Annotated in this window: 50 protein-coding genes and 15 pseudogenes (1 of these 65 cut by a window edge); 32 read left to right on the forward strand and 33 right to left on the reverse strand. The window is 71.4% G+C overall.

All coding sequences use genetic code 11. The features are described from left to right. On the forward strand, positions 1–307 hold the final stretch of the coding sequence (locus tag DEJ15_RS14840) for a signal peptidase I (RefSeq protein ID WP_110824861.1). Its footprint begins 389 nt before the window's first position; the window shows 307 of its 696 coding nt (coding positions 390–696); its start codon lies beyond the left edge, outside the window; it ends in the stop codon at positions 305–307. On the opposite strand, the gene DEJ15_RS14845 is transcribed toward DEJ15_RS14840, so the two are convergent. Together DEJ15_RS14845 and DEJ15_RS14850 are read right to left on the reverse strand one after the other, a co-directional pair. Continuing rightward, the gene (locus DEJ15_RS14845; protein ID WP_284175194.1) at positions 274–411 is read right to left on the reverse strand and encodes a hypothetical protein; all 138 of its coding nucleotides are present in this window, start codon (positions 409–411) and stop codon (positions 274–276) included. The genes DEJ15_RS14840 and DEJ15_RS14845 overlap by 34 nt on opposite strands. Further along, positions 387–2006, reverse strand: a complete 1620-nt coding sequence (locus tag DEJ15_RS14850) for a Mur ligase family protein (RefSeq protein ID WP_284175195.1) — start codon at positions 2004–2006, stop codon at positions 387–389. Before DEJ15_RS14850 ends, DEJ15_RS14845 begins: the two co-directional genes overlap by 25 nt. Positions 2007–2059: 53 nt before the next feature. Here DEJ15_RS14850 and DEJ15_RS14855 point away from each other — a divergent pair, with 53 nt between their 5' ends. The 3 genes from DEJ15_RS14855 to DEJ15_RS14865 all read left to right on the forward strand — a co-directional run bounded on the left by DEJ15_RS14855 (position 2060) and on the right by DEJ15_RS14865 (position 5528). Beyond that, positions 2060–2635, forward strand: coding sequence for a hypothetical protein (locus DEJ15_RS14855; protein ID WP_284175196.1), 576 nt, complete (start codon positions 2060–2062; stop codon positions 2633–2635). A gap of 303 nt (positions 2636–2938) precedes the next feature. Further along, positions 2939–4189, forward strand: coding sequence for a cryptochrome/photolyase family protein (locus DEJ15_RS14860; RefSeq protein WP_284175197.1), 1251 nt, complete (start codon positions 2939–2941; stop codon positions 4187–4189). 10 nt (positions 4190–4199) lie between these two features. Continuing rightward, entirely contained in the window at positions 4200–5528 is a 1329-nt protein-coding gene (locus tag DEJ15_RS14865) for a GNAT family N-acetyltransferase (protein WP_110824768.1), read from the forward strand. 64 nt (positions 5529–5592) lie between these two features. Here DEJ15_RS14865 and DEJ15_RS14870 read toward each other — a convergent pair whose 3' ends face one another. The 8 genes and pseudogenes from DEJ15_RS14870 to DEJ15_RS14905 all read right to left on the reverse strand — a co-directional run bounded on the left by DEJ15_RS14870 (position 5593) and on the right by DEJ15_RS14905 (position 13364). Further along, positions 5593–6450, reverse strand: a complete 858-nt coding sequence (locus DEJ15_RS14870; protein WP_110824769.1) for a cation-transporting ATPase — start codon at positions 6448–6450, stop codon at positions 5593–5595. Positions 6451–6845: 395 nt separating this feature from the next. Beyond that, positions 6846–7739 (reverse strand): D-arabinono-1,4-lactone oxidase, encoded by an 894-nt coding sequence (locus DEJ15_RS14875; RefSeq protein ID WP_284175198.1) that lies wholly within the window; start codon positions 7737–7739, stop codon positions 6846–6848. Between the two features lie 133 nt (positions 7740–7872). Continuing rightward, a pseudogene (locus tag DEJ15_RS18865) lies at positions 7873–8277 on the reverse strand (FAD-binding protein); the annotation flags it as partial. Between the two features lie 19 nt (positions 8278–8296). Next, a pseudogene (gene araA / locus DEJ15_RS14885) lies at positions 8297–9830 on the reverse strand (L-arabinose isomerase). Continuing rightward, on the reverse strand, positions 9827–10528 hold the full coding sequence (locus tag DEJ15_RS14890) for an L-ribulose-5-phosphate 4-epimerase (RefSeq protein WP_110824773.1): 702 nt from the start codon (positions 10526–10528) through the stop codon (positions 9827–9829). The pseudogene araA and the gene DEJ15_RS14890 overlap by 4 nt, the downstream one beginning before the upstream one ends. Before the next feature lie 105 nt (positions 10529–10633). Continuing rightward, positions 10634–12203: pseudogene (locus tag DEJ15_RS14895) on the reverse strand (xylulokinase); the annotation flags it as partial. Positions 12204–12311: 108 nt separating this feature from the next. Next, a complete protein-coding gene (locus tag DEJ15_RS14900; RefSeq protein ID WP_349814906.1) occupies positions 12312–12773 on the reverse strand; it encodes a substrate-binding domain-containing protein in 462 nt (153 codons plus the stop codon). Between the two features lie 147 nt (positions 12774–12920). Then, the gene (locus DEJ15_RS14905) at positions 12921–13364 is read right to left on the reverse strand and encodes a LacI family DNA-binding transcriptional regulator (RefSeq protein WP_284176225.1); all 444 of its coding nucleotides are present in this window, start codon (positions 13362–13364) and stop codon (positions 12921–12923) included. Between the two features lie 194 nt (positions 13365–13558). Here DEJ15_RS14905 and chvE point away from each other — a divergent pair, with 194 nt between their 5' ends. The 3 genes and pseudogenes from chvE to mmsB all read left to right on the forward strand — a co-directional run bounded on the left by chvE (position 13559) and on the right by mmsB (position 17524). Next, complete coding sequence (gene chvE, locus DEJ15_RS14910; RefSeq protein ID WP_110824776.1) at positions 13559–14695, forward strand: multiple monosaccharide ABC transporter substrate-binding protein; 1137 nt, start codon at positions 13559–13561, stop codon at positions 14693–14695. 108 nt (positions 14696–14803) lie between these two features. Then, positions 14804–16356, forward strand: a pseudogene (mmsA, locus tag DEJ15_RS14915) (multiple monosaccharide ABC transporter ATP-binding protein). Next, positions 16343–17524 (forward strand): multiple monosaccharide ABC transporter permease, encoded by a 1182-nt coding sequence (mmsB, locus tag DEJ15_RS14920; protein ID WP_110824778.1) that lies wholly within the window; start codon positions 16343–16345, stop codon positions 17522–17524. The pseudogene mmsA and the gene mmsB overlap by 14 nt, the downstream one beginning before the upstream one ends. A gap of 88 nt (positions 17525–17612) precedes the next feature. Here the strand turns inward: mmsB and DEJ15_RS14930 are convergent. Beyond that, a pseudogene (locus tag DEJ15_RS14930) lies at positions 17613–18979 on the reverse strand (alpha-amylase family glycosyl hydrolase). 92 nt (positions 18980–19071) lie between these two features. Between DEJ15_RS14930 and DEJ15_RS14940 the strand changes: the two are divergent. After that, a complete protein-coding gene (locus DEJ15_RS14940; RefSeq protein WP_110824780.1) occupies positions 19072–19470 on the forward strand; it encodes a DUF3253 domain-containing protein in 399 nt (132 codons plus the stop codon). A 134-nt stretch (positions 19471–19604) separates the two neighbouring features. Here the strand turns inward: DEJ15_RS14940 and DEJ15_RS14945 are convergent, their stop codons facing one another. The 4 genes from DEJ15_RS14945 to DEJ15_RS14960 all read right to left on the reverse strand — a co-directional run bounded on the left by DEJ15_RS14945 (position 19605) and on the right by DEJ15_RS14960 (position 22186). Then, complete coding sequence (locus DEJ15_RS14945) at positions 19605–20015, reverse strand: hypothetical protein (protein WP_110824781.1); 411 nt, start codon at positions 20013–20015, stop codon at positions 19605–19607. Further along, positions 20015–20608, reverse strand: a complete 594-nt coding sequence (locus DEJ15_RS14950) for a nucleotidyltransferase domain-containing protein (protein ID WP_110824782.1) — start codon at positions 20606–20608, stop codon at positions 20015–20017. The genes DEJ15_RS14945 and DEJ15_RS14950 overlap by 1 nt, the downstream gene beginning before the upstream one ends. Before the next feature lie 74 nt (positions 20609–20682). Continuing rightward, entirely contained in the window at positions 20683–21021 is a 339-nt protein-coding gene (locus tag DEJ15_RS14955) for a DUF6640 family protein (RefSeq protein WP_284175203.1), read from the reverse strand. Between the two features lie 91 nt (positions 21022–21112). Further along, positions 21113–22186, reverse strand: coding sequence for a spore photoproduct lyase family protein (locus DEJ15_RS14960; RefSeq protein WP_258365910.1), 1074 nt, complete (start codon positions 22184–22186; stop codon positions 21113–21115). Positions 22187–22378: 192 nt separating this feature from the next. On the opposite strand from DEJ15_RS14960, the gene DEJ15_RS18870 reads away from it, so the two are divergent. From DEJ15_RS18870 to DEJ15_RS14975, 3 genes are all read left to right on the forward strand, one after another. Beyond that, positions 22379–22561: a hypothetical protein gene (locus tag DEJ15_RS18870; RefSeq protein WP_349814728.1), complete on the forward strand. Its 183-nt coding sequence runs from the start codon at positions 22379–22381 to the stop codon at positions 22559–22561. Then, entirely contained in the window at positions 22561–23019 is a 459-nt protein-coding gene (locus DEJ15_RS14970; protein ID WP_110824784.1) for a hypothetical protein, read from the forward strand. The genes DEJ15_RS18870 and DEJ15_RS14970 overlap by 1 nt, the downstream gene beginning before the upstream one ends. Before the next feature lie 266 nt (positions 23020–23285). After that, a complete protein-coding gene (locus DEJ15_RS14975) occupies positions 23286–23591 on the forward strand; it encodes a hypothetical protein (protein ID WP_110824786.1) in 306 nt (101 codons plus the stop codon). Positions 23592–23657: 66 nt separating this feature from the next. Here the strand turns inward: DEJ15_RS14975 and DEJ15_RS19730 are convergent, their stop codons facing one another. The 5 genes and pseudogenes from DEJ15_RS19730 to DEJ15_RS14995 form a co-directional block, all read right to left on the reverse strand. Next, positions 23658–23834 carry a hypothetical protein gene (locus DEJ15_RS19730; RefSeq protein WP_502866116.1) on the reverse strand — a complete coding sequence of 59 codons (177 nt, stop codon included), beginning with the start codon at positions 23832–23834 and terminating at the stop codon, positions 23658–23660. Beyond that, positions 23831–25489: a glycoside hydrolase family 35 protein gene (locus DEJ15_RS14980; RefSeq protein WP_502866117.1), complete on the reverse strand. Its 1659-nt coding sequence runs from the start codon at positions 25487–25489 to the stop codon at positions 23831–23833. Before DEJ15_RS14980 ends, DEJ15_RS19730 begins: the two co-directional genes overlap by 4 nt. 80 nt (positions 25490–25569) lie before the next feature. After that, positions 25570–26905: pseudogene (locus DEJ15_RS14985) on the reverse strand (ABC transporter substrate-binding protein). Positions 26906–27038: 133 nt separating this feature from the next. Next, a pseudogene (locus DEJ15_RS14990) lies at positions 27039–28002 on the reverse strand (carbohydrate ABC transporter permease). Then, the gene (locus DEJ15_RS14995; protein WP_110824790.1) at positions 27999–28949 is read right to left on the reverse strand and encodes a carbohydrate ABC transporter permease; all 951 of its coding nucleotides are present in this window, start codon (positions 28947–28949) and stop codon (positions 27999–28001) included. The pseudogene DEJ15_RS14990 and the gene DEJ15_RS14995 overlap by 4 nt, the downstream one beginning before the upstream one ends. Positions 28950–29243: 294 nt before the next feature. On the opposite strand from DEJ15_RS14995, the pseudogene DEJ15_RS15000 reads away from it, so the two are divergent. Together DEJ15_RS15000 and DEJ15_RS15005 are read left to right on the forward strand one after the other, a co-directional pair. Further along, positions 29244–29762 (forward strand): annotated as a pseudogene (locus DEJ15_RS15000) (LacI family DNA-binding transcriptional regulator); the annotation flags it as partial. 293 nt (positions 29763–30055) lie between these two features. Next, entirely contained in the window at positions 30056–30202 is a 147-nt protein-coding gene (locus DEJ15_RS15005; RefSeq protein ID WP_284175204.1) for a substrate-binding domain-containing protein, read from the forward strand. Positions 30203–30590: 388 nt separating this feature from the next. Here DEJ15_RS15005 and arfA read toward each other — a convergent pair whose 3' ends face one another. Further along, on the reverse strand, positions 30591–32093 hold the full coding sequence (gene arfA / locus DEJ15_RS15010; RefSeq protein ID WP_110824792.1) for an arabinosylfuranosidase ArfA: 1503 nt from the start codon (positions 32091–32093) through the stop codon (positions 30591–30593). Positions 32094–32327: 234 nt separating this feature from the next. Here arfA and DEJ15_RS15015 point away from each other — a divergent pair, with 234 nt between their 5' ends. From DEJ15_RS15015 to DEJ15_RS15030, 4 genes are read left to right on the forward strand one after another with little or no spacing between them, the layout of a single operon-like run. Next, a complete protein-coding gene (locus DEJ15_RS15015) occupies positions 32328–32516 on the forward strand; it encodes a hypothetical protein (RefSeq protein ID WP_284175205.1) in 189 nt (62 codons plus the stop codon). 10 nt (positions 32517–32526) lie between these two features. Then, the gene (locus DEJ15_RS15020; protein WP_284175206.1) at positions 32527–33735 is read left to right on the forward strand and encodes an extracellular solute-binding protein; all 1209 of its coding nucleotides are present in this window, start codon (positions 32527–32529) and stop codon (positions 33733–33735) included. Between the two features lies 1 nt (position 33736). Continuing rightward, positions 33737–34702 (forward strand): carbohydrate ABC transporter permease, encoded by a 966-nt coding sequence (locus DEJ15_RS15025; protein ID WP_110824794.1) that lies wholly within the window; start codon positions 33737–33739, stop codon positions 34700–34702. 1 nt (position 34703) lies between these two features. Then, positions 34704–35618: a carbohydrate ABC transporter permease gene (locus tag DEJ15_RS15030; protein WP_110824795.1), complete on the forward strand. Its 915-nt coding sequence runs from the start codon at positions 34704–34706 to the stop codon at positions 35616–35618. Positions 35619–35706: 88 nt separating this feature from the next. Here DEJ15_RS15030 and DEJ15_RS15035 read toward each other — a convergent pair whose 3' ends face one another. Next, positions 35707–36093, reverse strand: a complete 387-nt coding sequence (locus DEJ15_RS15035) for a VOC family protein (protein ID WP_110824796.1) — start codon at positions 36091–36093, stop codon at positions 35707–35709. Continuing rightward, on the reverse strand, positions 36090–36941 hold the full coding sequence (locus DEJ15_RS15040; protein WP_284175207.1) for a siderophore-interacting protein: 852 nt from the start codon (positions 36939–36941) through the stop codon (positions 36090–36092). Before DEJ15_RS15040 ends, DEJ15_RS15035 begins: the two co-directional genes overlap by 4 nt. 343 nt (positions 36942–37284) lie before the next feature. Between DEJ15_RS15040 and DEJ15_RS15045 the strand changes: the two are divergent. From DEJ15_RS15045 to DEJ15_RS18880, 8 genes and pseudogenes are all read left to right on the forward strand, one after another. Beyond that, positions 37285–37410 (forward strand): annotated as a pseudogene (locus DEJ15_RS15045) (iron chelate uptake ABC transporter family permease subunit); the annotation flags it as partial. Positions 37411–37516: 106 nt separating this feature from the next. Further along, a pseudogene (locus tag DEJ15_RS15050) lies at positions 37517–37672 on the forward strand (iron chelate uptake ABC transporter family permease subunit); the annotation flags it as partial. A gap of 106 nt (positions 37673–37778) precedes the next feature. Next, positions 37779–38054: an iron chelate uptake ABC transporter family permease subunit gene (locus DEJ15_RS15055; RefSeq protein WP_284176226.1), complete on the forward strand. Its 276-nt coding sequence runs from the start codon at positions 37779–37781 to the stop codon at positions 38052–38054. Positions 38055–38336: 282 nt separating this feature from the next. Beyond that, a pseudogene (locus DEJ15_RS18875) lies at positions 38337–38399 on the forward strand (hypothetical protein); the annotation flags it as partial. A 76-nt stretch (positions 38400–38475) separates the two neighbouring features. Further along, positions 38476–39147, forward strand: a complete 672-nt coding sequence (locus tag DEJ15_RS15065; protein ID WP_284175208.1) for a FecCD family ABC transporter permease — start codon at positions 38476–38478, stop codon at positions 39145–39147. A 30-nt stretch (positions 39148–39177) separates the two neighbouring features. Continuing rightward, positions 39178–39996, forward strand: a complete 819-nt coding sequence (locus tag DEJ15_RS15070; RefSeq protein WP_284175209.1) for an ABC transporter ATP-binding protein — start codon at positions 39178–39180, stop codon at positions 39994–39996. Between the two features lie 401 nt (positions 39997–40397). Continuing rightward, a pseudogene (locus tag DEJ15_RS15075) lies at positions 40398–41069 on the forward strand (ABC transporter substrate-binding protein); the annotation flags it as partial. Positions 41070–41279: 210 nt separating this feature from the next. Beyond that, a pseudogene (locus DEJ15_RS18880) lies at positions 41280–41630 on the forward strand (alpha/beta hydrolase); the annotation flags it as partial. Positions 41631–42161: 531 nt separating this feature from the next. On the opposite strand, the gene bla reads toward DEJ15_RS18880, so the two are convergent. Genes bla through DEJ15_RS15095 form a run of 3 tightly spaced genes read right to left on the reverse strand, consistent with a single transcriptional unit; the run spans position 42162 to position 44892 of the window. Continuing rightward, the gene (gene bla / locus DEJ15_RS15085; RefSeq protein WP_110824865.1) at positions 42162–43109 is read right to left on the reverse strand and encodes a class A beta-lactamase; all 948 of its coding nucleotides are present in this window, start codon (positions 43107–43109) and stop codon (positions 42162–42164) included. Positions 43110–43135: 26 nt separating this feature from the next. Continuing rightward, on the reverse strand, positions 43136–43933 hold the full coding sequence (locus DEJ15_RS15090; protein ID WP_110824803.1) for an SDR family NAD(P)-dependent oxidoreductase: 798 nt from the start codon (positions 43931–43933) through the stop codon (positions 43136–43138). A gap of 47 nt (positions 43934–43980) precedes the next feature. After that, a complete protein-coding gene (locus DEJ15_RS15095; protein ID WP_110824804.1) occupies positions 43981–44892 on the reverse strand; it encodes an NmrA family NAD(P)-binding protein in 912 nt (303 codons plus the stop codon). Positions 44893–44914: 22 nt separating this feature from the next. Between DEJ15_RS15095 and DEJ15_RS18885 the strand changes: the two genes are divergently transcribed. After that, entirely contained in the window at positions 44915–45301 is a 387-nt protein-coding gene (locus tag DEJ15_RS18885) for a hypothetical protein (RefSeq protein WP_349814730.1), read from the forward strand. Here the strand turns inward: DEJ15_RS18885 and DEJ15_RS18890 are convergent. Beyond that, positions 45233–45475 (reverse strand): annotated as a pseudogene (locus DEJ15_RS18890) (hypothetical protein); the annotation flags it as partial. The gene DEJ15_RS18885 and the pseudogene DEJ15_RS18890 overlap by 69 nt on opposite strands. A gap of 291 nt (positions 45476–45766) precedes the next feature. Between DEJ15_RS18890 and DEJ15_RS15105 the strand changes: the two are divergent. The 5 genes and pseudogenes from DEJ15_RS15105 (at position 45767) to DEJ15_RS15125 (ending at position 50471) form a co-directional block, all read left to right on the forward strand. Next, positions 45767–46087, forward strand: coding sequence for a hypothetical protein (locus DEJ15_RS15105; protein WP_284175210.1), 321 nt, complete (start codon positions 45767–45769; stop codon positions 46085–46087). A gap of 54 nt (positions 46088–46141) precedes the next feature. Further along, positions 46142–46777 (forward strand): TetR/AcrR family transcriptional regulator, encoded by a 636-nt coding sequence (locus DEJ15_RS15110; protein WP_181419551.1) that lies wholly within the window; start codon positions 46142–46144, stop codon positions 46775–46777. Between the two features lie 88 nt (positions 46778–46865). Continuing rightward, positions 46866–49632, forward strand: a pseudogene (locus tag DEJ15_RS19735) (MMPL family transporter). 121 nt (positions 49633–49753) lie between these two features. Next, positions 49754–50197: a MarR family winged helix-turn-helix transcriptional regulator gene (locus tag DEJ15_RS15120; protein WP_110824866.1), complete on the forward strand. Its 444-nt coding sequence runs from the start codon at positions 49754–49756 to the stop codon at positions 50195–50197. Between the two features lie 61 nt (positions 50198–50258). After that, positions 50259–50471, forward strand: coding sequence for a hypothetical protein (locus tag DEJ15_RS15125; RefSeq protein ID WP_110824809.1), 213 nt, complete (start codon positions 50259–50261; stop codon positions 50469–50471). A gap of 114 nt (positions 50472–50585) precedes the next feature. Here DEJ15_RS15125 and DEJ15_RS15130 read toward each other — a convergent pair whose 3' ends face one another. Continuing rightward, on the reverse strand, positions 50586–52118 hold the full coding sequence (locus DEJ15_RS15130; protein WP_284175211.1) for a glycosyltransferase family protein: 1533 nt from the start codon (positions 52116–52118) through the stop codon (positions 50586–50588). 68 nt (positions 52119–52186) lie between these two features. Between DEJ15_RS15130 and DEJ15_RS15135 the strand changes: the two genes are divergently transcribed. After that, positions 52187–53281, forward strand: coding sequence for an alkene reductase (locus tag DEJ15_RS15135; RefSeq protein ID WP_110824811.1), 1095 nt, complete (start codon positions 52187–52189; stop codon positions 53279–53281). A 3-nt stretch (positions 53282–53284) separates the two neighbouring features. Here the strand turns inward: DEJ15_RS15135 and DEJ15_RS15140 are convergent, their stop codons facing one another. From DEJ15_RS15140 to uraD, 5 genes are read right to left on the reverse strand one after another with little or no spacing between them, the layout of a single operon-like run. Further along, positions 53285–53638 carry a hypothetical protein gene (locus DEJ15_RS15140; protein ID WP_349814733.1) on the reverse strand — a complete coding sequence of 118 codons (354 nt, stop codon included), beginning with the start codon at positions 53636–53638 and terminating at the stop codon, positions 53285–53287. Beyond that, complete coding sequence (locus DEJ15_RS15145) at positions 53565–53951, reverse strand: nucleotidyltransferase family protein (RefSeq protein ID WP_349814734.1); 387 nt, start codon at positions 53949–53951, stop codon at positions 53565–53567. The genes DEJ15_RS15140 and DEJ15_RS15145 overlap by 74 nt, the downstream gene beginning before the upstream one ends. 16 nt (positions 53952–53967) lie before the next feature. After that, entirely contained in the window at positions 53968–54939 is a 972-nt protein-coding gene (gene pucL / locus DEJ15_RS15150; protein WP_110824812.1) for a factor-independent urate hydroxylase, read from the reverse strand. An 8-nt stretch (positions 54940–54947) separates the two neighbouring features. Further along, on the reverse strand, positions 54948–55277 hold the full coding sequence (locus DEJ15_RS15155) for a hydroxyisourate hydrolase (RefSeq protein WP_349814735.1): 330 nt from the start codon (positions 55275–55277) through the stop codon (positions 54948–54950). Further along, complete coding sequence (gene uraD / locus DEJ15_RS15160; protein WP_284175212.1) at positions 55274–55756, reverse strand: 2-oxo-4-hydroxy-4-carboxy-5-ureidoimidazoline decarboxylase; 483 nt, start codon at positions 55754–55756, stop codon at positions 55274–55276. Before uraD ends, DEJ15_RS15155 begins: the two co-directional genes overlap by 4 nt. Positions 55757–55788 lie beyond the last annotated feature (32 nt).

Genomic DNA, 55788 nt, shown 5'->3' on the forward strand with positions numbered 1-55788 from the left:
GTTCGTGTTCCGCGGCGACGCGAACGCCGAGGCCGACGCCGACCCCGTGATCCCGGCGCAGGTCCGCGGCTCAGTCTGGTACAGCGTGCCCGGGCTCGGCGCGGTCAACCAGGTGGTGAACGGGTCCCGGACGTGGCTGCTGCCGACGCTCGCCGGCCTGCTGCTCACCTACGGCGTCGTGATGATCACCATCGGCACGGTCTCCGCCGTGCGCCGCCGTCGGCGCCGGGCGGAACGTCGTCGGGCGGGCCGTGACCACGTCGCCCGCGACGGTCAGACGGCGGAGACGGCCTCCCGCGCCGGGTGACCGGCCTCTGCGAGTGCAGCCTGCGCGTCCCGGAAGGACGAGTACGGCACGTGCACGCCGCGGACGTCCCGGTAGTCGGTCAGCCCCGGACCGGCCCAGTACACGACACCGTCCTCCCCCCACCGCGGCGAGGGCGTGGCGGATCGCCTGCGCCGGGTCCGCCAGTTCCACGACCGTGGCAGTCCCCCCCGGACCGCCGGGCACCGTCGAGGACCGCGGCCCGGATGCCGTCCGGGTCCTCGAACCGCGGGTGGTGGTCCGCGACGACCACGAGGTCCGCCATCGTCGCCGCCACCGCACCCATCGGACCGCGCTTGCTCGGGTCGCGGTCGCCGTCCGCGCCGAGGACGATCGCCACGGGGCCGCTGGCGAACGCACGGATCGCCGCGAGGCTCTTCGCGAACGCGTCCGGGGTGTGCGCGAAGTCGACGAACACGCGCGGACCCGTCGCACTCGACGCATCGGCCATCCGCCCCGGCACGACGACGTCGAGCCCGCCGTCGACCGCCGCGACCAGGTCGTCCGCGGGGACACCGCCGGCGCGGAGCATCGCGACCGCCAACCCGACGTTCGCGGCCATGTGACGACCGAGCAACGGCACCTCGGTGCTCACGTGCACGCCCGGGCCGTCGATCCGGAAGCGGGTGCCGTCGGGGCGTTGTTCCAGGACCGTGACCCGCCAGTCCGCGGACGTGCCCGGGTCGCTCGTGACCGTCTCGACCGGGATCCCGCTCGCCCGGACGACGGCGCGACCGGCGGCCGAGTCGAGCGACACGACGCCGCGTCCGGCCCGGTCGGGCTGGAACAGCTGCACCTTCGCGCGGAGGTAGTCGTCCATGTCCACGTAGTCGTCGAGGTGGTCGTGGCTGAGGTTCGTGAACCCGGCGACGTCGAACCACACGCCGTCGACGCGGTGGCGCGTGAGCCCCTGTGCGCTGACCTCGACCGCGGCTCCGTCGACGCGGCGTTCACGGGCACGCGCGAGGAACGCGTGGAGTTCCGTGGCCTCCGGCGTCGTCAACCGGCTGGCGACGACCTCGTCGGCGATGCGGCGCTCTGCGGTGGAGGTCATGGCGGTGGTCCACCCGAGGCGCTGCATGACCGCGTCGAGGATCGACACGGTCGACGTCTTGCCGTTGGTCCCGGTGACACCGAACAGCGGGAACCCGAGGTCGGCGGTGCCCGACACCACCCGGGCGACCGCACCGAGGACCGCGCGCGGGTCCGGGACGACGACGGTCGGCAGCCCCGCGAGCGCAGCGTCACGCGCCCCGGCGTCGTCCGTGAGGACCGCGACCGCTCCGGCGGCACGGGCCGCGTCGACGTGCCGGGAGCCGTGGCCACGACGACCCGGCACCGCGACGAAGAGCCAGCCGGGCAGGAGGTCCGCGGTGGCGACCGCGGCGCCCGTGACGACGGTCCGTGCGGCTGCCCCGGTCAGCGGTCCCGCGCCGGCCGCCGCGGCGACGTCGGCGAGCGCGACCGGCCGGGAGCGCTGGGGGGTCGAAGGCGTGCGGCACGGTGTCCTCCTCGGCAGGAGCGATGGTCGTCGGGGTCGACGAGCATCGGTGCGACGGACGTCGTGGTGGCGGTGGCCAGGGTGCCGACCGCCCGGTCGCGTCGTCGGTGACGCAGCTGCGGCGACAGGCCGGGATCGGACCGGACCACCAGTGAACCCCAGCGAACCGAGCGCGACCACAGCTGCTCGTACCCCGACCGCTCGACCATCCTGCCGCGTCTAGGCTCTGGCGGGTGAGGGACGGGGTGGAACGGGCGCGGGTGCTGCTCGCCGGGGCGGCGGACCGACTCGGTGCGGCCGGTACCCGGGACGAGGCGCTCGGGGAGTACGTCGAGCCGAAGCCGGTGCTCGGGATCCGACGTGACCCGACGATCCGCTCGCTCGGCCGGGTCTGGCGCGTCGGGGCGCTGCTGCTCGGCTCCTCGCCCGAGACGGCCGGGCGGGTGTGGTCGACCGGGTCCATCACCCGGGTCACCGAGGCCGGCCGCGCGCAGTTCGTGTCCGTGTCCGCCGAGGTCCGCCGTGCCTACCGGGCAGCCGCGGCGAAGGGGCACTTCGCCCCGGGCGACACCGTGAACCACGGCGCGACGCCGATCCCCCCTCGACGACTCCCTGGTCGACGGCAACGGCACGCTGTTCGTCCGCGACGGCACCCCCCCGGGTCCGCTGGTCGGCGACGGCGGGCACCGACGTGCCGCTCGCCGCCTACCTCGACGACCGCGTCGCCCTGCTCGTCGACCCACCCCGCGGCGCGACCGACTGAGCGGCGGTGTCGGTGTCGGGTGTCCCGCGTAGCGTCCCCGGCGTGACCGACACCCCGCGCCGCCGCCTGGTCCTGCCCGGACAGTACGGTCCCCTCTTCGACGACGGCGGGCGCACGGTGGTCGTCGAGGCGCGCGAGTTCCTGACCGCCCGCCCCGTCCGCCGGACGAAGGCGCACCTGTGGCTCAGCGCCCTGCGGCACCGCGTCCGGGACCTCGGCGACCGGGCCGAGCACGTCCAGGTGGAGCGACTCCGCGACGCCCTGGTCGGTCAGCACGCGCTCGAGGTGGTCGACCCGCCGTCGCGCGTCCTGCGCGGGGGAGGTCCGGCAGCACGGCCACGACACCGTCGTGCTCCCGAGCCGCGGGTTCGTCACCGACGAGGACGACTTCGCCGCATGGGCAGCCGACCAGGGCGGACGTTTCGTCATGGAGACCCACTACGAGCGGGTCCGGCGCCGCGAGGGCTGGTTGATGCGGCACGACGCGCCCCTCGGCGGCGCGTTCAGCCTCGACGCGCAGAACCGGCAGCCACCGCCACGTGGGGCCACGACCCTCGGCCTGCCCGAGCCGTGGTCGCCGACCGAGGACGAGGTCGACGAGGAGGTCCGGGCCGACCTGGACCGCTGGGAGCGCGACGGACTCGTGCGCTTCGTCGGGCGTGACGACCGACGGCGGTTCGCGGTCACGGCCGACGAGGCGCAGGCCGCGCTCGACGACTTCGTCGCGGTCCGGCTCGGGGACTTCGGCCCGTACGAGGACGCCGTGCTGACGAACGACCGGACGATGGCGCACTCCCTGCTCAGCGTGCCGCTCAACCTCGGCGTGCTCGACCCGCGCGATGCCATCGGTGCGGCACTCCGGGCGCACGAGCAGGGTGCGGCCCCGCTGGCGAGCGTCGAGGGGTTCGTCCGCCAGATCGCCGGCTGGCGCGACTACGTCTGGCACCTGTACTGGTGGCTCGGGGACGACTACGGCAGCGACGCCGGAGCCCTCGGAGCGCGACCGTCCGCCCCGGAGCCGGAGCGCGCCGGGCGCGGGCCGGCCGTCGGAGCCGGAAGGGGCCTCCCGGCCTGGTGGCGGGAGCTGGACGCGACCGAGGTGGACGCGGTCTGTCTCACCGTCGCCCTCGACGACCTCCGCGACCACGGCTGGGTGCACCACATCCAACGGCTCATGGTCCTCGGCAACTGGGCGCTGCAGCGCGGCTACGACCCGGTCGCGCTGACCGGGTGGTTCACCGACGTGTTCGTCGACGGTACCGACTGGGTGATGCCGGCGAACGTCATCGGGATGTCCCAGCACGCCGACGGCGGGGTCGTGGCGACGAAGCCCTACGCCGCCGGCGGCCGCTACATCGACCGGATGACCGACCACTGCGGGGGGCTGCCGGTTCGACCCGACCCGGCGTCTGGGCCCCGACGCGTGCCCGTTCACCGCCGGGTACTGGGCCTTCCTGGACCGCGCCGAGCCGGAGCTCCGCCGGAACCCGCGCATGCAGCGGCCGCTGCAGCAGATGCGCGCGATGCCGGACCGCGACCGGGTCGTCGCCCAGGAGGCCGCCCGCCGGATGCCCTGACGACCGCCACCGGACGCCGGTAGGGTCGGCCACGTGGGATCGATCAACGACGCGTCCGCCGACCGCTACGAGCTCCGGGAGTTCCACCCGGGGACCGACGACCAGGGAGCTCCGGACAGCAGGACGAAGCCGTGGATGGACGCCGTCGGCCTCGGCTTCCACGAGCCGACCGAGACCGACGAAGCGGCAGCCCGCATGGCGGCGCACATGATCGCCGACCAGGAGACCTTCCTCGGGGTGTACGTCCGACAGCCAGCGTCGGGGTCGGTCGACGAGACCTGGCCCGCTGGCACGTTCACGTGGTTCCGGAAGGCGCTCAGCTGGGGTGACGGGACCGCGATCGACACGCAGGCGGTGTCCGCGGTGACCGTCCGCCCGACCGAGCGTCGGCGCGGGATCCTCCGGCGGATGATGACGCACGCGCTCGAGCGCGGTGTCGCCGAGGGGTACGCGATGGCGTCCCTCACGGCGTCCGAGGGCACGATCTACCGCCGCTTCGGGTTCGGCTGCGCCATCCGCGAGCGTGCGGTCCGTGTCCGCCGCGCCCGCGCGCTCCCCTTCCTCGCCCCGACCACCGGCACGGTCGCGGTGGTCCCGCCGCAGTGGCTCGCGGACGGCGTCGGCCAGGAGGTCTTCGCCCGGTTCCACGCCCGCACACCGGGCTCGATGGTCCGCAACACCGGCACGTGGCCGATCGTGTTCGGGGAGATCGGCCGCGACGGCCAGAAGGCGAAGGACGTCCGCGCCGCCGTGCACCGCCCCGACGGCTCGGACGAGGTCGACGGCTACGTCACCTGGCGCGTCGTCGAGGGCAAGACCGGTGAGGACACCCGCGTCGAGGTCGTCGACCTCGTCTACGTGACCGACGAGGCCTACCTGTCGCTGTGGGAGTTCCTGCTCTCGATCGACCTGAACGACGTGGTCGTCTACGACCGCTCGCGTCTGGACGACCCGATCGTCGCCGCCGTCGCCGACAACCGCGCGTTCGACGTCGACCACGAGGAGGACCACGTCTGGCTCCGCGTCCTGGACGTCGCCGCCGTGCTCGAGTCCCGCCCGTACGCGGTCGACGGATCGCTCACGCTCGCCGTCACGGATGCGCTCGGCCACGCGTCCGGCACGTACCGGCTCGACGTCCGGGAGGCCTGTGGCACCGTCACCCGACTGGCCGACGACGCCGACGCGGCCGGCTCCGACATCGCGCTCGACGTCGCCGACCTCGGAGCGGTGCTCATCGGGTCGGTGTCGCCGCAGACCCTGGCGGCCGCCGGGCTGCTGCTCGCCGCCGACGAGGCCGCCCCGACCCTGCTGCGGTCGATGCTGACCCCGCCGCGCACGCCGCACGGGATCACGTACTTCTGAGGCCGGCCTGGTCCGTCGGGGCGCACGCCGACGACGGACCAGGGGGGGCGACCTCCAGACCGGCTCAGCGGTCGAAGAAGTCGCCGATCCCGGGCCACTGGAAGCCCTCGCCGAGGTTCCCGACCTGGTCGCCGAGCCCGCCGAGTGCCTGCTCACCCTGTGCGGCGACACCCTCGACGCCACCGCCGAGGTCACTGAGCCCACCGCTCACGGTGTCGCCCAGGCCGGACGCGACGCCCTCGAAGTCGACGCCGAGGTCAGCCGCCTGCGCGAGCACCGGTCCCGCTGCCGCGCTGAGGACCGCGCCGCCCGCGACCGCCACCGCGAGTCCGCCGACCGCGAGTGCTCCGCCACCGATCGCGGTGCCGGCGAGGACCTTCCGCATCGTCCCCGGACGGCTCGTCTCGCCCCGGGTCGCGGCCCTCGCCAAGCCGGCCGGGGACGCATCGGTCGACCGGTCGTGCTGCGGGACCTCGGCGTTGAGTCGCTGGAGCACCTGCTGTCGCTGCTCCGGGGTCAGGCGAGCGAACGCGTCGTGGTGCGCCTGCTCCAGACGCTCGGGGTCCGCGGTCTTCAGCAGGTAGTCGTACTTCGCGATCGCCACACGGTCGGCATCGGTCGCGGGCGTGCGTGCGGGTCGCCCACCGGTCGGCTGCCCGTACGGCTGCTGTCCGGTCGGCTGCTGCGGCTGCCGCGCGGAGTCGTGGCCGCTCCGGTCGTCACCGGTCAACCTGTCCGCGGCCGTCCGGACCAGGCCGCGCCAGTCGGTGCCACCCAATCGACCGGGCTGCCGGTACTGCTGCATGCCGCCCGGCTGCTGCGCACCGCCCTGGTTCCCGGCACCGGGCTGGCCGGAGCGCTTCTGGAGTTGCTTGTCGATGACCTTCGAGGCCATGCCGAGGATGCGGTTCAGGTTCGCCATACCTGACCTTTGCGTCCTCACATGTGCGCACGCGGCAGTGCACCGGTGCGCTGCCGGTGCACTCCCCCCGGCATCCCCTGTGAGCGGCGGCGACGCAGCGGCAACGCGCAACTGGAATACGTGTATCAGGCCGTTAGGCTGAACGGCGAGCGCGCGACCGCCGGAGCGCGTTCAGGGCGGACGAGTGAAGCCCGGGACTGGGCAAACAGTCCCGGGCTTCGGTTCGCTCTCCGAGTGGAGGGCCAGGGGAAGACACCGTTCCCCGAGTTCAGCACTCGGGAAGAGTGTAGCCGAGCCCGCTCGGCGGCACACCCCTGGCTCACGCTCCTCGTGTCCGCCGGCGATGACACCAGGAGGTACTCGATGTCGCAAGACACCGAACGCCGGCCCAGGCGTCAGGTCCCGTGGTTGGGGATCGCGAGTTTGCTCGTGACTCTCGCCCGGTTCCTGCTCGACCTGCGCCGCACGGGCCAGTGACACGGGCGCCCCGCGCCGCATCCAGCGGTGCGGGGCGCTCCGGTCCACTGCGCCGCGCGCGTCAGCCGAGCACGCGGTCCAGGAACGGGTTGCGGAACCGGCCCTGCGGGTCGAGGTCCCGCGCGAGTGCCGCGAACGCCCCGAGCTGCGGGTAGACCTGGTGCAGCCGCTCCGGCGTCGCCGCGGTGACCTTCCCCCCAGTGCGGACGGGGAGCGAAGGGCGCGAGGGCGTTCTCGATGAGGGGCAGCGCGACGGCCACGTCCTCGGTCTGCCGACGGAAGGTGAAGTGGAACGCGACCGAGTCCTGTCCCGAGCTCGGCGCGAGCCAGGCGTCGTCCGCCGCGATGCGTCGGATCTCGGAGACGAAGAGCACCGGTGCGATGGCCTCGCCGATCTCGCGCAGGGCCTGGATCGCGGGGACGGCGTCCGTGGCGGCGACCATGTACTCCGCCTGGATCTCCTCGCCGGCGGACGGCGTGAACGACGACCGGAAGTGCGGGAGCCGCTCGTGCCAGGGTCCGGGCACGCCGCCCTGTTCGGTGACGCCCGCGGTCTCGCTGCCCGGTACGGGGTGGATCGGTTCGGCGCCGGCGACGGCCCCGAGCGCGGCGAGGTCGATGACCGCGTCGTCCCGGTCCTCGCGCCGCTTCGTCCAGATCTGGCGGACGCCGTCGGCGGTGTACCCGGTGAACATGCTGACGCTGTACCCGGCCGACATGATCTGCTCGAACTGCGCGTCGACGACGTCCCACCCGAGGCCGGTGTGCACCGTCTGGGCGACGCGGTAGCTCGGTTCGACGGCGAGGTGCACCGCGACGACGACGCCGAGTGCGCCGAGCGCGACCCGGTGCGCGTCGAGCCGGGGGGTCGTCCGCGCCGACGAGCTCGACCTCCCCGGAGGCCCGCACGATCTCGACCCCGACGACCGACTGCGCCAGCGAGGCGTTGCCGACACCCGAGCCGTGGGTGCCGGTCGCGACGGCACCGGCGACGGAGATGTGCGGCAGGGAGGCGAGGTTCGCGAGTGCCCAGCCACGGGCCTCCAGGGCGACGGCCACCTGGGCGTGCGTGAGGCCGGCGGCGACGCGCGCCACGCGCCGCTCGCCGTCCACGTCGAGTTCGGGCGGGAGGCCCGTGAGCGTCACCTGCACCGCGTCGGTGTCGGCGATGGTGTTGAACGAGTGCCGCGACCCGAGCGCCGTCAGGCGCGGGGTGGTGGCGACCAGCCGCTGGAGTTCGTCGAGGCTCGTCGGTTCCGCCAGGTGGCTCGCCGAGTAGGTGACGTTCCCCGCCCAGTTGGTGCGGGTGTGGGCTGCGGTGGTGGTGTCGTCGTCGATCACGTCGCTCATCGTAGGCCTCCCGACCGGCTCAGAAGCCCCGGTCGAGCCGGTGCCAGGTCTGCTGCGTGCGGACCTCGTCGCGGAAGCCGCGCAGCGTGGTGTGCTCGTCGATGACCAGGAACTCGGTGCCGATCATCGTCGCGAGGTCCTCGACCACCTGGATGCCGACGGCGGTCGTCATCACGGTGTGGTGCGCGGCACCGGCGGTGAGCCAGGCCTCGGCGGACACCGGGAACGACGGCTGCGGCTCCCAGACGGCACGGCCGACGGGCAGGTTCGGCAGCGCCTCGGTGGGCTCGACGACCTCGACGACGTTCGCGGTGAGGCGGAAGCCGTCGCGCGTGTCGGACAGCGCGGCGACCACGGCGGGTCCGGCGTCGGCGGTGAAGACCAGGCGCACCGGGTCGTCCTTGCCGCCGATGCCGAGCGGGTGGATCTCGAGCGTCGGGGTGGACGACGTCAGCGTGGGCGAGACCTCGAGCATGTGTGCGCCGAGGATCTTCTCCGCGCCCGGGGTGAGGTCGTACGTGTAGTCCTCCATGAGCGAGGCGCCACCGGGGGAGACCGGCGCCGGCCACGTTCATCGCGCGGACGAGCACGGCGGTCTTCCAGTCGCCCTCGGCACCGAACCCGTACCCGTCGGCCATGAGCCGCTGCACCGCGAGGCCGGGCAGCTGCTTGAGCGTGCCGAGGTCCTCGAAGTTCGTGGTGAACGCGGCGGAGCCGTTCTCGGCGAGCATGGCGCGGAGGCCGAGCTCGATCGCGGCGCCGTCGCGCAGGGACTGGCGACGCTCGCCGCCGTCCCGCAGTTCCGGCACGAGGTCGTAGGCCGCGTCGTACTCCGCGACGAGCGCGTCGACGGCGGCGGTGTCGGCCGTCGCGGTCTCGACGGCCGCGACGAGGTCGTTGACACCCCAGGTGTTGACCTGGACGCCGAGCTCGATCTCGGCCTCGGTCTTGTCGCCCTCGGTCACGGCGACGTAGCGCATGTTGTCGCCGAAGCGCGTCAGCTTGAGCTGACGGATCGCGGCGGCACCGGCGGCGGCACGGGTCCAGTCGGACACCCGCTGCTGCACCCGCGGGTCGGACACGTGACCGACGGCGGTGGCGTGCCGGACGCCCATGCGGGCCAGCGCGTACCCGAACTCGCGGTCGCCGTGCGCGGCCTGGTTGAGGTTCATGAAGTCGAAGTCGATGTCCGCCCACGGCAGCGCGACGTTCGCCTGCGTGTGCAGGTGCAGCAGCGGCTTCGTCAGCGCGTTGAGGCCGCTGATCCACATCTTCGCGGGGCTGAACGTGTGCATCCACGTCGTGACGCCGATGACCTTGTCGTCCGCGCTCGCCTCGATGAGGGCCCGGCGGATGCCGTCGGCGTCCTTGAGCACGGGCTTCCACACGAGCTTCACCGGCAGGGCACCGGCGAGCGTCTCGTGCACGGCGCGGCTCTGCTCCTCGACCTGGCGGAGGGTCTCCTCGCCGTACAGGCCCTGGGACCCGGTGAGGAACCACACCTCGTAGCCGTCGAGCGTGGCCTGGGGGTCGACGGGGGTGTCCTGCGTCATCGCATGGCTCCTTCGGGGTTCTGTCCGTAGACGTTCTGGTACCGGTCGAACAACCGGTCGATGTTGTCCTGCGCGATCGGGACGAGCTCGCCGCCCTGCTTCGCGATGTGCACGGTGCGGGCGACGTCCTCGCACATCACCGCGGCCTTGACGGCGTCCCTCGCGTCCTTGCCGATCGTGAAGACGCCGTGGTTCTGCATGAGCACCGCTCGGGAGCGGTGTCCGGACAGGGTCTCGACGATGCCGCGGCCGATGGTGTCGTCGCCGATGATCGCGAACGGGCCGACCGGGATCGGTCCGCCGAACTCGTCCGCCATCGCGGTGATGACGCACGGGATCGCCTCGGCCCGGGCGGCCCAGGCGGTGGCGTACGTCGAGTGGGTGTGCACGACGCCGTTCACCTCGGGCATGTTGCGGTACACGTAGGCGTGCGCGGCGGTGTCGCTCGACGGGCCGTGCTCGTTGCCCCACCCGTCGGCCGGCACACCGTCGAGGGTGCAGACGACCTGGTTCTCGGGCGCGAGGTCCTCGCTGACGACGCCGCTCGGCTTGATCACGAAGAGGTCGGTGCCGGGCACGCGCTCGGAGACGTTGCCGCCGGTCCAGATCACCAGGCCGTAGCGCACGAGTTCGCCGTGCAGGCGGGCCACGCGCTCGCGCGCGGCCGCCACGGCCGCGCGGGTGGTGTCGTCGGTCATCAGATCACGTCCTGTTCCTGCTGGGGGGTCGGCGTCGGTGTCGGTCTGGAGGCCCGGCTCGCCCGCCTCCGTCGGTACGCCGCCGCGGGTGGTCGCGCCCGGCACCGTGGCCGCGATCGCCTGGATCGGCAGCGCGGCGCGGAAGCGGTCGAGGTACGCGGTGAAGCCGGCGACGTCGCGGTCGTCGGGCTCGACGACGTTCGTCGCGGCGGACCCGAAGACCGTGGTGTCGAGGTACTCGGCGAGGGAGCTGTCGGCGGCGTGCTCGAGGTAGGCGGCCAGGACGGCGATGCCCCACGCTCCGCCCTCGCTCGCGGTTGCCTCGAGGGCGACCGGCACGCGGAGGGCCGCGGCGAGCTGGCGCTGCGGCAGCCCGGGCGTCCGGAAGAGCCCGCCGTGCGCGGTCATGCGGTCGACGGCGACGCCCTCGCCGTGCAGGACCTCCATGCCGATCGCGAGCGTCGCGAACGCGCCCATGAGCTCCGCGCGGACGAGGTTGCCGAGCGTGAAGCGGGCGTCGGGCGCGCGGAGGAGCAGCGGGCGACCGTCCTCGACACCCGTGACGGGCTCGCCGGCCAGGTAGTTCACCGCGAGCAGTCCGCCGGCGTCGGTGTCGGCGTCCGCTGCCTCGTCGAGGAGCGTGCGGAACACCGTGTCGCCGTCGACCGGGGCGCCGGCGGCCTCGGCGAAGCGCCCGAAGACCCGGGCCCAGCTGCCGATCTCGCTCGCGCCGTTGTTGCAGTGCACCATCGCGACGGCGTCACCGGCGGGCGTGGTGACGACGTCGAGCTCCTCGTGCGGGGTCGACAGCGGCCGTTCGAGGACGACCATCGCGAAGATGCTCGTGCCGACGCTGACGTTGCCGGTGCGCTGGGCGACGGCGTTCGTGGCGACCATGCCGGTGCCGGCGTCGCCCTCCGGCGGGCAGAGCGGAGCACCGGGCTGCAGCGTCCCGGTCGCGTCGAGCCACGCCGCGCCCTCGGGGGTGAGCGTGCCGGCGTCCTGGCCGGCGACGAGCACCTCGGGCAGCAGCACCCGGAGGTCGGGGACACCGATGAGGTCCTGTGCGGCACTGAGCATCGCGGCGTCGTAGTCCTGCGTGGCCGGGTCGATCGGGAACACCCCGGAGGCGTCGCCGACCCCGAGCACGTCCCGGCCCGTCAGGCGGCGGTGCACGTACCCGGCGAGGGTCGTGATGCCGTCGATGTGCGCGACGTGCTGCTCGTCGTCGAGGACGGCCTGGTACAGGTGCGCGACCGACCAGCGGAGCGGGATGTTGAACCCGAGCGCGTCGCTGAGCGCGGCGGCGGCGGGGCCCGTCGAGGTGTTGCGCCAGGTGCGGAAGGGGACGAGGAGGTCGCCCGCTGCGTCGAACGGAAGGTAGCCGTGCATCATGGCCGAGACGCCGACCGCGCGGAAGGCCGTCGGGACGGAGCCGTGCTGCTCCTGCACGTCCGCCACCAGCGCGGCGTACGCGGCACGGACACCGGTCTCGACGGCTGCCAGCGGGTAGGTCCAGCGTCCGTCGACGAACTCGTTCTCCCACTCGTGCGAACCGGAGGCGATGACCGTCAGGTCCTTCCCCCACCAGACACGCCTTGATGCGGGTCGAACCGAGTTCGATGCCGAGGGTCGTGCGGCCGTCCGCGATCTCGCGGGTCCGGTCGTCGCTCATGGGGGGCCTCCTGCTCTCGCCGTCGAGTGAGCGCTCACACCGTAGCGCGTGAGCGCTCACGCGGACAACTCGTCGGCCGTGTCGGCGGAACGGCGACGGCGACCGAACTCAGGACGAGCGCCGCACCACCAGCTCCGGCTGCAGCAGCGCCTCGTCGTGCTGGCCGCCCTCGAGCAGCGCCCGGGCCGAGGCGAGCACGCGCTCGCCCATCGCCTGGAAGTCCTGGCGCACGGTGGTCAGCGGCGGGGTGAAGTGCGCCGCCTCCGGGATGTCGTCGAAGCCCACGACGGCGATGTCGTCGGGGACACGCAGCCCCTCCTCGGCGAAGGCGTGCAGGACGCCGAGCGCCATCTGGTCGTTCCCCGCGAAGACCGCGTCGACCGCCGTCACGTCCAGGGACCGCCCGGCCGCGAACCCGCTCGCCGGGGTCCAGTCGCCGTCGAGCACGACCGGGGTCAGACCGCGGGAGCGCATGGTCCGCTCGTAGGTGGCACGGCGCACCTCGCCCTCCTGCGAGACGCCGGGTCCGGCGATGTGCACGATCCGTCGGTGCCCCCCGGTCGAACAGATGCTGCAGCGCCATGGTCGTGCCGGCGGCCTGGTCGATGGCGACGGCCGAGACGGTGGCGCCGCCGCTGCCGGGCACGACCAGGTCGGTCGGCACGGCGTCCCGCTGCACGGCGTTCGCGACGACGACGGGCACCGTCACGGCCATGGTCAGCGAGCCGAGGGCGTCGAGCACGCGGTTGTCGGCGGCGACGAGCACCACGGCGGCGACGTCCTGGGCGAGCAGCGTCGTGAGCGCCTCGGACAGGTCGACCGGCCGGGGGGTCGTCGGGCAGCGTCGAGAGGAGCACGTGGTACCCGGCGGTGCGCGCGGCCCGCTCGAACCCGATCGCGGTGCTCGACGGTCCGTACAGCGCGTCCCCCCGCGCTCACCAGGCCGAGTGCACGGCTCCGTCCGCCGGCCAGGGCCCGGGCAGCGGCGCGCGGACGGTAGCCGAGCTCCCCGATCGCGGTGGTCACCCGCGACCGGAAGCCGTCACGGACCGTCGGGTCACCGTTGATCACGCGGCTCACGGTCTGGTGCGAGACGCCCGCGCGCTCGGCGACGTCGAAGATCGTCGGGGCCTTGCGGGGCCTGCCGTTCGGCGTCGTCATCGTGGTCACCCGGTCACCGTACCGCGGCGCCCGTCCGGGGCGGCGACATACCGATCCGGTCACGACGAGTTGACACCGTGTACCAGAACCAACATGATGTGAGCGCTCACTTGGAGCATCACATCCCCAGCGGGACACAGCAGCCCCGCACCCGAGCGCGTCGACGTCGACGCGAGAGGAACAGAGGTACTTCGATGAAGAAGCGCAGGATCGTCGCGAGCGTCACCGCTCTCGGTCTCGCCCTCTCCCTGGCCGCCTGCTCTGCCGGCGGCCGCGGTGCCACCAGCTCTGACGGCGGCGACGAGGGCAACGGCAACAAGGGCGCCCTCGTCGGCGTCGCGATGCCGACCAAGGTCTCGGAGCGTTGGATCAAGGACGGCGACGCCGTCAAGAGCAGCCTCGAGAAGGCCGGCTACAAGGTCGACCTCGAGTACGCGGACAACAAGATCCCGCAGCAGGTCCAGCAGGTCAGCAACATGATCACCAAGGGCGCGAAGGTCCTCATCGTCGCGTCCATCGACGGTGGCTCGCTGTCCGACCAGCTCGACGCAGCGGCCGACGCCGGCATCAAGGTCATCTCCTACGACCGCCTGCTCACCGGCAACAAGAACGTCGACTACTACGTCTCGTTCGACAACTACAAGGTCGGCGTTGACCAGGCGACCTCGCTCCTGACCGGCCTCGGACTCCTCGACGCCGACGGCAAGAAGACCGACGAGAAGGGCCCCTTCAACATCGAGGTCTTCGCCGGCTCGCCCGACGACAACAACGCCACGTTCTTCTTCAACGGCGCCATGGACACCCTCAAGCCGTACCTCGAGGACGGCACGCTGAAGATCGGCTCCGGCCAGGACGGCTTCACGCAGGCCGCCACGCAGCAGTGGGACCCGGCGCTCGCCAAGTCCCGCATGCAGAACCTCGTCGCGAAGTCGTACTCGGGCGGCACCAAGCTCGACGGCGTGCTCTCCCCGTACGACGGCATCTCGATCGGCATCATCTCGGCGCTCCAAGGTGCCGGCTACGGTTCGGGCGACCGCCCGCTTCCGGTGATCACCGGCCAGGACGCCGAGGCCGCCTCGGTCAAGTCGATCATGAACGACCAGCAGTACTCGACCATCTACAAGGACACGCGCCAGCTCGCCGACAAGTCCGCGTCGATGGCCCAGGACCTGCTGTCGGGCAAGAAGCCCGAGGTCAACGACACCAAGACCTACGACAACAAGGTCAAGGTCGTCCCGACGTTCCTGTTCCAGCCGACGGTCGTCACCAAGGACAACTACGAGAAGGTCCTCGTCGACTCCGGGTACTACACGGACGCCGACCTCAAGTAGGTCTCGACTCCTCCTCGGACGGGAGGCCCGGTGCCGGGCTGGCACCGGGCCTCCCGCCCGTCCCCACCCACTCGCGCGCCGTGCCGGCGCCCAACGGAAGGCGGTCCCGTGGCGGACACCATCCTCGAGATGCGCGACATCACCAAGACGTTCCCCGGCGTCAAGGCCCTGCAGAACGTCTCGCTCCAGGTCGAACGGGGCCAGGTCCACGCGATCTGCGGTGAGAACGGCGCGGGCAAGTCCACGCTCATGAAGGTCCTGTCCGGTGTCTACCCGGCCGGCAGCTTCGATGGCGAGATCCTGCTCGACGGGAAGCCCGTCTCGTTCTCGACCATCAACGACTCCGAGGACGCCGGCGTCGTCATCATCCACCAGGAGCTCGCATTGAGCCCCTACCTGTCGATCGCCGAGAACATCTTCCTCGGCAACGAGCGCGCCAAGGGCGGCTTCATCGACTGGAACAAGACGAACCTCGAGGCCGCGGCGCTCCTGAAGCGCGTCGGCCTCAAGGACAACCCGATCACCAAGATCACGGACATCGGCGTCGGCAAGCAGCAGCTCGTCGAGATCGCGAAGGCACTGTCGAAGGAGGTCAAGCTCCTCATCCTCGACGAGCCGACCGCCGCGCTGAACGACGACGACTCCGCGCACCTGCTCGAGCTCATCCGCTCGCTGCAGGCCGAGGGCATGACGGCGATCATCATCAGCCACAAGCTCAACGAGATCAAGGCGATCGCGGACAAGGTCACGATCATCCGTGACGGCCAGACCATCGAGACCCTCGACATGCACGCCGGCGAGGTCTCCGAGGATCGCATCATCCGCGGCATGGTCGGACGCGACCTCTCCACCCGCTACCCGGAGCACGAGTCGAAGATCGGCGAAGAGCTCCTGCGCATCGAGGACTGGACCGTCCACCACCCCCCTCGACGCCTCACGCGAGATCATCCACCAGGCGAACCTCACCGTCCGCGCCGGCGAGATCGTCGGGATCGCCGGGCTGATGGGCGCCGGCCGCACCGAGCTGGCGATGAGCGTCTTCGGGCACTCGTACGGCACCGGGATCAGCGGCACCGTCTACAAGCGCGGCACCCCGATCAAGACGAACACGGTCACCGCCGCGATCGACAACGGCCTGGCCTACGCGACCGAGGACCGGAAGCGCTACGGCCTCAACCTGATCGACGACATCAAGCGGAACGTCTCCGGCTCGGCACTCGGCAAGCTCGCCAAGTGGGGCTTCGTGAACGGCTCCGAGGAGACGACCGTCGCGCGCCAGTTCCTCAAGAACATGAACATCAAGGCGCCGACCGTGAACGCGGTGACCGGCAAGCTCTCCGGCGGGAACCAGCAGAAGGTCGTCCTGTCGAAGTGGATGTACTCCGACCCGGACGTGCTCATCCTCGACGAGCCGACACGCGGCATCGACGTCGGCGCGAAGTACGAGATCTACACGATCATCAACGCGCTCGCGGACCAGGGGGAAGGGGATCATCGTCATCTCCTCCGAACTCCCCGAACTGCTCGGCATCTGCGACCGCATCTACACGCTCTCCGAGGGCACCATCACGGCCGACGTCCCGCGCTCCGAGGCGTCGCCGGAAGTCCTCATGCAGTACATGACCCAGGAACGGGAGACCCCAGTCAATGAACGCGCTTAAGTCCGCCGCCAGCTACCTCACCGGGCAGCTCCGACAGATCGGCCTGTTCATCGCGCTGATCGTCATCGTCATCTTCTTCCAGGTGACGACGAACGGCATCACGCTGGCCCCGATCAACGTCTCGAACCTGATCGTCCAGAACAGCTACATCCTGATCCTCGCGATCGGCATGGTGATGGTGATCATCGCCGGCCACATCGACCTCTCCGTCGGTTCGGTCGTCGCGTTCACCGGTGCCATGGCCGGCGTCATGATCACGCAGTGGGGCATCCCCTGGCCGGTCGCCGTCGTCCTCTGCCTGGTCCTCGGCGCCCTGGTCGGTGCGTGGCAGGGCTTCTGGATCGCCTACTTCGGGATCCCGGCGTTCATCGTGACCCTGGCGGGCATGCTCGCCTTCCGCGGTGCCGCCCAGATCGCCCTGCAGAACCAGCAGATCTCGCCCTTCCCGGACGGCTTCCGCTCGCTCGGCTCCGGCTTCCTGCCGTCCTTCGGCACCTCGGGCTACGAGCCGCTCACGATGATCCTCGGCCTCGCCGCCGCCGCGATCCTCGTCATCACCGGCTTCCGTGGTCGTGCGACCCGTCGCAAGTACCAGCTCGAGGACGAGCCGTTCGCATGGTTCATCACCAAGATGGCGTTCACCGTCGCGCTGGTCATCTTCATCGCGCTGCTGCTCGCCAGCTACAACGGCACCCCGATCGTCCTCGTGATCCTCGGCGTCCTGGTCATCGCGTACTCGATGGTCATGCGCAGCGCGGTCTTCGGTCGTCACATCTACGCGATCGGCGGCAACCCGCTGGCCGCACAGCTGTCGGGTGTCAAGACGAAGCGCGTCACGTTCCTGCTGTTCGTGAACATGGGTGTCATCTCGGCCCTCGCCGGCGTCGTCTTCACCGGCCAGCTCAACCTCGCCTCGCCGAGCGCGGGCAACGGCTTCGAGCTCGACGCCATCGCGGCCGTGTTCATCGGTGGCGCTGCCGTCACCGGTGGCATCGGTACGGTCCCGGGCGCGATCGTCGGTGGTCTCATCATCGGTCTGCTCAACAACGGCATGTCGATCCTCGGTGTCGGTTCCGAGTTCCAGCAGCTCATCAAGGGCCTGGTGCTCCTCGCCGCCGTCGCGTTCGACGTCTTCAACAAGCGCCGCGCGGCCTCCGCTCGGAAGTAGCACCCGCGGTTCCTCCCCCGAAAGCGACAGATCTCCGTGGAAGTTCCACGGAGATCTGTCGCTTTCGCGTTGCCGTCCCGGCGGCAGGTCAGGCGGTCAGGACCGCCCAGGCGCCGGCCGGGAGGCGCAGCCCGCCCTCCGACAGGTCGGCCCGGCCCGCCTCGACGCGCGTCGCGTCGGCCGCGGGCAGCACCACCGGCTCAGGCGAGAGGTTCAGGGCGGTGACCACGGCCTCCCGGTCGGTCGCGGTCCGGAGGACCAGCGTCTCGTTCGTCAGGTGCACCACGTCCGTGTGCGCGCGGTGCAGCCACGGGTGCCGACGCCGGAGGGCGACGAGCGCCTGGTGCGCGTGCACCAGCTCGGCAGCGGTCCCGCTCGGTTCCGGCGGAGTCGCCGGGAAGGCGGGGCGGACGGCGTCGTCGCCGCCCTCGCGCTGCTCCTTGACGCCGGTCCAGCCGAACTCGTCGCCCGCGTACACCGACGGCGTGCCGGCGACGGTGAGGAGCACCGCGACGGCGTGACCGACGAACCCCTCCCCCCACCGCGCTCGCGATCCGGGTGACGTCGTGGTTGCCGACGAACGTGCTCGGGGCGGAGGTCGCGAGCAACTCGTCGTGCCGCTCGATCGCGTGCGCCAGTTCGAAGCAGTTCCGGTCCGCGATGCCGTGCCAGATGCCCTGCCACAGCTCGTACTGGGTGGTCGAGTCCATCGTCGACTCCCGGACGATCGCCGCGGTGTCGCCGTGGATGACCTCGCCCGAGAACCAGGCGTCCGGGAACCGCTCGCGCACGCGCGGCAGCACCCGGGCCCAGAACGCCGGCGGCACCGCGTAGGCCGCGTCGAGCCGCCAGCCGTCGATGCCACGCTCCAGCCAGTGCGTCATGACCGCGACGACGAGGTCCTCGGTCTGCTGCGACGCGTGGTCGAGTGCGACGAGGATGTCGTGCCCCTCGAACGACCCGACCGGTACCGGCTGCCCCGGCTGCCAGCCCGACCAGTCGACGGCGAACAGGCCCGCGGTGTCGGCGTCCGGTCCCGCGGTCTCGAGCTGGCGGAACGCCGGGTGCTCACGGCCGACGTGGTTGAAGACGCCGTCGAGCAGCACGCGGATCCCCCGCTCGCGCGCAGCGGCCACCAGGCGGTCGAAGTCCGCGTCGTCGCCGAGTCGGGGGGTCGATCCGGAAGTGGTCGACCGTGTCGTAGCCGTGCGACGAACTCGCGAAGACCGGGCCGAGCAGCAGTCCGTTCAGGCCGAGGTCCACCACGTGGTCGAGCCAGCCCTCCAGGTGCCCGAGCCGGTGCTCCACGGGACGTGCGTCGACCGTGGTGTCGGGCCGGACCTCCGCGCCGACGAAGCCGAGCGGGTAGACGTGCCACCACATGACGTGCTCGACCCAGGCGGGCTCGCTCGGCCTCGTCGCGGCGGCGGGGTTCGGCTCGGCTGCTGTGTCCATCCATGCATGCTGCCAGGCGGCCCTGGCCAGGACCGTGGACCGGGGTACCGCCAGCCTGGAAGCGCGTCGGTGGCCGGGACGATCATGGGCGCATGGAACGAGCCATCCGGACCGAGGACGACGCACGCCGACTCGAGGCCGCGCACGCGGAACGGACGTGTGCGTCCTGCGGTCGGCGCATGCCCGACAGCGCCGGCCCGGACACCAAGTGGTGCTCCGACGCGTGCCGACGCCACGGGCTCGACGACACCGACCGGACCCTCGAGCACACGATCGACGCGCTGCTCGACGCCCGCGCGCTGACCTCGAGCATCTGCCCGTCGGATGCCGCCCGTGCCGTCGGCGGTGAGGACTGGCGCGACCTCATGGAACCCGCGCGTCGCGCCGCCCGGCGGATGGTCGCACGTGGCGAGGTCGAGATCACCCAGGGCGGGAACGTGGTCGACCCGTCGACCGCGAAGGGCCCGATCCGGATCCGCCGTCCGCGCTGAGGCGGTGGTGCCGGCCCGGGTACGCGAGGCTCAGACCCTGCCGGGCGCGCCGTCGGGAAGCACCCCGAGGCCGCCGAACGCACCGCCCAGGGTCACGATGGCCAGGGCATCGGCGACGCCCGCATCGACCCGGCTCAGCTGGTCGGGTCGGTCTTCTGCCGCATCGTGACGACCAGGCGTTCGAGCGCGACCACGAGGCGGTTCGTCTGCGAGCGGGACACGCGTGACGATGAGTACTGGAAGTTCGACTTCTCGTCGGTCAGCCGTTTCAGGTGGTTGCCCGGCTGCCTGTCCGGCGAGCACGCTGTGTCGAGGAGGCGTCTCGCCTGAGCATGGTCCTCGCCGACGTGGTGGTACCCGAGGACTGCACCGCAGATCGCGTCCGCTGCTGCGATGCCACCGAGCACGGCGTTCGCGCCAGCGGCTTTCCAGTCGGCATGTGACGAGGACGCGGCGCAGAGGACGGCCACCTCGTAATACGCCTCCGCTTCGTCGCGCCGCCTGCGGACCGCTGCTCGGTCCATGGCGCGCGTCCGGACCGACATCAGACCAACGTCCTGATGTCCGGACCGAAGACGGTGCGCGCATCCGCACGCCACGAGCCGACGAGCGGGTCGCCCTCGGCGGCGAACCGCTCCAGGTCAGCACGGGTGACGTCGAACACCTGGCACTCGTTGCCGGTCCAGCGGTGGACCAGATCGCCGAGCTGCACCACGACGTCGAGATTGGTCTCCGTGTCGAAGACCACGAGCAGATCCACGTCCGACTCGTCGGTGGCCGTTCCCCGCGCAACGGACCCGAAGATCGACACGGAGAGGACGGACAGATCGACCCCGGCGAGGAAGTCGTGGATCCGTCGCTCGAGTTCCGCCCCGGCGCCGAGCACGAGCTCGACGGCGGGCCACAGCAGGTGGTCACGGTTCACCCGGTAGGCCGAGTGCTGGAGGCCGCGTTCGACGCACACCAGTCCGGCATGTTCCAGTTTGTCGAGCGCTCGTTTGATGCCGGTGTGTTGCGCGGCACCAGCGACTCGCGCGACCTGGCGCCCGGTCATGCCGACGTCGGTCTGTGCGAGGACACGGAGGGCATCGGCCTGGGTCGGCCCGACGAGCGTGGCGAGAGGAGCGGTGAGCTGCATCAGGCGAGTGTACACAGATGTGGTACACGTGTGCACGTTCTGTGTACACCCACTCGATCAACCGGCCGCTCGGGTCAACGACGCCGACGGGCGAGCAGTGTCCCCACCGCGACGAGCGCGAGGCAGGCGATGATCGGGACGCGCTGGTCGCCCTTGACGTCGCGGTACTGCACTCCGGGATCGGCCAGCGCCGTGCCGGGGAAGGCGAGGCTCGTCACCTGTGTCACCCAGTAGGTGGAGGCGATGCTGCTCGCGAGACCGACGTCGCGCACCGCGGGACGCAGGCGCCACACGGTGAGGCCGGCCAACGCCACCGCGAGTGACATCGTCTGCGCGTTGTGGAACTTGGCGTGCGGCGGCCAAGCCGGGTTCTTCACGTGGGTCTCGTTGTAGTCGAAGACGAAGGCGCCCACGGGGGGCGGCGACCGCAGCGACGCCGATGCAGATCCGCCCGGCCAGTTCACGCGCAGAGAGTGTCATGACGCCAGCCTGCCCGGGACCGGATCAGAAGGCGTAGCGGATTCGGCAGGAGGGCAGGTTCTCGTCGACGAGCTGGCGGAAGCGCTCGATGTGCCGCGCCTTCATCGCCGCGCGGTACCGGATGTTGACGGCACCGTTCTGGGACAGCTTCTGCTCCTGCAGGTCCGGACGCCAGAGCAGGTCCTCCGCCTTCGGGTGCCAGCCGAGGTTCACCTCGTGCAGCTGCTCGTTGTGGGTGAGGAAGATCACCTCGGCCGCGAGCTGCGCCTTCGCAGCCGGGGAGAGCACGTCATCGACCTCCCGCAGCAGTGCGGCCCAGTCGGCCTCCCACGTCGGCGTCAGGATGACGGGCGAGAAGTTCAGGTGGACCTCGTACCCGGCTTCGACGAAGTCGTTCACGGCGGCCAGTCGTTCGGCGATCGGTGACGTCCGGATGTCGGTCACCTTCGCCGTCTCGTGTGGCATGAGCGAGAAGCGGATGCGGGTGCGCCCCATCGGGTCCCAGTCGAGCAGGTCGCGGTTGACGTACTTCGTCGCGAACGAGGCCTTCGCCGTCGGCGTCATCCGGAACAGGTCGCAGAGGTCGCGGACGTTGTCACTGAGCATGGCGTCCACCGAGCAGTCGCTGTTCTCGCCGATGTCGTACACCCACGCGTCGGGGTCGCACTGGTTCGGCTCGGTCTTCTGCCCCTGCTTCTGGATGTTGCGAGCGAGGTGCTTGGTGATCTGCTCGATGTTGGCGAAGACGGTGACCGGGTTGCTGTAGCCCTTGCGACGCGGCACGTAGCAGTACGCGCACGCCATCGCGCACCCGTTCGCGGTCGACGGGGCGATGAAGTCCGCCGAGCGGCCGTTCGGCCTCGTCACGAGGGACTTCTTCACGCCGAGGACGAGCGCCTCGGTCTTGATCCGCACCCAGCGGGAAACGTTCCGCTCGTCGCCGTGCACCTCGGGGATCTGCCAGTGCGACGCGACGGGCACGATCTCGGCGTCCGGCCACTGCCCGACGATCTCCTGCCCGCGTGGCAGTTCGAGGGCGGCGTCCTCGGCGTAGATGCGCTTGACGTCGAGCAGAGGGCGCATGCGGGACTCGGTCATCACCCACTGTTCTACCGGTCACCACCGACACCTCTGGAGGTGGCTCGTGCAGACTCGACGGCATGACCGCCGGCGTGGAGGACGACCACTACTTCGTCGTGGACGGACGGCGCTGGCGACGGACCGACCCGGCCCTCCCCCGAGGACGTCGCCGCACGCCTCCGGTCCCACCTCGGCGGTGGTCGCAACGCCGTGAAGCAGGCGAGACGGGCCGGCGACGAGGACGCGGTGGCAGCTGCCCGTCACCGCAACGGGCTCGCGAAGCACGGCCTCGGGGAACGCGGCCCGGAGTGGTGGACCCGACCGGAGTCCGAGCGCCTGGCCCAGGCCGAGCAGGCCCTCGCGGACCTCGACGGTCTCGACGAGGTCGGGTGATGGCCGACCAGGTCATCCGGGCGCCGCGATGGGAACGAACCGCGAACGCCGCAGCGGTCGGCCCGCTGCAGATCGTGGTCGGCATGGTCCTCATCGGGGTGGCCTTCGTCCCGGAGGCATCGGCGCGGGCGTTCGTCGTGGTCCTCGGGACGCTGTTCGTCGGACTCGGTCTGTGGATGACCGTCCGCGCCCACCGCGTCGCGGTCCGCCTCGAGGACCAGGTGCTCCGGTACGACGGGTACGTCATGAGCTGGTCCGTGCCTCGAGCGCAGATCACGATCGTCCTCGACGACGGCTTCGTCGAGTGGGTGGACGACGACGGGCGGCAGCACCGACGGCAGATCTGGCTCCTGACGAAGGCATGGGAGGACGACGGCACGAAGTTCGCCCCGTACTGGATCTGGCGCCGCGAAGGGCTCCTGCGCGTCCGCGGATGGGCAGGCGCGCGCGCCTTCTGAATGCACGTGACCTCGAGGAGCTCGCCGAGGTCGCACGAACCGCCGCTCCGAGCCAGCCGACCCGGCAGCTCGTGCGACTCCGGCGGACGACCGACGGCACGTTGCGCGACCCGGGCGGCGGACCCGGCTCCGCCTCCGCCTCCGATGCTGCCGTCAGCCGAACGGCGGACGACACGTCCCGTTTCCCCACCTTCCGGATGAGGTGCGAGAGATCCTCGCAGCCGTATGCTCATCGCGGCGAGGACGCCGAGAACGAGGGGGGAACCATGAACGAGATCGTCACGCACACGGGCGTGCTGGTGGGGCTGCGCACCGGGACGACCACCACCGAGGGGCCGACGGGGACGCGGGTCGGCGTCCTGCTGGAGTTGTGCTCCGAGGACAGCGCGAGCGTCCGCCGCCCGTGGGAGTTGCTGGTCACACCGGCCCAGGCGGCCGCGCTCGTCGAGGCCGAGCGGACCGAGTCCGGCGTGCTCGTGCGGTTCGCCGGCGAACGGCTGGGTGAGCGCGGTGGGGTGCCGCTCGTGCGCGTCGGCCGGATCGCGGTGCTCGTGCCCGAACCGACCTGCTGACCGCACGACCACGACGAACGGCCCCGGGCATCCCCCGGGGCCGTTCGTCGTCACGGATCCGCTCCGTCAGGTTTCGGTGTGCCCGAGCTCCGGCTCGACGCACATGCAGACCGTGCGCGATGCCGCGGCGTGCACCTCGAGGACGACGACCTCGTTCCGCCCGGCCCGGAGCACCGGACCGGGGACGGCGAGGGTGCCCTGGGGTCCGCGCGACCAGTAGCGGCCGAGGCAGAACCCGTTCACCCACGCCACCCCCCTTCCGGAAGCCGTCCAGGGCCAGGTAACGGTCGAGCGTGGCCCCGCGCTCGGGGAGGTCGAACGTGCCGGAGGCGAACGCCGGCCCGGCGACGGTCTCCCCCCGCGGACGCCGGTGCTCCGCGGAGCACCGCGACGGCTGCGTCCGGCAGCGGGTCGAGGGCGAGCGGCGACACCGTCCAGTGCGTGAGGACGTCGTCGTCGACGCGCACAGCGCCGACGAGGCCCTTCGGCTCGCCGATGCGGGGACCGTAGTCGACCCTCCCCTGGTCCTCCACGAGCAGTTCCAGGAGGCCCGTGGCCGGCGGCAGGGCGATGGCACGGTCGTGGTGCTCACGCTCGAGGACGCCGACCGGACGTCCGGCGAGGCTGACGAGCACACGGTCGCGGACCTCCTCCGCGACCGTGAGGACGCCGCCCTCGGGCAGGTCGACCTCGTTCCGGTACAGGACGAACCCGGAGGCGGCGCCGAGCTCGTCGAAGGTCGGCGGCGTCTCGTGCGTGGTCCAGGACGTGATCGTCGGCAGGAGGCCTGCGAGCGGTACGACGCGGTCGAGGCGGACGGCAACGTCTCCGGCGGGGGCGGGTCGGGCCTCCCGTCCGTCGTCGTGCGTCGCGAGCCGACCGGACCCGCCGGGCTGCATCGTCGGCGGCAGCTCCGGCACGGGCGCGTAGCGCGCGATGACCTGACGGAAGGCGTGGAACTTGTCGGTCGGACGGCCGGCCTCGTCGAGCGGGGCGTCGTAGTCGTAGGACGTGGCGATGGGCCGGTACACGCCCTTGTCGTTCGCGCCGTTGGTGAAGCCGAAGTTGGTCCCGCCGTGGAACATGTAGATGTTCACGGAGCCACCCGCGGCGAGCAGGACGTCGAGGTCCTCGGCGCTGGCTGCCGCCGGCGTGGTGTGGTGGTGCTCACCCCAGCTGTCGAACCACCCGTCCCAGAACTCGGAACACATCAGCGGACCGGTGGGCTGCGCCTGACGGAGGCGGGCGAGCCGCTCGGCGGACCGGGAGCCGAACGACCCGGTCTTGTGGAGGGACGGGAGCGACCCGTCCTCGAGCATGGCGTCCATCGGCTGGTCGACGCTCGTGAACGGCACGGTGAGCCCGATGTCCCGGTGCATGCGCTCGAGCTTCTGCAGGTACACGGGATCGGATCCGTACGCGCCGTACTCGTTCTCGACCTGCACGAGCACGATCGGTCCGCCGGCGTCGATCTGTCGTGGCACGAGGATCGGCGCGAGGGCGTCGAGGTACCGCCCGACGGCGGCCAGGAACTGCGGCTCGTCGCGGCGGATCCCGACGGTGCCGTCGGTGAACAGCCAGAACGGCAGCCCACCGTTCGTCCACTCGGCGCAGATGTACGGTCCGGGGCGGACGACGGCGTGCATGCCCTCGGCCGCGACGAGGTCGAGGAAGCGGCCGAGGTCGAGACCGCCGGTGAAGTCGAAGGTGCCCCGCGTCGCCTCGTGCGCGTTCCACGCGACGTAGGTCTCGACGGTGTTGAGGCCCATGAGCTTGGCCTTGCGGATCCGGTCCGCCCACAGGTCGGGGTGGACGCGGAAGTAGTGGATCGCGCCGGAGAGCACGCGGTGCGGCTGCCCGTCGAGCAGGAAGTCGGTGTCGCCGATGGCGAAGCGCATCTCGCGCCTTTCTGGGTGGGGGCGGCAGGGGGGGACGCGGCCGTGCGGGATGCCCGCACGGCCGCGTCGGTGGGGTGCTGCTACTTGGTGGAGACCGTGAAGCCCTGGTCCTTGCCGTACTTCACGAGCGCGTCCTGCCAGGCCTCGAGACCCGACTCGAGCGACGTGCCCTTCTCGTACGACTGCCCGACGGTGTCGGCGTAGACGCTGTTCGCGTACACCTGGTACGGCAGGTAGGCGAAGTCGTTGTCCGAGGACTTCGACGCGTCGACGAGCACCTTGTTGATCTGCTGGCCACCGAAGTACTCCGGCTTCTCCTCCAGGAACGCCGACGACTCGAGGTCTGTGGTGGTCGACGGGAACCCGCCGGACTCCATGAAGATCCCCGTGGACTCCTTCGAGGAGTTCAGCCACTTGAGGAAGCCGGCAGCGAGAGCCGGGTTCTCGGACTGCTCCATGACGACCTGAGCGCTGCCGCCGTTGTTCGCGGTCTGCGCGGGGCCACCGTCGTAGGTCGGCATCGGTGCCACGCGCCAGTCACCCTTCGCGTCGGCGACGCTGGCCTCGAGGTTGCCGGGCATCCAGGCGCCGGTGATCATCGTGGCGATCTGGCCGTTGCCGAGCTGCTTGTACCAGTCGTCGGTCCAGCCGACGGTCTTCGCGACGAGACCCTGCTCGACGAGCTGGTCCCAGGTCTCGGTCCACTTCTTCGTGCCCTCGTCCTGCAGGTTGATCGTCACCTTCTCACCGTCGGTGGTGAACGGTGTGCCGCCGGCCTGGGCGATCATGCTCGTGGTGAAGCCCGCGTCGCCGGAGTCCGCGGCCAGGTACTTCTCGGGGTCGGCCTCGTGCAGCTTCTTCGCCGCCGCGACGTACTCGTCCCACGTCTTCGGCACCTCGATGCCGTACTCGTCGAACACCTTCTTGTTGTAGAACATGGCCATGGGGCCGGAGTCCTGGGGCAGGCCGTAGACCTTGCCGTCCATCGACACCGAGTTCCAGGTGCTCGCGGCGAACTTGTCCTCCAGGTCGCCGAACCCGTACGAGCTCAGGTCGAGGAGCGACTCGGACAGGGCGAACTGCGGCAATGCGTAGTACTCGACCTGGGCGACGTCGGGGGGCGCCCGAGCCGGCCTTCACGGTGTTCTGCAGCTTCGTGTACTGGTCGGCACCGGTACCGGCGTTGACGAGCTTGACCTTCACCTTCGGGTAGGCCTTCTCGAACGCGGCGACCTGGTCCTTCGCGGACGGCGTCCACGACCAGTAGGTCAGCGTGCCGCCCTCGTCGAGTGCCGTCGCGATGTCGTCGGACGAGCCGCCGGAGCCGGAGCCGCCGGACGAGCAGGCCGCGAGGGCCATGGCGGCGGTGACGCCGATGGCGAGGGCGCTGAGCCCGCGCCGGAGACGCTTCTGCATGGTGGTGCCTTTCACTTCGTTGTGGAGAACTGCTGCGGAATGCGGGGGTGGTGCGGGGTGCGGCGCGGTCCGTGGCGGACTCGTGCCGGGCCTCCCGGCCGGCCCGGTGTGCGGACCGGGGACGGGTGGCGGGTCAGGCCTTGACGGACCCGGCCGCGAGACCGGACTGCCAGAAGCGCTGGAGGAAGAGGAACGCGACCACGATCGGGATGATCGTGAGGAGCGAACCGGTGACGACGAGGTTGTAGATCGGCTCCGCGCCGGACCCGGTGGCCTGCGCGTTCCACTGGTTCAGGCCGACGGTCAGCGGGTACCACTTCGGGTCGCTCAGCATGATGAGCGGCAGGAAGTAGTTGTTCCACGTCGCGACGACCGCGAAGAGCAGGACCGTCACGACACCGGGAGCGAGGAGCTTCAGCGCGATCGTGAAGAAGATCCGGAACTCCCCCCGCTCCGTCCATGCGGGCGGCCTCGATGAGTTCGGTGGGGATCGCCTCGACCGCGTAGGTCCAGATCAGGTACATGCCGAACGGGCTGATGAGCGACGGCAGGATGATCGCCCAGGGGGTGTTCGTCAGGCCGACCTGCGAGAAGAGCAGGAACGTCGGGACGGCGAGTGCGGTGCCCGGGACGGCGATCGCGCCGAGGACGATCGCGAAAACGGCGCGACGACCCGGGAACTGGAACTTCGCCATGCCGTACCCGGCGACGGTCGCGAGCAGCGTCGCTCCACCGGCCCCGACGACCACGTAGAGCAGCGTGTTGCCGAGCCACTGCACGAAGATGCCGTCGTTGTAGGTGAGGGTGTCGACGATGTTCTGCCAGAGGTGGAACTCCCCGCCGAACCACAGGCCGAACGTCGACAGCAGCGACGCCTGCGTCTTCGTGCTGTTGACGAGCAGGTAGAACAGCGGCGCGAACGAGTACACGACGAAGACGACCATGACCGCGGTGAGCAGGCCGGAGCGCTTCACCTTGCGTCCGTCGACGGGCTGCGCCGCCTTCCGGGAGGCTCGGGTGCGTCGCTCACGCGGGTCGCGCTGCGTCGTGGTCGCCTCGGTGACGGTGAGGGGTGCGGGACCCTGCAGGGTGCTCATCGGTTCTCCTGTCGGGTGCCGCGGACCTGCACGACGTAGGCGATGACGGCGGTGATGACGCCCATGACGATCGCGACGGTGGCGGAGTAGTTGAACTGCTGCCCGCTGAAGGACAGCGAGTAGGCGTACATGTTCGGGGTGAAGGCGCTGCCGATGACGTTCGGGGCGAGCGTCTTGAGCAGGTTCGGCTCGTTGAAGAGCTGGAAGCTGCCGATGATCGAGAAGATCGTGGCGATGACCATCGGGCCGCGCAGGGCCGGGAGCTTGATCGAGAAGACCGTGCGCATCGGGCCCGCGCCGTCGAGTTCGGCGGCCTCGTACAGCTCGCCGGGGACGGTGCGGAGGGCCGCGTAGAAGATCAGCATGTTGTAGCCGAGGAACTCCCACGTGACGACGTTGCCGATCGACGTGAGGACCCAGGTCGGGCTGAACGGCTGGAGCAGGTCGATGCCGATCGCGTCGTTCGCCGCACCGGTGAGGCCGAACTGGTTGCCGTAGATGAAGCCCCAGATGAGCGCCGCGACGACGCCCGGGACCGCGTAGGGCAGGAACACCGCGATGCGGAAGAACCCGGTGCCCCAGAGCCGCGCACTGTCGAGCGCGAGGGCGGCGACGAGGGCGAGGCCGAGCATGATCGGCACCTGCACGACGAGGAAGGCCGCGACCCGGCCGAAGCCGGACCAGAACTTGGCGTCCTGGAAGAGCTGGACGTAGTTGGCGAACCACACGAACTGGTTGCCGCCGATGAGCTGGTCGCGGAACAGGCTGAGCCAGAGCGCGTACCCGATCGGGACGATGAGCATGAGGACGAGGACGGCGACGAACGGGCCGACGAAGAGCCAGCCGGTCATGCGGCCCCGGGCCTTCCCACGGCGTCGCGGGGCGGGAGCAGTGCCCTCGCCCCGTCGCGGCGCGGCCTCGGGGCTCCGCGCGGTGAGCGTGCTCATGTGACTCCTTCGTCGTGTCCTGCGAGCCGTTGATGTGCCGGTCGGTCGTCCGGTGGAGAGCACGACTCCGTGCTGGCCGGACCGACCGATGTTGACGTCAACATCGAACGGGGCGACGATAGCATGGCAACGTCAACATGCACTAGCGTTCGCAGCACCGGTCGCGCACGGACGCCGACCTCGGCCGTCCGCACGAAGGGGGGCGCGTGACCATCTCGACCACCACCGACCCGGCGGCCTCCCCCCCGTCGGGCGCCGTCGCTCTCCGCCGTGGCCGAGGCCGCCGGGGTCTCCATGCAGACCGTGTCCCGCGTGGCCCGCGGCTTCGACAACGTCAGCCCCGAGACCCGGACACGCGTCCAGCAGGCGATGGCCGAGCTCGGGTACCGCCCGAACCGCGCCGCCCGGGCCCTGCGCTCCGGGCGCTTCCGGACCATCGGCGTGATCATGTTCACGCTGGCGTCGTTCGGCAACATGCGCACGCTCGAGGCCATCGCCGACGCCGCGGGCGCCGCGGACTTCACGATCACGCTGTTGCCGATGGCCTCCCGGACCGAGGAGGGCGTCCGCAGCGCGTTCTCCCGCCTGCACGAACAGGCGGTCGACGGCGTCGTCATCATCATCGAGTCGCACGTCATCGACACCGCCGAGGTCGCCCTGCCCGACGGCGTGCCCATGGTGGTCGTCGACTCGACCGGCACCACCGAGCACCCGGCCATCGACACCGACCAGGCCGACGGCGCCCGGCTCGCCACGCAGCACCTGCTCGACCTCGGGCACGACACCGTCTGGCACGTCTCCGGGCCGGCGTCGTCGTACTCGGCCGCACGGCGCCAGGCAGCGTGGGCGGCGACGTTGACGGCCGCCGGGCGGACGGTCCCCCCCGGTGTTCGAGGGCGACTGGAACACCTCCTCCGGCTACCGCGCGGGCGTGTCGATCGCAGTACGTCCCGAGATCACGGCGGTCTTCGCGGCGAACGACCAGACCGCGCTCGGGGTGCTCCGCGCCTGCCACGAACTCGGTCGTCCAGTGCCGTCGACGCTGAGCGTGGTGGGGTTCGACGACTCCCCCCGAGTCCGACTCGTTCTGGCCGCCGCTCACCACCGTGCACCAGTCCTTCGACGAGGTCGGGCGCCGCGCGGTCGCCACCCTGCTCAGGCAGATCGAGGGTGGCGCCGCCACCGCGGCGACGGACCTCGTGCCGGTGCGGCTCGTCGAGCGCGCGAGCACCGCGGCGCCGCCCGCGCGCTGAGCGCCGGGCCGCACGTGCGGCGCCGGGGCTGCCACGTGCCTCCCGACCCGACCGGTGCGCGGAACCGACAGTCCGCCGCGGAAGGTCCGCGGACATCTGTCGGTTCGGCGACCGGATCGGCCGACAGGCCGGAGGCCGGCCCTGGCCGGGTCGGTCAGGAGGCGCGGCACCGGGCCGCCACGTGCCTCCCGGCCCGATCGGTGCGCGGAACCGACAGTCCGGCACTGAAGACCTGGGGACATCTGTCGGCTCGGCGGCCGGGTCCGGCAGGCGCATCCGTACCCGCACCCGCGCCGCGGCCGCCGGACACGAGGAACGCCGGGCCCCGCGGGGACCCGGCGTCCTCTGCTCACTCGGTGCCCGCCGCACGCAGCGTGCACCGAGGCGCTCAACCGATCGAGATCGCCGTCCAGGACACGGGCGGGAGCTCGATCGTGATCGTGTCGCCCTCGCGGCGGACGGACTCGTTCGTCTTCAGGCCGACGCGGGCGGTGTCCGTCAGGTCGTTCACGGCGTGCAGGTCGTCGTCCCAGATGCCCTCGGCGTGCACGTCGCCCTCGACCGACAGGCCGGCGAGGTCGATCGTCACCGTGGTGCTCTCGGTCTGGTGGCGGTTGACGAGGAACACCGCGGCGCGGCCGTCCTCGACGGTGGCGGCCGAGTCGACGACGGGCACGGTGCCGTGCTTGCCGCCGTCGACCGTGTCGCCCGACGCGACCACGTTCAGCGACGTGCCGTGGGCCAGGCGCGACGTCACCGAGAACGGGAAGAACGTCGTCTGACGCCAGGCCTCGCCCCCGGGCTCGGTCATGATCGGGCCGATGACGTTCACGAGCTGGGCGATCGACGCGGAGGCGACGCGGTCGGCGTGGCGGAGGAGCGAGATGAGCAGCCCGCCGAGCACGACGGCGTCGGCGACCGTGTAGACGTCCTCGAGCAGGCGCGGGGCGACCGGCCAGTCCTCGAGCGTGAAGGTCTTCGCCTTCTCCTCCCACTTCGTGATCGACCAGACGTTCCACTCGTCGAACGAGATGTCGATGCGCTTGTCGGACTTCTTGTGCGCCTGCACGTGGTCCGCCGCGGTCGTGACCGTCTTGATGAAGTGGTCCATGTTGGCGCCGGACGCCAGGAACGAGGTGAGGTCGTCGTCCTCCTCGTAGTACGCGTGCGCCGAGATGTAGTCGACGTCCTCGTACGCGTGCTCGAGGACGGTGCGCTCCCACTCGCCGAACGTGGGCATCGACGCGCCCGACGACCCGCACGCCACCAGTTCCAGACCGGGCTGGATCTGCCGCATGGCCTTGGCGGTCATCGCCGCGAGCTTGCCGTAGTCCTCGGCGTTCTTGTGGCCGAGCTGCCACGGTCCGTCCATCTCGTTGCCGAGGCACCACATCGTGATGCCGAACGGCTCGTCCTTGCCGTTCGCCCGGCGCTGCTCGGACAGGGCCGTCCCGCCGGGGATGTTCGCGTACTCGAGGAGTTCGATCGCCTCGGCGGTGCCGCGGGTGCCGAGGTTCACGGCGAGCATCAGCTCGGAGCCGACCGAGTCGAGCCACTGCTGGAACTCGTGCAGGCCGACCTCGTTCGTCTCGGTCGAGTGCCAGGCCAGGTCGAGCCGGCGGGGACGCTGGTCGACGGGGCCGACGCCGTCCTCCCACTTGTAGCCAGAGACGAAGTTGCCGCCGGGGTAGCGGATGGTCGTGACGCCGAGCTCCTTGACCAGCTCGATGACGTCCTTCCGGAAGCCGTGCTCGTCGGCCGACTCGTGCGCGGGCTCGTGGATGCCGTCGTAGACGTGCCGCCCGAGGTGCTCGACGAACCCGCCGAACAGTCGGCGCCGCACCGGGCCCACCGTGAACGCGGAGTCGAGGACGAGGTGTGTGCGGGGCATGGATGATCTCCTTCGATCAGGCTGTGCGTCGAGCAGTTGTGTTCCGCGGCGTCACGGAAGTGAGCGCTCACCTGAGGGAAACGCTATCGGGTGTCGACACGGGACGGAAGGGCTGGCGCGCCCGACGGCGCGGCGCTAACGTGAGCGCTCACGGGGCACCGACGCCCCGAGAACGGGACAGCACTCCTCCCCTGGATGACGTCCCGCTTCGGCCCGTCCCGATGGAGTGATGCCATGCCGAACCGTCCCGTCCCGCCACCCCGCGGGTCCGCGTTCACCCGCAGGAGCCTGCTCGCCGCCGGAGCCGCGGCGGCCACCGTGCTGCCGCTGGCCGCCTGCGCGAGCCCCCCTCTCCGCCGGGCTCGCCGGAACCCCGCTCGCCCCCGAGACGCTCGTCTTCTGGAACCTGTTCGGTGGCGGTGACGGCGTCCGCATGAAGACCATGGAGGACGGGTACGCGAAGCAGCACGGCGGCTCCTCCGCCCTGCAGGCGACGACGTTCGCGTGGGGCAACCCGTACTACTCGAAGGTGACACTGGCGACCGTCGGGAACAAGCCGCCGGACGTCGCGATCGCGCACCTGACCCGCGCGAAGCCGCTCTGGGACGGCGACCTGCTCGACCCGATCACGGCCGACGACCTGGCGAGCGTGGGCCTCAAGGCGAGCGACTTCAACCAGAAGGCCTGGACGGCGCAGAAGACCGACGGCAACAACATCGCGATCCCGCTCGACACGCACCCGTTCGTGCTGTTCTACAACGTCGACGTCTGCCGCAAGGCCGGTCTGCTCGACAGCGACGACCAGCTCACGAACCTGGACGGGATGGAGAACTTCGAGCGTGCCCTCGCCGCGGTGTCGAAGGTCACCGGCGGCAACGCGCTGAACGTCGCGAACGTCGTGCCCGAGACCGCGACCCCGTGGCGCTTCTTCTGGACGATGTACAACCAGATCGAGGGCGCGACGCCGTTCATCAGCGACGGCGGCGCGAAGCTCACCGTCAACGAGGACGCCTACAACGAGGTCACGAGCCGCACCCAGAAGTGGGTGAAGGAAGGGTGGCTCAACAAGGCCCTCGACTACGCCACCGCGCAGTCGCTCATGTTCGACGGCAAGGCCGGCTTCTTCATGCAGGGCGAGTGGGAGATCAGCACCGCCCAGTCGATCAAGGGGCTCGAGTTCGGCATGGCGCCGATCCCGCAGCTGTACGACAAGCCCGCCACGCAGGCCGACGCGCACACCTTCATCCTGCCGAAGAAGGACCGCACGCCCGAGCAGCGCAAGCAGCACATGCTCTTCATCAAGCAGATGCTCGAGCAGAGCCTGACCTGGGCCGAGGGCGGCCACGTCCCCGCGTACATGCCGACCTTCGACAGCACCGCGTACAAGGAGCTCACCCCGCAGTCGAACTACGCCGCCGCGGCCGAGACGGCGGTCTTCGACGACGCCGCCTGGTACGGCGGGTCCGGGTCGACCTTCGAGGGCACCGTCGGCGCCCAGCTCGCGCTCGTGCAGCAGGGCAGCTCGAGCCCGGCCCAGGCACTCCGCGCCATCAAGAGCCAGCTGGCGACCTACCTCAACACCCCGAGCCCCCCTGTGACCAGGCGCGCGAACACCGTGAACACCCCGCGAAAGGCACGATGACGTGACCACAGCACCAGTCCTCGACCGCCCCACGGATGCGGCCACTGCACCACGGCGGCTCCGCTCCTACCGGACCAGCATCACCAGCGGCCAGGGCCGCAGCGGGTGGCTGTTCCTCGCCCCCTTCGGCCTGTTCTACGTGGCCTTCCTGCTCGGCCCGACGATCTGGATGATCGTCACGAGCTTCTTCAACACCTCGACCGTGCGCACCGGGCTCGGCAGCTTCGCGGGGTTCGCGAACTACGCCGAGATGCTCGGGCGGAGCGACTTCTGGTCGTCGCTCTGGCACACGCTGCAGTTCACCCTGTACACGACGCCGCCGCTGGTGATCCTGGCGTTCGTCTTCGCCGTGCTGACGAACCGGATGAACAAGGGGCAGTGGTTCTTCCGCCTGGCGTTCTTCCTGCCGTTCATCCTGCCCTCGGCGACGATCTCCCTCATCTGGGTGTTCATCTTCACGCCGAGCACCGGCCTGTGGGCGAGCCTGCAGACCGCGCTCGGCATGACCCCGGGCTCGGGCATGCTCTCCAGCCCGAACACGGCGATGATCGGCGTCGCGATCGCGACCGTCTGGTGGACGCTGGGCTTCAACTTCGTGCTGTACCTGGCCGGCCTGCAGGAGATCCCGCGTGAGCTGTACGAAGCGGCCGCGGTCGACGGTGCCTCGAACTGGCAGCAGATCAAGTCGATCACGCTGCCGCTGCTCGGCCGCACCACGACGCTCGTCATCCTGCTGCAGATCATCGCGTCCCTGAAGATCTTCGACCAGGTCTACCTGATGACGAACGGCGGCCCGGGCATCTCGACCCAGGTCTCGCTGCAGCTCATCACCGGCGTCGGCTTCACCGACAACCGACTCGGCGCGGCGTCCGCGGCGTCCGTCCTCCTGTTCATCGTGATCGTCGCGATCGCGGTCATCCGGCAGCTCGTCGAGCGCGCTGCCGCCAAGCGTGAGATCGGGGCCTGAGATGACCACCACCGAGAGCATCACCACCGGCCGTGCCAAGCTCCGTACCGGTGTCTCCTCGGCCGCCCCGACGAGCGCCGCCAAGATCGGTGTCTCCGGCAGGGGCTTCACCATCGCCTCCGGCGTCGTCCTGACGGTCTTCGCGATCATCTGGCTCATCCCGAGCCTGTTCGCGCTGAAGACGTCCCTCTCCGACAACGGGGTGGCCGCGCTCGGCGCCGGCAAGATCCTGTCGGACTGGAACCCGACGGTGCACTCGTACTCGTCCCTGTTCCAGTCGGGCGACATCTGGAACTGGTACCTCGCAAGCGGCATCACGAGCGTCATCACCGCGGTGCTCACGGTGCTGTTCGCCTCGATGGCGGCCTTCGCGCTGTCCCGGCTCGTGTTCCGCGGCCGCAACGTGGCGTTCCTGCTCATCATCCTGGGCATCATGATCCCGACGCAGGTCCTGATCATCCCGATCTTCCAGGAGCTCAACGCGGTCGGCCTGCTGAACACCTACTGGTCGGTGATCTTCCCGCAGGTCCCGGCGGTGATCGCGGTGTTCATCTTCAAGCAGTTCTTCGACGGCATCCCGAAGGAGCTCGAGGAGGCGGCACGCATCGACGGTGCCGGCATCTGGAAGGTCTACTGGTCGGTCATCCTGCCGCTGTCGCGTCCGGTGATAGCCGCGGTGACGATCCTGACCTTCGTCGGGGTGTGGAACAACCTGCTGCTGCCCCTGTTCGTGCTGTCGAACCCGGACCTCATGACGATCCCGGTCGGGCTCGCCACGGTCCAGGGCAGCTTCGGCCAGCGGTACGCCGACATCCAGGCGGGCGCGCTCCTCGCGGCGCTGCCGCTCATCATCCTCTACCTGGTCTTCCAGCGGCAGATCGTGGAGGGCGTCACGGGCTCCGGCCTGAAGGGCTGAGCCGGCCCGGACCGTGGTCCGGACCGCACGACGGACGGGAGGCTCCCCACCAGTCGGTGGGGAGCCTCCCGTCCGTCGTGGGGTGGTCTCAGGCGGAGGCGAGCGGAGCGAGCCGCGTGCGCAACAGGCAGAACTCGTTGCCCTCGGGGTCCTGCAGCACGTGCCACGACTCGTCGCCGGTCTGCCCGACGTCCGCCGGACGGGCACCGAGTGCGAGGAGCCGCTCGAGTTCCGCGTCCTGGTCGCGGTCGACCGGGTTGACGTCGAGGTGCAGGCGCAGCGGCTGGGTCTTCGCGTGCGGCACGCGGGAGAGGATGATCGTGGGCGCAGCACCGCCGAAGCCGGACGCCGGGCCGATCTCGATGCCGTCCTCGTCCGCGCCGAGTTCGACGTAGCCGAGGACGGCGCACCAGAAGCACGACAGCGCCTCGGGGTCGTCGCAGTTGAGGACCAGTTCGCTCAGGCGGCAGCTCATGGCGCGAGGATACGCGCGCCGCTCAGGCCGGGACGGGCATCCGTGCGTCGTGCTTCCAGAAGCCGGAGAACGTGATCCGCGACTTGGGCAGCCCGGCGCGGTGCAGGTGGCGGCGGCCCTCGGTGGCGAGTCGGGACTCCCCCCACGACGAAGGCGTACCCGCGGTCGTCGCAGGGCACGTGCCGCTGCAGTTCGGCGAGCGCCGCACGACCGGGCACCGCGGTGGCGTCGCCGCGCACGAGCCACGTCACGGTGACCCCGGCGGGGGCGTCGAGGTCGCGGACGTCGTCCGCGGCCGGGACCTCCTGGATGATGCGGCCGACGGCGTCGCGCGGGAGCGAGCGGGCGATGCCGACGACGGCGGGCAGGCCGGTCTCCTCGGCGGCGATGACGACCTCGCTGGCGTCGTCGGGGCAGTCGAAGATGCAGCCCTGGTCGAGCAGGGCGAGTTCGTCACCGGGTCGGGCGCTGCAGGCCCAGATCGCCGCGCGGCCCTCGAGTCCGCCGTCCTGGTCGGTGTGCACGACGAAGTCGATGTCCATCTCGCCGAGCTCCGGCCGGTGTCCGGCGACGGTGTAGTTGGCGCAGTGCGGTCGCGACTCCTCGGGGATGCGGAGGTACTGCGGCCACCACGTGGCGCCGTCGAGCTCGGGCATCCGGAAGGCGTCCTGCTCGGGGCGCTGCAGGAACAGGCGGAACCAGTGGTCGAAGCCGAGGAACGGGAAGTCGCGGATCTCGTCGCTCGCGATGGTGACGCGGTGGACCGACGGGGTGTGCCGTTCGGTACGGACGACCCGCGCCCGGAACAGCCGCGGGTTCTCGGGCATCAGCCTCGGGATCTTCGCCATGAGGGAAGGCTAACCTAATATGGCTCCCGTGCCACCCCCCTCCCCCTCGCCGTCCGAACCGCGCCCGCTGCCCCTCCCGGAGCGGTCATCGGTGCCACCGGCGTCCACCGGCGGACGGCTCGTCGTCGGGTCGGCGTCCTGCTCGGGCTGGCGGTGCTGGTGCTGGGCGCAGCGGTCGCGAGCATGCTCCTCGGCAGCAACCACATCGGCGTGGACCGGGTGCTCGCCGGCCTCACCCGCAGCGGCTCGGGCACCGACGAGGCCGTCGTCTGGGGCTCCCGCATCCCCCCGCACGCTCATCGGCGCGAGCGTCGGCGCCGCGCTCGGGATCGCCGGGCTCCTCATGCAGGGGCACACGCGGAACCCGCTCGCCGACCCCGGGCTGTTCGGCGTCTCCGCCGGCGCCGGCCTCGCCGTCGTGCTCGGCGTGTACGTCTTCGGTGTCACGAGCACCGGCGCCTCGGTCTGGTTCGCCCTGGTCGGCGCACTGGTCGCCAGCGTCGTCGTCTTCTCCGTCACGGTCGCCGGCAGCGGGACCGCGAGCCCCGTCCCCCCTCGCCCTGGCCGGCGCCGCGGTGTCCGCGCTGCTCGGCGCCCTGACCTCGTTCATCGTCCTCACCGACCAGGAGTCCCTCGACGCGTACCGGCTCTGGGTGGTCGGGTCACTGTCCGGCCGACAGCTCGACGTCCTGCAGGCCGCGTGGCCGTTCATGGCCGTCGGACTCGTGCTCGCGATCTGGAACACCCGCGCCCTCGACGCGCTCGGCCTCGGCTCGGAGCTCGCGAAGGGACTCGGGGGAGGACCTGCTCACCGCCCGGCTCGTCGGCCTCGGCGGCATCACGCTCCTCGCGGCAGGTGCGACCGCAGCCGCCGGTCCGGTCGCGTTCGTGGGGCTGACCGTCCCGCACGTCGCCCGGGCCGTCGTCGGCACCGGCCACCGCTGGACCCTGCCCGCCTCGGCGCTGCTCGGCGCCGCGCTCGTCCTGCTCGCCGACGTCGTGGGCCGACTCGTGGGCGGGTTCGCCGAGGTCGAGGTCGGGATCGTGCTCGCCGTCATCGGCGGACCGGTGTTCGTCGCCGTCGCACGCCGTCGGTCGCTGGTGTCCCTGTGAGCGCGGCGACCACGACCGCGCCCGCCGCGACACCGGCCGGGGCGCGGAAGGGCCTCCGCATCGGGCCGATCGGGCTCGCCTGGCGTCCGCGGGTCCTCACCACCTCGGTCGTCGCCGTGGTCGCCGCCCTGCTGCTCGTCGTGCTCGGCGTCGCGATCGGCTCGACCTTCATCGCACCGGGCACGGTCGTGCGGGCGCTGCTCGGACTCGAGTCCGGGCCGGAGTCGTTCATCGTGACGACCCTGCGCCTCCCCCCGCGTCCTGACCGGGGCCCTGGTCGGCGTGACCCTGGCGGTCGCCGGAGCCCTGACGCAGACCTTCACGCGCAACCCGCTCGGGACGCCGGACATCATCGGCGTGACCTCGGGCGCGAGCGTCGGCGCCGTGGCCGCGGTCGTCTTCGGCGGGGGGCAGCTACTCGGTGAGCGCCCTGGTCCTCGGCGGCGGCATCCCCGTCGCCGCCACGATCGGGGCGCTCGTCGCCGCCACGATCGTCTACGGCCTGGGCTGGCGTGGCGGGGTGCAGAGCCACCGCCTGATCCTCGTCGGCATCGGGGTGAGCGCGACGCTCGACGCGGTCACGAGCTACCTGCTCGTCCGCGCGAAGATCACCCAGGCGACAGCGGCGTCGCAGTGGCTCGTCGGCAGTCTCTCGAGCACGTCGTGGACGACCGTGTGGCCGCTCCTCGTCATCGCCGCGGTCGGCGTCCCGATCGCGCTCGCCACGTCGGCGGCGCTCGGGATCGGGCAGCTCGGGGACGAGGTCGCCACCGGCGTCGGCCTCGGCGTGCAGCGGCACCGGCTGCTCGTCATCGGCCTGGCGGTCGTCCTCACGGCCGCGGCGGTCGCTGCCGCGGGCCCGGTCGGGTTCGTCGCGTTCGTCGTGCCGCAGATCGCCGTGCGACTGGCCGGGACGAACCGGCCGCCGCTGCTGCTGTCGGCGGCCCTCGGGGCGGTGCTCGTGCTCGGCGCGGACCTGCTCGCCCGGTCGGCGTTCCCCTGGCAGGTGCCGGTCGGCATCGTCACCACCGTGATCGGCGCCCCGTACCTGATCTGGCTCCTCATCCGTCACCGCAAGGAGATGTCCCGATGACCACGACGACCCCGCCGGCCCCCCGCGGCCGTGACCACGCCGGACCGCGTGCACGCCGGACCCGTCCTGGAGGCCCGTGGCCTGTCCGTCGGGTACGACAAGCACCCGGTGCTCCGCGACCTCGACCTGGCGGTGGAGCGGGGCACGGTGACGACGTTCCTCGGCGCGAACGGCTGCGGCAAGTCGACGCTCCTCAAGGCGCTCGGCCGCGTGCTCAAGCCCCAGTCCGGCGAGGTGCTGCTCGACGGTGCGCCGATCCGGAAGGAGGCGAACCGGGCGGTCGCGCGGAAGCTCGCGATCCTCCCGCAGTCGCCCCTCGCGCCCGCCGGGACGAGCGTGCTCGACCTGGTGATGCGCGGCCGGAACCCGCACCAGTCGTGGGCCCGACCCTGGACCGCCGAGGACGCCGCCGTGGCGGAGGACGCCATCGCCGCGACCGGTCTGACCGAGGTCGCCCACCGCGACGTCGCGAGCCTGTCCGGCGGGCAGCGGCAGCGCGCCTGGATCGCGCTCGTCCTGGCGCAGCGGGCGGACACGCTCCTGCTCGACGAACCCACCACCTACCTCGACCTCGCGCACCAGCTCGACGTGTTGCGTCTGGTGCGTCGGATCAACCGGGAGCAGGGCGCCACGGTCGTGATGGTGCTGCACGACCTCACCCTGGCCGCCCGCTACTCCGACCGCCTCGTGGTGCTCCACGACGGCGGGGTTGTCGCGGACGGGTCCCCGGTGGACGTCCTCACGCCGGCACTGCTCGAGCGGGCGTTCGGGCTGCACGCGCGGGTCGTCCCGGACCCGGTGACCGGGTCGCCGATGGTCGTGCCGGAGGCGGACGGGCACGCGAACTGAGGCCGAGGGCGACCCGGACTGGTGCGGAACTCCTGGTTAGGTTAGGCTCACCTAACGTGAACACTCCCCGCCGCGGCTCCGTTCGTGCCGCCCTCCTGACCGCCGTCACCGCGACGGCCCTCATCCTCACCGGGTGCTCCGGCACCGGTGCCTCCGACGACACCGGCAACGACGCGAAGGCGTCATCCGGGGCCTGGTCGTACGAGGACGCCATGGGCACGACGGTGAAGGTCGACCACACGCCGGAGCGCGTCGTGGTCCTGAACGACATCGCGATCTCGTTCATCGAGTACGGCCTCCGCCCGGTCGGCACCTTCGGCCAGCTCCCGATGGCGAAGGACGCCCGCTTCGACGACCTCGACCAGGACGGCATCACGCAGCTCGGCACCGCCTACGGCGACATCGACCTCGAGCAGCTCGCTGCACTGAAGCCCGACCTCGTCGTGACCTCGGTCTACCCGACCGACGCGGAGGGCACGCTCGACGCCTCGCAGCCGGCCTACGGCTTCAAGGACAAGGAGCAGCAGGAGCAGGTCGAGGCGATCGCCCCCGTCGCGACGGTCAAGTGGGGCGGCAAGGGCCTCGACGTCATCGAGGACATCGCCGACCTCGCCGAGGACCTCGGCGCCGACGAGTCCGCCGTGGAGTCCGCGGAGCAGCAGTTCGACACGGCGAAGGAGACCCTCCGGACCGCGTCCGAAGAGAGCGGCCTGTCCGTCGTCTCGATGTACGCCGACGGTGACGGCGCCTACGTCACCCGCCCGTCCGACGAGCCCACGCTGCAGATGTGGAGCGACTTCGGCGTCGACCTGGTGACCCCGAAGCCGAAGGGCTTCTACTGGGGCATCTACAGCTGGGAGAACGCGGGCCAGATCTCGGCCGACGTCATCCTGCTGTCGCAGCAGGGCTACCAGGTGGCCGACCTCGAGAAGCAGCCCACGTTCGCCGACAACCCGGCCCTGCAGGCCGGTCAGGTGCACAGCTTCACCTTCCCGGCGCTCGACTACGCCTCACAGGCCGACTACATGACGAAGCTCGCCGGCTGGCTCGACGACAGCGAGCCGGTCGCCTGAGCGACCCCACGAACACGGACGGGAGGTCCCCACCAGAAGGTGAGGGCCTCCCGTCCGTCGTCGCGCAGCGTCGTGCGGTAGGAACGAGGCATGACCGACGCGGGGTGGCACGAGGACGTCCTCGGCCCGCCGTACGAGCGACTCGAGCTCCCGCTCGGCGAGGACGCCGAAGGCCCGGTCGTCGCCACCCTGGTCCGTCGACGGCGGACGATGACCGACCGGCTCCGACCCCGTGCCGGTCCGCTGCACGACGTCGACGTCCTGTACGTGCACGGGTGGTCGGACTACTTCTTCCAGACCGAGCTCGCCGAGCGCGTCGAGCGGCTCGGCGCCCGCTTCCACGCCCTGGACCTGCGGAAGTACGGGCGGAGTCTGCGGCCGCACCAGACGCCCGGGCACGTGGGCGACCTGGCCACCTACGACGAGGACATCGCCGCCGCGCTCGACGCGATCCGGGCAGAGCACCCCGGGCAGCGCCGGCGGCTCGTGCCGATGGGCCACTCCACGGGCGGGCTCACGCTGGCGCTCTGGGCAGCGCGGCACCCGGCGCTCGTCGAGGGACTCGTGCTGAACAGCCCGTGGCTCGAGTTCCAGGCCGACGCGATCGGGCGGGCGGTCGTCGCGCCCGTCATCAAGCTGGGTGCGAAGCGGAACCCCCCTCGCGCCGATGCCGGCGGTCGACCCCGGCTTCTACACACGCACGGTGTCGAGCTCCGCGGAGGGGTCGTGGACGTACGACCAACGGTGGCGACCCGAACGCGGCTTCCCGCTGCACCCGGGCTGGCTCGCCGCGGTGTTCGCCGGGCAGGAGCGGGTCGCGCACGGGCTCGGCCTCACGGTCCCGGTGCTCGTCATGCTCAGCGACAAGAGCATGCTGCAGCCGCGGTGGAACGAGGGCATGTCCCACGCCGACGTGGCCCTCAACGTCGACGCCGTCGCGAGACGCGCACTGTCACTCGGCGACGAGGTGACGGTCCGCCGACTGCACGGCGCGCTGCACGACGTCGTGCTCTCGGCGGCGCCGGTGCGCGAGCGCGCCTACGACGCCGTCGAGCGGTGGTCGGCGGTGCTCCCCCCGCTGACCGACGGGGATCAGCCCCGCAGGGCGGTGCGGGTGGCAGCGGCGACGAGCGCGTCATCCGGTTCGGCGTCCGCGGTGTCGTGGCCCGTCATCACGACGAGCACGATCGGGTCACGCCCGGGCGGTGTCACGATCCCGACGTCGTTCCGCACGCCGTACGACCCGGTGCCGGTCTTGTCCGCGACCGTCCAGCCCTCGGGCACGCCCGCGCGGATCGTCCCCGCACCCGTCGTCGTCCCGCGCATCAGGTCGACGAGCAACGCGCGGTCGTCGGGGTCGAGGGCGCCGCCCAGCAGGACCGTGCGGAGATCGGCGGCGAACTGGGCCGGGGTGGTCGTGTCCCGCTCGTCACCGGGCACGGCCTCGTTCAGGTCCGGTTCCACGCGGTCGACCCGGGTCACGTCGTCCCCGATGCCGCGGAGCCACCGCTGCACGGCAGCCGGCCCGCCGACCCTGGCCACGAGCAGGTTCGCCGCCGTGTTGTCACTCGAGCGCACCATCGCCGCGAGCAGTGCGCGCACCGTCATGCCCGAGCCGACGTGCTGACCGGTGACCGGCGCGTACGAGAGCACGTCGCCCTGGCCGATCGGCACGACGGCGTCGAGGTCGTCCGGTGCGGCGGCGTCGAGCACGGTCGCGGCGATGAACACCTTCGCCGCCGAGGCGAACGCGAACCGCTCGTCCGCCCGGTGCGCGACACCGACCCCGCTGCCGGTGTCGATCGCGACGACGCCGAGCCGGGCGTCGTGCTCGGTCTCGAGTGCCGCGAAGGCCCGCTCGGCGGCCGCGTCCGTCGTCGGTGCCGGAATCCTTGCCGGAGTCGACGTCGGCGTCGGCGTCGACTGTCCGGAGGTCGCGGCGGCCATCCCGGACGGGCTGTGCGTCGCATCGGACGCAGCTGCGTCCTGGCACCCGGCGAGGCCGAGCGACAGGGCCACCACCGCGGCGAGCGCTGCCACCGGGGTGTGCCCGCCCCGTCGCCCGGTCACGGCAGGATCGCGTCGACGTACCCGCCGTCCGCGCGGAGCGCCCCGCCCGTCGTGGCGGACGCCAGCGGCGACGCGAGGTAGGTCACCATGTGGGCGACCTCCTCCGGTTCGAGCAGGCGCTCGACGAGGGACTGCGGCCGGTGCTCCCGCATGAACGTGCGCTGTGCCTGGTCCCAGGGCAGGTCGGTGCCGACCAGCTCGGCGACGAAGTCCTCGACGCCGGCGGTGTGGGTCGGTCCGGCGATCACGGTGTTGACGGTGACGCCCGTGCCCTTGACCGCCTTGGCGAACCCCCGCGTCACCGCCAGGAGCGCCGTCTTCGTCATGCCGTAGTGGATCATCTCGGCCGGGGTGACGACGGCGGAGTCGCTCGCGATGGACACCACGCGCCCGTACCCGTGCTCGGTCATCGCGGGCAGGTAGGAGCGGATCAGGCGGATCGCGGAGAGGACGTTCACCTCGAAGTAGTGGCGCCATTCGTCGTCGGTGATCGCGAACGGGTCGCGGCTGCCGAAGATCCCGAGGTTGTTGACGAGCACGTCGACGTGCGGGTGCGCGTCGAGCACCGCGGCCGCGCCGTCCGCCGTGGACAGGTCGGCGGCGACACCGTCGACCTGCGCCCCGTGGACGGCATCGCGGACGGCACCGATCGCCCGCTGCACCCCGTCCGAACCGCGTCCGTTCACGACCACCGACGCCCCGGCGCGGGCCAGGTCCACGGCGATCGCGAGTCCGATGCCCTGCGTGGAGCCGGTCACCAGGGCGGTCCGCCCGGTCAGGTCGATCTGCGTCATGGCCGCCACGCTAACGGTCCTCCGTCCGGGGCGTCACGGCCCCTCCGTCACCGGGTCGCGTCCGGCTCGAGGTGTGCTCGGAGCACGTCGCGGACGGTCGTCCAGGTGTGCGGACCGTAGCGGTCGTCGTCGACGTGCCGCAGCTGCGCCTCCCCGCTGAACATGCTCACGAAGTACTGCATCCCCTGCCAGGCCGGGAACGTCTCGTCCGGGTTCCCCGACAGCCGCTTCCCGACCGCGCTCATCGCGGAGAGCGTCCCGGTCGTGCCGGCCCACTGCAGGCGGAAGGCGGTGCCGGTCAACTCGCTCATGATGTGCGCGACGTCCCGTGCCGAGATGTGGTCGCCCGCCGTCTCGACGACGCGCGGGGCGTCGTCGTCCAACGCGGTGAGGGCCACCACGCGGGCGACGTCGTCCTTCGTGGTGAAGTCGAGGACCTGGTCGGCGGAGGACCAGAACAGGACGCGGCGCCGCCCGAACAGGATCATCGGCGCCTGGCCGGTGAGCAGGTCCGTGAACATGCCGGTGAGGATCGACGTCGCGCGGACGGGCGCGGCGTCGACCTCGGCGGCGAACTCGCGTCGGAGTTCGAAGTTGCGGTTCGTGCCGGGCGTGATGCGTCGGTAGTCGGCCGAGTAGTCCGACGGGATGAAGCGCGGCACGCCGGCCGCGACGGTCGCCGCGAGCAGGGCGCGCTGCGCGTCCACGATCACGGGACGGGTCCCGCTGACGGCCGAGACGACGACGTCGACCCCTGCCACGGCCTCGGTGAGGGCCGCGTGGTCCGTGTACGCCGCGGCGACCACGTCGACGCGCGGGTCGGCGCCGAAGAGGTCGGTGGCGGTCCCGCTCCCGGGGCGGGTGAGGACCCGGACGCGGACGTCGCGCTCCACGAGTTCGCGGACGATGCGCTGGCCGAGGTCGCCGGTGGCGCCGGCGACGAGGACGGTACTGGTCATGGGGGAGTGGCCTCACTGTGGGGTGGTCGACGAGGTCGACGAGGTGGTGGTCTGCGTGCGCCGCCGGGATCGCTCCGGGACGGCGAGGGGGGTGCTCGAACGCGGGGTCGTCCCCGCGCACTCCTGCTGTCCCTGCCCCGGCGGAGAGCGCGACGCGGGCCAGGAGCCGACGCATCGTGGTCTGTTCGTCCGGCTCGAGATGGCGCATGAGGACCTCCTCGGCAGCTCTGAGGGTCCGGCGGGTGCGGCTGAGCAGGGCGCGCCCGGCGTCGGTCGGGTGCACCTGACGGACACGGCGGTCGGTCGGGTCCGGTCGGCGTTCGACGAACCCGGCGGCCTCGAGCGCGTCGATGACGTAGGTCATCTGGGTCTTGTCGATGCCGAGTCGGTTCGCGAGCAGGAGCTGTGAGGAGGCCTCTTCCGTCGTGGTCGCCACGAGCACCTGGTAGCCGCGGGGACCGCCGGGGACGTCCGCGACCGCCACGCTCCCGAGCCGGACGTACTCCTGGAGGACGAGGGGGGACGGCCCAACCGAGCTCGGTCTCGATGCCCTGCGCGTCCCAGTCGATCTCAGGGAGGTCACCTGCCGTCACTCGATCGTCCATGCTGCAGACGATACAACACCGAGACTGTCTTCGAGAGAGATCATCTCGGGGCACTTCGCCCTGCTCGAGCAGCCGGAACTGCTCGTCGCCGACATCCGCGCGACGTTCCGTCAGCTCCGCTGACACCACCCGCACCGGCAGCGCCGCACACCCGGCTCCGCGTCCACGGGACACGGCGGTGATCCGGTGTGCGATGCGGCCGGACGCGTCGTATCCTCTCCGCACAGCCACGCAACGGAGCGTGACGGGACACCGGAGAGGTTCGGGCCATGACTGCTGTCGACGATGCACGCACCACTGCAGACACCACCCCATCGATCGCGATCGACCGGGACGGCGGCAAGCTGTCCTGTCCCCGGTGCGCACGTCCGCTCCGCGTCGCCCGGAACCAGTACTACGGCGTCGGGCTCGCCGTCCACGAGTGGCTGCACGTCTGCCCCAACTGCCCCTGGTTCGCGTTCGCACCGTCCAGCACCGTGGAGGCGGTCGTCGCCGGCGACCGCCGCCTCCCCCCGCTGGGTGGCACTGCTGCAGCGACACGGACGGCACCGGCGCGCATCGCGCTGAGTCGACCGGGGGGACGTTCCTGAGGATCGGCCCGGCGAAGATGCACCGAGTGCATCGATGCACCTAGTGTCGACGTCGTGACCCGCTCGCCCGATCGCCGTGCTGCCCTCAAGGAACGGCACCGCGAGGCGATCCTCGGCGCTGCCCGCGAGCTCATCGAAGACCGCGGCGGCGAGTTCAGCGTCGACGAACTCGCGGCACGCGCCGACGTCGCCCGGCGCACCGTCTTCAACCACTTCCCCTCGCTCGACGAGGTACGCCTGGCCGTGTGCGAGGAGGCACTGTCCGTCATCATCGACCGGTTCCTGGCCGAGATCGCCAGCACGCCGGTCGGGGACGGCTCACGGTCGGCGATGTTCGACGAGCTCGAGTCGGCCGCCCGCGGCACCGACCTGCCGAGCGCCATCGTCCGCCTGCACCGGATCCTCGGCGAGCCGGAGGGCGACGACCCGAAGGCCACCGCCCTGACGCAGACCGCCTTCGCGCGCGTCACGGGACGCCTCCGCAGCGAGGTCGCCCGTCGCCATCCCGCAGCTGATGCCCTGGACACCGCCCTGCTGGTGGACTCGTTGATGAGCGGCATCGTCGTGATCGCCGACCACTGGCTCACGACCACCGGACCGCGGCTCGACGACGACGCCCGGGCCGCCTGGGACGCACTGCTCGGGCGGCTCGTGCACAGCGTCCGCAGCGGCTACCTCCCCGAATCCTGACCTTCTCCACCGACCACTCCCCCCGGGGTCCACCGGCGCACCCCACTCCGACCAACAACCCTCCACCACGAAAGGAACGGCGCCCAGCATGGCCGGTCTCCTCTACCGCCTCGGTCGCTTCGCGGCCCGCCGACACTGGACGGTGATCATCGCCTGGATCGTGCTCATGGCGATCGCCGGTGTCACCTTCAGCCTGTTCTCGGGCACGATCTCCTCCGCGATCTCGATCCCCGGCACGAAGACCAGCCAGGTGCAGGACGAACTCGCCGACAAGTTCCCGAGTGCGAACGGCGGCAACGGGACGATCGTCTTCCAGACGAAGGACGGCGGGGCCTTCACGAGCGCCCAGCGGGACGACGTGCAGGCGTTCCTGACGGACCTCGAGGACCTGCCGGGCGTCAAGGGCACGACCGACGGTTTCGCGACGCAGCAGCGACTCGACGACCAGCGGCAGAAGATCGTCGACGGGCGCAAGGAGATCAGCGACGGGCGGAAGGAGCTCGAAGACGGTCAGGCGCAGCTCGACGCCCAGAAGGAGCAGCTGGAGTCCGGCAAGCAGCAGATCGCGGACGCCCAGGCCCAGCTCGACGCGCAGAAGGCCCAGGCGGAGGCCCAGGCCAGCGCCGCCGGTGCCGCCGCGGCTGCGAGCCCCGCCGCCCAGGCGCAGGCACTGGCCGGCCAGCAGCAGCTCGAGCAGGCGCAGGCGCAGATCGACGCCCAGCAGCAGCAGCTCACCGCGGGCGAGCAGCAGCTCGCCGACGCGCAGAAGACCATCGACCAGAACACGCAGAAGCTCGAGGACAGCGAGCGTGACCTCGAACAGGGTTCCGACCTGCTCGACCTGTCGAAGGACATCCGCTTCGTCTCGTCGGACGACTCCGCGGCCATCGGCACGGTGCAGTTCGCGAAGTCGACGTACGAGGTCCCGCAGACCACGAAGCAGGAGATCTCCGACCGCGCCGAGGCGGCGACGATCAGCGGCGTCGACGTGTACGTGTCCAACGACATCGCGCAGGGCGTGCCCTCGATCCTCGGACCGGGCGAGATCATCGGCGTCGTCATCGCGGCGCTCGTGCTGTTCCTCATGCTCCGCACCGTCATCGGTGCCGCGATCCCGCTCCTCAGCGCGGTGCTCGGCGTCGGCGTCGCCACCCTCGCGTCGCTCTCGTTCTCGGACCTCGTCGAGTTCATCTCGGTCACGCCGGTCCTGGGGGGTGATGCTCGGCCTGGCCGTCGGCATCGACTACTCGCTGTTCATCCTCAACCGGCACCGGACGCAGCTGAAGCAGGGCATGGGCGTGCACGAGTCCATCGGGCTCGCGAACGGCACCTCGGGCAACGCCGTGGTCTTCGCCGGCACGACGGTCATCGTCGCGCTCCTGGCGTTGAACATCACGGGCATCCCGTTCCTCGGCCTGATGGGCACCGTCGGGGCGGTGGCGGTCCTGTTCGCCATCCTCATCGCGACCTCGTTCACGCCGGCACTGCTGTCGCTGCTCGGCCTCCGGATCCTGCGGAAGAAGGAGCGCCAGCAGATCGGCAACACCGGGTCCGTCCGGGTGCCGAACAAGCCGATGTCGACCTGGCGCGCGGTCATCACCCTCGTCGCGGGCGTCGCCGTCCTCGGCACGATCGCCCTCCCCGCCACGCAGATGCGACTCGGGCTGCCCTCCGGGTCGTCCGAGGCGGTCGAGTCCAGCCAGTACAAGGCGTACAAGACGCTCGAGCAGGAGTTCGGCGCCGGTCAGAACGGACCGCTGCTCGTCGTCGCGACACTGCCGCAGGCGGTCAGCGAGGACGACGTCACCGCGACCGAGGTCACGATCGGCCAGGCGCTCGCGGAGAACGACGACGTCGACGCCGTGCTCCCGATCGGCGCGTCGAAGGACCGCACGATCATCGCCTTCCAGGTGAAGCCGAACGGCGGCCCGGACAGCGTCTCGACCGAGGAGCTCGTCAAGGACCTCCGCGCCCAGAGCGTCTCGACCGACGACGGACGGGTGGAGCTCGGTGTCGCGGGCAACGCCAGTGCGAACATCGACGTGTCCGAGAAGCTCGCGAACGTGCTGCCGCTCTACCTGGCGGTCGTGGTCGGCCTGTCGCTGATCATCCTCATCATCGTGTTCCGGTCGTTCCTGGTGCCGATCACGGCGACGGCGGGGTTCATCTTGTCCGTGCTCGCCTCGTTCGGTGGCCTGACCGCGATCTACCAGTTCGGCTGGCTCGGCAGCGTGTTCGGCGTGCACGACCCGGCACCGATCCTGAGCTTCCTGCCCATCATCGAGATCGGCATCCTGTTCGGGCTCGCGATGGACTACCAGCTCTTCCTGGTCTCCGGCATGCGTGAGGCGTACGCCCACGGGGCCAGCGCGAAGGTCGCGGTGCAGCGCGGGCTGCACGCCGGCCGCGCGGTGGTCACGGCGGCCGCGATCATCATGATCTCGGTGTTCGCGGGCTTCATCTTCTCGGAGTCCTCGACCATCAAGCCGATCGGGTTCGGTCTGGCGTTCGGTGTCCTGCTCGACGCATTCGTCGTCCGCATGCTGCTCATCCCGGCCGTTATGCACCTGCTCGGTCGGAGCGCCTGGTGGATCCCGAAGTGGCTCGACCGGATCCTGCCGGACGTGGACGTGGAGGGCGCGAAGCTCGAGCGCATGCAGCCGGCCACCGGGCACCGCTCCGTCGCGGACGGCAGCACCCCGGCCGCCACGGGACAGGCCGACGCCGGACAGGCAGCGACGGACCCCGTCGGCGACGCGCAGTCCGGCGGCGGCCACCACGGGTCGCACGCCGCTCCGGCGGAGCCGGACGCGCCGACGCACGGTTCGGGACACCCGCCGGCGCACCGCGCGTAGGCAGCAGCGCCACCGCCTGGAGGCCCGGTGCCGGTCCACGAGACCGGCACCGGGCCTCCTGTGCGTCCGGTCGCAGCCACCGCTCATGCAACTCTTCGTGTACGAAGGGTACGGTGGCTGCATGGCGCACACCGCGACGGACCCGCTCTCCCTCGACCGGCAGCTCTGCTTCGCCCTCGCGGCCACGAGCCGGAGCGTCGTCGGGCTCTACCGCGAGCTGCTCGAACCGATGGGCCTCACCCACCCGCAGTACCTCGTGATGCTCGCCCTGTGGGAGCGTGACCCGCGCTCGGTGCGGGAGATCGCGAACGACCTCCGTCTGGAGTCCGCGACCTTGAGCCCGCTCCTGAAGCGGCTGGAAGCGTCGGGCTACGTCCGTCGTGGCCGGAGCACCGAGGACGAACGACAGCTCGCGGTGTCGCTGACGACCGCGGGGCGCGCACTCCGTGACCGCGCCGAAGCAGTCCCCGTCGCCGTGGCGGCGCGGCTCGGGTGGCCCGTCGCGCGGCTCGAAGCACTCAAGGACGAGTTGACGGCGCTCCTCGACGTCGTCGACCACGCCTGACCGCGTCCGACGAGCGGACCGCGAGTACACTGATGATCAGGGCACGAACGGAAAGGGCGTCGTGGGACGTTTCGCACAGTGGTACCAGCGGTGGAACACGACCCTCATCGACAAGATGGGGCCGTCGCAGATCGGTGCCGGGCACCCGGAGGGCATCGACGACCGCACCATCGACCGCGGATGCCCGATCTGCCACCAGCCGCTGTCCCTGCACACCGTGATCCGCCCCGAGGGTCAGGTCCGCTCGTCCACCCTGGTGTGCCCGCGCCCCTGACGGGTCCCGACCCGTCGGTCTGCCGGGACGGTGACCGAACGTCCGTGTGATGCGGCTCAGTCGGAGCTGATCCGTCGGAACTCGATCACGATGCCGCCGCGGAACCGAGTGCGGTCATCGCCCCGGAAGTGCCGCTCGTGGAGCTCCTCCGTGACGCCGCGGAGCGACGCACCGCTCGAACCCACGTACCAGACGACGTCGTGGTCGCCGACGGCGGCCACGGCCTCTTCTGGGTCGCGGGCTACAGGCCAGAGTGCGTCGGAGGGCTGTTCCGACCCACCGAACGTCAGGTCGTCGACGCCCCGCAGCGCCTCCGGGTAGTCGACCCCGAGTTGGAAACCCGTGCGGCCCAGCTCGCCGTAGACCAGCGCGCTCCGGTCCGCGGGACGCCGCCCGGCAGAGATCGTCTCGGCGACGGTCTTCCAGTCCTGGGTCGTCGGCGTGCCCCACCGGACGAGGACCCAGGCCTGCGCACCTCCGGCCACCAGCACCAGAGCCAGCGCGCAGACCGCCACACGGCCGAGCCATGACGGCCTCGGTACAGCCTGCGCACCCGCCCGGGGCACACGGTCGAGCGGATCGCCGAGCACCGTGTCGATCCCCACGGCCATCAGGAGCGCGAAGGCCGGCACGCAGAAGACGAGGTACCGGGCGGAGAAAGCGGGGGGAACCAGCGGCGCTCACGAGCAGCAAGCCGACCGGCGGCACGGCCCACCAGAGCGCGACCGACCAGAACCCCTCGCGATGTCGACGGAACAGTCGAGCGCCTCCGACCGCGGCGAGCACCCACCCGACGCTCGCCGTCACGGATGCGCCGACCGCGGACCGTTCGACGAGGCCGACCGAGAACGACTCGTCCCGCCACAGCGTGGTCAGCACACCCGTCACGTCCGGCGCCCGCAGCCAGGAGACCTGTGCGCTCTGGTGCGAAGCGGCGAGGGCGAACGGCAGGGTGGCGACGGCGAGCACGACGAACGCCGTCGCGACAGGGGCGAGGCGGGCGACCGGTGGACGACCCCGCGCACCGAGGACCAGCACCGCGACGACCGCGTGCGCGACCACGACGAAGACGAACCACAGCTGGAGGGCGATGGCGAGCGCCGCGACGACGACGTAGGCAGCGGACGGCAGCCAGATCCGGCCGAGGCCGGCAGTAGTGTCCCGCACCCGGTCGAGGACGACCACGAGGACGGTGGAGGCCGCGACCGCGGCCAGGACCTGACACATGCCGGACCGGCCGTTGGTGGCCCCGAAGGCGGTGGCGGGGAGCACGAGCAGGACCGCACCGCTCAGCACGCCGACGCGGACGCTCACCAGGCGCGCCCCGAGCGGCACCATCAGCGCGGCCGCTGCGGCAGCCGCCACCGCGGACGGCAACCGGATGGTGAACGCCGACGAGCCGACCACGTCGAACCACAGGTGCATCAGTGCGTAGTACGCGGCGTGGACGAGGTCGACGTGCCGGACGAGCTCGCCGAGCTGTGCGAAGGAACGCCCGGCTCCGATGACGGTCGCTGACTCGTCGTACCAGAGCGTCCGTTGGTCGACGGCGACCGCGTGGAGCACGACCCCGATGACGAACAGCACGACGGCGGAGGTCCACACCGTCCTCGACGGCACGGGAACACGTGCCGCGGGACTGGTCATCGCGAGGACTCTACCCGACGCCACCCGCCCGGGAATGGCGGGGCGTCGTCGCTCGTTGCAGCATCATCGTGAAGCTCTTCGAACCCGCCGCCCTCGGCGCCCTCCGACTCAGCAACCGCATCGTCATGGCACCGCTCACGCGCACCCGCGCCGGTGAGCACGGCGTCCCGAACGACCTGCTCGTCGAGCACTACGCGCAGCGCGCGAGCCTCGGCATGATCGTCACCGAGGGCACCTGGCCCGTCCAGGAGGGCCGCTCGTACCCCGGGCAGCCCGGCATCGAGACCGAGGAGCAGATCGCCGGCTGGCGCCGCGTGGCCGACGCCGTGCACGAGCGCGGCGGCACCATCGTCATGCAGCTCATGCACGGCGGCCGCGTCTCGCACCCCGCGATCTCGCAGACCCCGCGCATCGTCGGCCCGAGCGCCGTCGCAGCCCCCGGTCAGACGCACCTGGCCGACGGCTCGAAGGCCGACATGCCGGTCCCCCACGAGCTCACCACCGACGAGGTCGCCGAGGCCGTCCAGGGCTTCGTGCAGGCCGCCCGCAACGCCGTCGCCGCCGGCATCGACGGCGTCGAGGTGCACGGAGCGAACGGCTACCTGGTGCACGAGTTCATGTCGACCCACTCGAACACCCGGACCGACCAGTACGGCGGCTCGCCGGAGAACCGCGCGCGCTTCGCAGTGGAGGTCACCACGGCAGTCGCCGAGGCCATCGGCGCCGACCGCACCGGCATCCGCCTGTCGCCGGCGCACGGCATCCAGGGTGTCGTCGAGGACGACGCCGACGACGTGCGCGCCGTCTACAGCGCGATCGCCGAGGGGCTCGCACCGCTCGGCCTCGCCTTCATCGACGTCCTGCACGCCGACCCCGCCGGTGACCTGGTGCAGCACATCCGTCGGACCGCCGGTGCGCCGTTCGTCGTCAACTCCGGCTTCAGCGCGATGACCACCCGCGACGAGGCGGTCATGGTCGTCGACGAGGACATCGCCGACGCCATCGCCGTCGGCCGCCCGGCCATCGCGAACCCGGACCTCGCCGAGCGCTGGGAACAGGACGCCGAGCTCAACGAGCCGCGGCCGGAGCTCTTCTACGGTCAGGGCGCCGAGGGCTACACCGACTACCCGACCCTCGCCGAGGTGCGCGCGTCGGTCGCGTAGTCGTCACCTGCGCAGACGGGAGGCCCGGTACCGGTGGTACCGGGCCTCCCGTCGTCCGTGCCACGCCCGGCTGACCGGCGGCCGGGTCCCGGCCGGTCGTGGTCGTGGCCGTCCCACAGGTCGCCGCACTCGACCCGCTCGGCGCCGGCGGACCGCAGGTAGCGGCCAGCTCCGAGGTCCCCGTGGAGCACCGCCGCCAGCGGCCCCCCAGTGCACCCGCCCCACGAGGACGGGGTGCCCCGGGCGTCCGTCGTGCACGGCTCGGCGTAGGGCCCTACGACGATCACCCGGCGCGTCGAGCACACGCCGGACCGCCGCGACCGGCAGGTCCGGCAGGTCGACGAGGGACACGACCACCGCGGCGGCCCCGTCGCCCTCCCTGACGACGGCGAGCCCGGCCGCGAGCGACGCCCCCCATCCCCTCCGCCCACGCGGAGGCGACCACCGTGCGGACCGACGGCCGGTCCGGGACCAGCGGACGGGCCTCCCGGGCGGATGCCCCGAGCACGACGACGACCGCGTCGCACCCGCCGGCGAGCAGCGTGTCGACCGCCGTGGTGACCCACGGTCGCCCGCCGGCGTCGCGGACCAGCGCCTTCGGCATGCCCATGCGGGTGCCCGCCCCGGCCGCCAGCAGGAGGCCCGTGGTGCCCCCGGCGCGGTCGCTCACCGGGGAACTGCCCCGGTCACACGAACCCGGGCAGCGCTGTCCACGCAGCGGGCGCCTCGGCCACGCCGTCCCGGACGACCGAGCCGGAGATGAGGCCGTACGGGCGGTCGGCGGCGAAGAAGACCTCGCCCGGGTTGTCGAGCCCGAACGGCGCGAGGTCGACGAGGAAGTGGTGCTTGTTCGGCATCGAGAAGCGCACCTCGGCGATCTCGGGGAACGCCTCGATCGCCGCCCGGCCCATCGCGAAGAGCGTCTGCTGCAGCGCGAGGGAGTGCAGTTCCGCGAAGGTCGCGAGCATGGTCTCGAGCACGCCGGCGTACACGGCGTCGTGGTTGATGCCCGCGGCGACCGCGTCCGGCAGGTACCGCCAGCGGGCGGTCACCGAGGTCGCGAGGATCCGGTCGTCGGTCTCGGCCAGGGTGGTGTAGCCGTCCCGCGGGAAACCGTGGAACTCGCTGCCGGTGGACTTGAGCACCGTCAGGTCCGTCACGCCGGCGATGACGTGCACGTCGTCGCCGTCGACCTGGACGACCGCGGTCCGGGTGCCGGCTCCGGCGCGGACGAAGGCGTGGTCGTGCTCGCGCCCTGCGACGGTGATGCGTTCCCACGTGTGCTGCTCGGCGGAGAGCGTCGCACCGTCGTACCAGTCGAAGGCCGTGGTGAAGTGTCGGGCGAGCCGGAGCAGGAACTCCTCGGGACTGTGCACGCCGTGCTCGCGGGCGAAGGCGTACACGGTGTTCTTCTGCGTGTCGGTCGCGACGACCTTCGCGTTGTCGCCGTCCGTGTAGGAGTCGGCGAGCGCCGCGCCGCGCAGCTGCGTGGTGACGGTGAGGTCCTCGATCTCGTGCCGGTCGGTGTCGCGGGTGACCCGGACCAGGCGGACCTCGGCCTTCCCGTACTGGTTCGCGCCGAGGTGCACGGTCGTCGGGACGGACGTGCTGGTGGTGGTGCCGGTCGTGGTGGTGCCGGTCGTGGTGGTGTCGGTCATGGTCGGGGTCAGCTCCCTTGGTAGGTGGAGTGGGCGAACGGACTGAGCAGCAGGGGGGACGTGCAGGTGCCCGGCGTCGTCCGGCACCGTGAGCACGACGACCACGCGGGGGGTGGAACGCCGGCAGGCCGAGTCCGGCCCAGTACGCGCCGGTGGCGAACGTCAGCGTCCACTCCCCCCGGTGGCAGGCGGTCCGGGCCGAGCGCGGCGATGCGGCCGTCCGGGTCGGTGGTGCCGGACGCGACGAGCACCCCGTCGGCGTCGACGAGCGTGACGGCGATGCCCGCGGCCGGTCGACCGTGCGTGGTGTCGAGCACGTGGGTGGTGAGGTGGCTCATGCGACGCTCCTGGCGAGTCGGAGGAGGGCGATCTCCCGCAGCTGGTCGGCGACCTCGGTGCGTTCGGTGTCGTCGTCGTTGCCGAGTCGTCGGCGGAGTTCGGCGAGGACCTGGTCCGCGGTCCGCCCGGCGGCCCGGACCAGGAACACCCGGTCGAACCGCGCTTCGTAGTCCGCGTTCCCCTGCCGGAGCGCCGCGGCGGTGGCCGCGTCGGCACCGGCGGACGCAGCCTGCTCGAGCCGGGAGGCCGTTGCCGCCGCCCCGTCACCGACGGGACGGTCACCGATGCGCGGGTGCTCGGCGAGCGCGGCCTCGACCTCGGCGTCGGTCCACGTGCGTGCGAGCCGGTCGGCGGCCGCGGTGAGGGCGCCGACGGTCCCGAACGGACGACCGGCGAGCACGGCCTCGACCCACCGGGGCACGGCGGCCCAGGACGTCACGAGTGCACGGGCCTCGGCGTCGTCGAGTCGGTCGAACACGTGGACGACGACGGGGGGTGGACAGCGGAACG

This window comes from Curtobacterium sp. MCJR17_043, from assembly GCF_003224315.2.
In the GTDB taxonomy this organism is placed as follows: Bacteria; Actinomycetota; Actinomycetes; order Actinomycetales; family Microbacteriaceae; genus Curtobacterium.

Coding starts and splice junctions, on each gene's coding strand:
- DEJ15_RS14870 (WP_110824769.1), bottom strand. CDS start 6,450: ATGGCGAACCTGAACCGCATCCTCGGCATGGCCTCGAAGGTCATCGAC.
- DEJ15_RS14890 (WP_110824773.1), bottom strand. CDS start 10,528: ATGACCGACGACACCACCCGCGCGGCCGTGGCGGCCGCGCGCGAGCGC.
- DEJ15_RS14905 (WP_284176225.1), bottom strand. CDS start 13,364: ATGACGACGCCGAACGGCAGGCCCCGCAAGGCCCCGACGATCTTCGAC.
- chvE (WP_110824776.1), top strand. CDS start 13,559: ATGAAGAAGCGCAGGATCGTCGCGAGCGTCACCGCTCTCGGTCTCGCC.
- mmsB (WP_110824778.1), top strand. CDS start 16,343: ATGAACGCGCTTAAGTCCGCCGCCAGCTACCTCACCGGGCAGCTCCGA.
- DEJ15_RS14940 (WP_110824780.1), top strand. CDS start 19,072: ATGGAACGAGCCATCCGGACCGAGGACGACGCACGCCGACTCGAGGCC.
- DEJ15_RS14945 (WP_110824781.1), bottom strand. CDS start 20,015: ATGTCGGTCCGGACGCGCGCCATGGACCGAGCAGCGGTCCGCAGGCGG.
- DEJ15_RS14950 (WP_110824782.1), bottom strand. CDS start 20,608: ATGCAGCTCACCGCTCCTCTCGCCACGCTCGTCGGGCCGACCCAGGCC.
- DEJ15_RS14960 (WP_258365910.1), bottom strand. CDS start 22,186: ATGACCGAGTCCCGCATGCGCCCTCTGCTCGACGTCAAGCGCATCTAC.
- DEJ15_RS14970 (WP_110824784.1), top strand. CDS start 22,561: ATGGCCGACCAGGTCATCCGGGCGCCGCGATGGGAACGAACCGCGAAC.
- DEJ15_RS14975 (WP_110824786.1), top strand. CDS start 23,286: ATGAACGAGATCGTCACGCACACGGGCGTGCTGGTGGGGCTGCGCACC.
- DEJ15_RS14980 (WP_502866117.1), bottom strand. CDS start 25,489: ATGCGCTTCGCCATCGGCGACACCGACTTCCTGCTCGACGGGCAGCCG.
- DEJ15_RS14995 (WP_110824790.1), bottom strand. CDS start 28,949: ATGAGCACGCTCACCGCGCGGAGCCCCGAGGCCGCGCCGCGACGGGGC.
- arfA (WP_110824792.1), bottom strand. CDS start 32,093: ATGCCCCGCACACACCTCGTCCTCGACTCCGCGTTCACGGTGGGCCCG.
- DEJ15_RS15015 (WP_284175205.1), top strand. CDS start 32,328: ATGCCGAACCGTCCCGTCCCGCCACCCCGCGGGTCCGCGTTCACCCGC.
- DEJ15_RS15020 (WP_284175206.1), top strand. CDS start 32,527: ATGAAGACCATGGAGGACGGGTACGCGAAGCAGCACGGCGGCTCCTCC.
- DEJ15_RS15030 (WP_110824795.1), top strand. CDS start 34,704: ATGACCACCACCGAGAGCATCACCACCGGCCGTGCCAAGCTCCGTACC.
- DEJ15_RS15035 (WP_110824796.1), bottom strand. CDS start 36,093: ATGAGCTGCCGCCTGAGCGAACTGGTCCTCAACTGCGACGACCCCGAG.
- DEJ15_RS15040 (WP_284175207.1), bottom strand. CDS start 36,941: ATGGCGAAGATCCCGAGGCTGATGCCCGAGAACCCGCGGCTGTTCCGG.
- DEJ15_RS15090 (WP_110824803.1), bottom strand. CDS start 43,933: ATGACGCAGATCGACCTGACCGGGCGGACCGCCCTGGTGACCGGCTCC.
- DEJ15_RS15095 (WP_110824804.1), bottom strand. CDS start 44,892: ATGACCAGTACCGTCCTCGTCGCCGGCGCCACCGGCGACCTCGGCCAG.
- DEJ15_RS15105 (WP_284175210.1), top strand. CDS start 45,767: ATGACTGCTGTCGACGATGCACGCACCACTGCAGACACCACCCCATCG.
- DEJ15_RS15120 (WP_110824866.1), top strand. CDS start 49,754: ATGGCGCACACCGCGACGGACCCGCTCTCCCTCGACCGGCAGCTCTGC.
- DEJ15_RS15130 (WP_284175211.1), bottom strand. CDS start 52,118: ATGACCAGTCCCGCGGCACGTGTTCCCGTGCCGTCGAGGACGGTGTGG.
- pucL (WP_110824812.1), bottom strand. CDS start 54,939: ATGACCGACACCACCACGACCGGCACCACCACGACCGGCACCACCACC.
- DEJ15_RS15155 (WP_349814735.1), bottom strand. CDS start 55,277: ATGAGCCACCTCACCACCCACGTGCTCGACACCACGCACGGTCGACCG.